The organism is Arthrobacter sp. P4_F11 (genome assembly GCF_056401395.1).
Map to the genome: position 1 here is coordinate 1 of NZ_JBFUJK010000018.1, position 55,288 is coordinate 55,288.

Below are 55,288 nucleotides of genomic sequence, written 5' to 3' on the forward strand. Positions count from 1 at the left end.
TCTCCTGGGAGCCCATCGGCCCGGCCTCCCCGAAATCCGATCCGTCGCCGTCGTGAAAGGACCGCACCCCGTTCGGCGAGGCTGCCATGTCCACATTCAGGTAAAGCGCCGTCCGGCGGACTTCGGCCGCGCTCAGCTCGTCAACGTAATGCTGGGACCCGTACAGGCCGTCCTCCTCGCCGCCCCAGAACGCAAACCGGACCCGGTTCGCCGGGCTGAACCCGCTGTCCTTCATCCACCGCGCGGTCTCCAGGACCGCCGCGACCCCGCTGCCGTTGTCGTTGATCCCGGGCCCCTCCCGCACGGAGTCCAGGTGCCCGCCCACCACCACCGTGTTCCCGGCGTCCCCTGCGGTGTCGGCCAGGATGTTGAAGCTCTCCACCTGCTTGCGGTTCCTGCCCTCGCCGCGGAAGCTGAAGGTCTGCCGGACCGGGGTGTACCCCGCGGCACGCAGCTGCTCCTCGACATAGCGCGCGGACGCCTCATACCCGGAGGTCCCCGAGGCCCGGTTGCCACCATTGTCATCAGCAATCCGCTGCAACGCCTCCAGATGGCCCACCATGCCCCGGCCGCTGAACTCCGCCAGCAACGCCCTCGGATCCACACCACCGGCAGGATTCAGCCGCGAGGCAGTGCAGCCAGAGAGCACAAGACTGATTGCGAGCAAGATGGCTGCGGCCGCAGCCGTTCCGGGCCTTTTCATCATGTGGACATCCTCCATCCCCCGAAGATAACGCCCAGACCGTTCCAGAGGAAGACTTTGCCCGGGTGGCAACGGCTCCCGTCCCTCATTGTGGTGGCCTCCGGCCCGCCCCCGCACAGCCGGGGGAATATTTGGCCGTGGAGGGCGTTGTACCGGTCGATAGATGCAAATGCATGTAAATCGGTTATAGTAGGAACAGCTCCCGGAAGTCTCCGGCCACGGAAAGGCACATCATGCAGATCGGCGTATTCAGCGTCAGCGATATCACCACCGACCCCACCACGGGCCGCACCCCGACGGAGCACGAACGCATCAAGGCGTCCGTGGCGATCGCCAAAAAGGTAGAGGAAATCGGTATGGATGTCTACGCCATCGGCGAGCACCACAACCGGCCCTTCTTCTCCTCCTCCCCCACCACCACCCTGGCCTACATCGCCGCCCAGACGGAGCGCATCATCCTGTCCACGGCCACCACGCTGATCACCACGAATGACCCGGTGAAGATCGCCGAGGATTTCGCCATGCTCCAGCACCTCGCGGACGGACGCGTGGACCTGGTCCTGGGCCGCGGCAACACCGCCCCGGTCTACCCCTGGTTCGGCAAGAACATCCAGGACGGGATCGAACTCGCGATCGAGAACTACTCCCTGCTGCGCCGCCTCTGGGACGAGGACACCGTCAACTGGTCCGGCAAGCACCGCACCCCGTTGCAGAACTTCACCTCCACCCCCCGCCCGCTGGACGGCGTCGCCCCCTTCGTGTGGCACGGCTCGATCCGCACGCCACAGATCGCCGAAGTGGCGGCGTACTACGGTGACGGCTTCTTCGCCAACAACATCTTCTGGCCCAAGGAGCACTACCAGCAGCTGATCGGCCTCTACCGCGAACGCTACGAGCACTACGGCCACGGCAAGGCAGACCAGGCGATTGTGGGCCTCGGCGGCCAGTTCTTCATGCGGAAGAACTCCCAGGACGCCGTCAAGGAGTTCCGTCCCTACTTCGACAACGCCCCGGTCTACGGCCACGGCCCCTCGCTGGAAGACTTCACGTCCCAGACCCCGTTGACCGTCGGCAGCCCGCAGGAAGTGATCGAAAAGACCCTGACGTTCAGGGAGTACTTCGGCGACTACCAGCGCCAGCTCTTCCTGATCGACCACGCCGGCCTGCCGCTGAAGACCGTCCTGGAACAGCTGGACCTGTTCGGCGAGGAGGTACTGCCGGTGCTGCGCAAGGAATATGCCGCGCTCAAGCCGGCACACGTTCCCGAACCGCCGACGCACGCCGGCCGGGTTGCCGCCGCGCTGGCAGCGGGCACCGTCGACGCCGCCGCGGCGGAGACCACCATTCAGGGCTCCTGATGCCCGCCAAGACTACCGAATCGCCGGTACGCCTGGCCGCGGAAACCTGGGAATCCCTGTTCCGGGCCCAGGTGGCGGTGATGCGCAAGCTGCAGGCGGCGCCGGCATTCAAAGCCCTGGCGCTCAATGAGTACGACGTCCTGTTTACGCTCTCCCGCTGCCCCTCCGGGTGGCTGCGCCTGAACGAGCTCAACGACAACGTGCTGCTGAGCCAGTCCAGCCTGAGCCGGCTGGTGGAGCGGCTCGAAAAGCGTGGGCTCGTTGAACGGACTCCGGCCCCGGAGGACGGCCGCGGGATCCTCATCCGGCTCACCGATGCCGGACGGGACCTGCAGAAGCAGATCGGCCGGGAACACGTGCGCGACATCGCCGCCCTCGTGGGCCCGGCCCTCTCCGCCGCCGAACAGCAGGAGCTGCTGCGGCTGACCGAGAAGCTCCGCGCCGCTGTCTCCGTGCGCTAAGACCGTGCGGCCGTGACCTGAGGCCGCCCGGCCGTTCGGCCGTGCGCTGCCTAGTGGATCAAGACGAGCTGCGCCGGGTCTTCCTGCGGCAGGTTATCGACGACGGCGGTGACGCTGAGTTCCTTCAGGGACAGGCTGCCGCCCACGGTGGACAGGAAGGCGGTGTCCGAGGAATCGCGTCCTGCCGTGATCCGCAGCATGCTCTCCCGTGGCGCCAGCCCCGTGGGGTCGATGACGTGCCAGGCGCCGTTGATGTGCGCCTCGGCCACGGCGTGGAAGTCCATCGGGGTCAGTCCCGGGGCGTAGACGGCGGCCAGCCGGGCCGGGACGTTCTTGGAACGCAGCAGGGCAATGGCGAGGTGGGCAAAGTCCCGGCAGACGCCGCGGCGGTGCAGCAGTGTTTCGACCGCGCCGTCGGTCCCCCGCGAGGATCCGCTGACGTAGCGCAGCTCGTTGAAAACCCAGTCCCGGACGGCGTGGAGCAGCTCCTCGCCCTGGAGCCCGCCGAATTCGGCGTAGGCGGTGGGCAACAGCCGGTCCGATTCCGCGTAGCGGCTGGGCCGGACATAGCGGATCAGTTCCATGAGCCCGGGTTCCTCGGGCAGCGCGAAGCCGGTGACGGTGGCCGAATACTCAACCAGGACGTCGGTGGGTTCGGCGAATTCCATGTAGTGGAAGCGGCCGCCGTGATGGTCCGAGAGCTCGGTCAGCGGCACGTCCCCGCCTCCCGCGGTCACCCTGAGCGATTCGTCAATCGAGTCGTAGCCGGCGTTCCGGGCCACGGCCACGGCGAGAGCCACCTTGGTTTCGGCAACGGTCTTGAAGGCCAGGCGGGCGGCTACGGCGCGTTCCATGTATCTCTGTCTCCGGGATGTGGGATTGAGGTGGGTGCAGGAGAAGCCGCCGTCAACGGCCCGGGGATGTGCGGGGCGGGCGGGACTAGTTCTTGATCTTCAGAGACATTAGCATCCGCTGGACGTTCGCGAATTCGGACCCCTCGTTGACGTACTTGGCCGCCTGGTCGAGAGTGTCGAACGCCTTGGCGGGGGCAACCTTCTGGTCCGGCGCCAACGCCTTGAGCACTGTCAGGTCCCCAAACGAATAGTCCCCCTTGCCGGCCGGGCCACGGACCAGGTTCTGCAACGCGCAGCTCTTGCCGCCGGCGCCGCCCACCACGTTGGTGATGCCGTAGGAGCCGAAGTACTTGTAGCCCTGGATCACCCGGAACACCACGTGCGGGTCAATGGTTCCCCCGCCGCCGGCGTGCGGCAGGTCAACCGGCACGCTGCTGACCACGACGTAGTTGCGGGCGGCGTCGTCCGGGCAGGCAGCGGCCGGCTGCGGGGGCAGGCCGGTCTGCAAGGTGGCCAGGTAGGCGCCGCCGGCGTCCTTGACGGTGATCTTCAGCGCCCCGGGCAGAGCACCGGCGTCGGGAGCTGCGGACTGGACAATCCAGTCCTGCGGCACCTCAAAACTGACGGACTTTGCCGGGTCGGTAAAGACCTTCCAGGCCGCTGCGCTCGAGCCCGGGGTGGGGGAAGCGCTGGCCGAGGCGGCGGCACTAGTGGTGGCTGACGGCGTCGCACTCTCACTCGCACCGGCACTCGCACTGTCCGCCGCGCTGCTGCCCGCGGTCCAGACCGGCGTCCCCTTGCCGTCGCTGCTGCAGCCCGAAAGGGCTGCCACCGCGACCGCGAGCGCCGCGCCGGTGCGCAGCACAGCGCCCCGGATTCCTGCGGTGCCTGCTGAAGAAGGGGCCGTCCCAGTCATGGTGCCAGCGTAGCCGGGGCGCCGCATGACTCAGAGCTCCCGCATCAGTGTTTCGTAGAACCGGACCCCCTGCTCCAGCGTCTCCAGCCCGATCTTTTCGTCAACGGCGTGGATCGAGCCGCGGGCCCGGACGTCCATGAAGAAGGGCGCGAAGCGGTACACGGCACCGCAGATCCCGGTGAAACGGCGCGAGTCGGTGCCGCCCATCATGATGTAGGGGGTGATGATCGCCTCGGGGAAGACCTGCCCGATGCAGTCCGCCAGCAGGTCCCACTGGGCCCCCGAGGACGGCGACACCGGAGACGGGTCGTTGCCCTCCACGACGCGCAGTCCGACTTTCGGGTCGCGGATGATTTTCCGCAGCAGTGCCATGGTGCCATCGACCGTCTCCCCCACCGCCACCCTGATGTTGGCGTTGGCCTTCGCCGTGGCGGCGAGGACGTTGGCCCCGGAGCTGCCTTCGAGCGTGGTGATGGCGACGGTGGTTCGGGTCATGGCGTTGGTCTCGCTGCCGAGCCGGCCGAAGAGCCAGGTGATCGGCGGCCGGAGCAGTGCCACGTTCGCGAACACGGCCCGCAGCGGTGGCGGGGTGTGCGGGCCGAAGCGGCGCAGCATCTCGGCGGTCACCTCCGGCAGCGACTGCGGGAACGGGCTGCGCTCGATCCGGGTGATGGCGCGGGCCAGCCGCGCTGTCGCCCCCATCCGCGGCGGCGTGGAGGCGTGTCCGCCCGGGTCCCGGGTCAGCAGCTCCACATCCAGGATTCCCTTTTCGGCCACGCCGACGACGGCGGCCGGCCGGCTCACCCCCGGGAAGGCGCCGCCCGCGACGGCACCGCCCTCGTCCAGGACGAGCCAGGGCGCCACGCCGCGGCCGGCCAGCAGGTCGGCGGCGGCCGCCGCGCTGTTGCCGGCCGTCTCCTCGTTGTTGCCGAACGAGAAGTAGAGGTCGTGCGCGGGCGCATACCCCGCCAGCAGCAGGCTCTCGGCCGCTTCCAGGATGGCCACGAGCTGGCCCTTGTCATCGAGCGTCCCGCGGCCCCAGAGGAACGTGCCGTCGTTGTGGCCGGAGAACGGCGGGTGTGTCCACTCCCCCGGGTCGTCTGCCGGGACGACGTCGTAGTGTGCCATCAGCACCGATGCCCGGTGCGCGGCCGCCGGGTCCTCCGCTGGTGCGGCGCCGGGCCAGCGGTACAGGAGGGCGTGGCCGTTGACCCGCTCCAGTTCCAGGGCAGCATGGACCGCCGGATACAACCGGGGCAGCGCCGCGATGAAGGCCTCGAACTCGGCTGTTTCCACCCCGGCCCCGGCCGCGGAGGACCCCTCGGCCCGGCTGGACACGGTCCGGTACGTCACGAGCTCCGCCAGCGACGCCGCCGCGCGCCCGGCGCCCGGCGGGTGTCCGGGGCCGCCCGGTGTTCCGCCGGGGCTCTTGAGGGTATTGCCGGCGGCAGCGTTCTGCAGGGGGTTGCGCATGCGCGAAAGTCTACGGCCGGAGAGTCCGCCGGAACGGGCTATTCGGCGCGCGGGTCCGGCCCCGGAATCCGGGGCACAATTCGACGCACAAATTTCGGCCTCGGGAAAGCGGATACGCTGGGGGCATGGCCGAACAGAGCATTGACGGAACGCACTTTGGGGATCTGGGCGACGTGGCAGGCATGTCGGCCCTCGATATCGCGGACTGGCGGCTGCGGACCTTTGCCCTTTACGCCACCACGCGGAAGATTGCCGCGGACAGCCCGGCCGAGGCGCATTCCTACTGGCGCCAGGAGCGGGACCGCATGTTCGGCACCCACCCGGCGTCCGCGCTGACGGCCGAGGCCAAGGCCACCTTCGGCGGCCTGAAAACGGCGGACTACGATCCGATCTACCGCTTCCACGTCCCGCTGACCCCCGAGGGCGCCGGGCGGGAGATGAACGTAGAGACCGGGACCGACGGCCTGGTCCGGTTTGTGCGGCTGGGCACCTTCGACCTGCCCGAGATGGGACAGCTCGCGGTCTGGAAGCTCAGGGGCTACGGCGGGGGCATCTTCGTGCCGTTCCGTGACGCCACCGCCGGCCAGCCCGGCGGCAGCTACGGCGCCGGACGCTACCTCCTGGACACCATCAAGGGAGCTTTCCACGGCGTGCGGGGCTCCGGGCCCGACGCCGAATTCATCCTGGACTTCAATTTCGCCTACAACCCCTCGTGCGCCTACAACGAGGCCTGGGCATGTCCGCTGGCTGGCCCGGCAAACCGGCTGGCCGTGGACATCCCCGTGGGCGAGCTGTACTGAGCGGATGGAGTCCCAGCTCGAACAGCTTGACCCTGCCCCCGCCGTCGTCCTCGGGCCGAAGACCCGCCGGTACCGTGGAGTCCTCCGTTACCCCGTGGTCCGGCAGCTCATCCGGTTCACCGGCGTCGGCATTGTCTGCACCCTGACCTCCCTGGCCCTGTACGCCCTCTCCCGGCCCTGGCTTGGGGCACAGCCGGCCAACGCGGCGGCCCTGATCCTGACGTCGTTCATGAATACCGCACTCAACCGGCGCCTGACGTTCAAGATCACCGAACGCCGCCGGATGAAGCGCGACCACCTCAACGGCCTGATCGTAATCCTCGTCGCGCTGCTGATCACCGGCGGCAGCCTCGCCGTCCTGCACTGGGTCAACCCGGACGCCACCGTGGCCGAGGAGCTGTGGACCACCACCCTTTCCGGTTTCGCCGCCACCGCCGTGCGGTTCACGATGCTGCGGCACTGGATCTTCCGCCGCGCCCGCCACCGCTGACGTCGCCCACGGCCCCCACCCCGGGTTGAGCTATCAGTTCACGCCGCCATGGAGGCGGCCCGATAGGGACATGTAGTCACAGCTCAACCGGTGGAGGGGTGCCGAGGGAGCGGACGCCGGCGACGGCGGTGCGGACCGCGGCCGCCGCCTCCTGCAACTGCGCTGCCGTCACGGTCGAGTCGAAGCTGAACCGCACCGCCGTCTGGGCGATCTCGGGCCCGATGCCCAGGGCCAGCAGCACGGTTGAGGGCGCATCCGAGCCGGCGGCACACGCGGAACCGCTGGAGCAGATGATGCCCTGGCGTTCGAGCTCCAGCAGCACGGACTCGCCGCTCGTGCCCGGGAAGCAGAAGGAGGCCACCGAGGGCAGCCGCTCGGTGGGGTGGCCGGTGAGCAGCGCGCCGGGAACACCGGCCAGCACGGCGTCAATGAACCCGTCGCGGAGGGCAGCGACGCGCCCGGCCGGTTCCCGCGGCAGTGCCAGGGCCGTCGCCAGCGCCACGGCGCCGGCGACGTTTTCCGTGCCCGACCGGCGGCCCCGCTCCTGCCCGCCGCCGTGGACCAGCGGTTCAAGCCGGACCCGGCCGCGCACAAACAGCGCACCGCTGCCCTTGGGCGCGCCCAGCTTGTGGCCGGAAATACTCAGCGCGTCCACGCCCAGTGCGCCGGTGTCCAGCGGCAGCCAGCCGGCGGCCTGGACGGCGTCGGTGTGGAACGGGACTCCGTGCGCCCGGGCCAGCGCCGCGAGCCGGGCGATGGGCTGGACCGTGCCGACCTCGTTGTTGGCGTACATGATGCTGACCAGGGCCGTGCCGGGCTGCAGCACGGCGGCGAGGGCCTCTTCGCTCACCTGCCCGAAGCGGTCCACGGGGATCACGTCGACGGCGAAGCCGTGGACCCGTTCGAGGTACCGGGCGGATTCTTCCACCGCAGGATGCTCGACGGCGCTGATCGCCACCCGGTCCAGCCGCGGATCGGCGGCGCGCCGGGCAAGGGCGATGCCCTTGACGGCGAGGTTGTCCGCTTCCGTGCCGCCGGAGGTGAAGACGACTTCCCCGGGGCGGCAGCCGAGGGCCTTGGCGGTTGCGGCGCGGGCCCCCGCGAGCGCCGCGGCAGCCGCCTCACCCAGGGAGTGATGGCTTGACGGGTTGCCGAATTCGCCCGTGAGGTACGGCCACATGGCCTCCAGCACCTCGCGGCGGACCGGGGTGGTGGCTGCGGCGTCGAGGAAGATCATGGTGCGCCTCAGCCGGCCGCCGGACCGTCGCCGGAGTCGACGGCCGGCTCGACGTCAAGCTCGATGTCCAGGCCGAGGTCCAGGGCCGTGACACTGTGTGTCAGGGCGCCGATCGAGATGACGTCCACCCCGGTGGCCGCGATGTCCGCCACGGTGGCGAGGTTGACGTTGCCGCTGGCCTCGACGCGGGCCCGGCCGCCCACCAGCCCGACGCCGGCCGCGAGCTCGGCCAGGGAGAAGTTGTCCAGCATGATGGTGTCCACCCCGGCGGCAAGGACGGGCTCGATCTGCTCCATGGTGTCCACCTCCACCTCGAAGTGTGTCGTGTGGCCGAGCTGGGCCTTGGCGCCGCGCAACACTGCGGTCAGCTTCGCCGGATCGCCGCCGGTAAGAACGGCCAAGTGGTTGTCCTTGGCCAGGACTGCGTCGGAGAGGCTGAAGCGGTGGTTGGCGCCGCCGCCGCACCGCACGGCGTAGCGTTCGAGCACCCGCAGCCCCGGCGTCGTCTTGCGGGTATCGGTGATCCGGGCCCCGGTGCCGGCCACGAGCGCCACGAACTCGGCCGTTTTGGTGGCGATGGCGCACATCCGCTGGACCAGGTTCAGGGCGACGCGTTCGGCCAGCAGCACGGCGCGGGCGTTCCCGGTCACGCGGGCCAGGGCGGTTCCGGCGGCGAAGGCCTCGCCGTCGTTGACCAGCAGTTCGACGACGGCGCCCGGGTCGGTCAGCTTCATCGCCGCAGCGAAGACCTCCCCTCCGCTCAGCACGCCGGGAACGCGCGCATTGAGCACCGCCGTCGCCCGCGCCTGCGCGGGGATGAGCACCTGCGAGGTGATGTCCCCGGACGGGGCGTCCTCCTGCAGCGCCGTGCGAAGGACTGCCAGGACGGCGGCCCCGGGCAGGCTCCCGGCGAGCGCCGCGGCGCGGGAGGGCAGGGTTTCCGGGGCGGCGGTTGCGTGGGCAGTGGTGGTCATGAGGAAATCCTTTGCATGGAATGGGTGAGGGCTGAGGCGTCGTCCGTGTCCGCCCGGTAGTGGGCTCCGACGGACTGCGTGCGGTTCAGCGCAGCCGCCACAAGCAGGCGGGCCGCGAGGAGCAGGTTCCGGTCCTCATGGGCATCCTGATCGAGGCCGGCATCGGGAGCGGTCTCAGAATGGACAACGGCGTCCCAGGCCGCAAGCACGGTCTCCGCCTCCCGCAGTTGCTCCCCGCTGCGCATTACCCCGGCGTCCGCCGTCATCAACCGCCGAAGAGCGTCGCGCGAGAAAACCCCGTACGCGGATACCGACTTCACAAAATCTTCGGACACGCTCGCTAAAGTGTCCTCCCCTGACGTGAAGTCGTGCGACGGCGCTGCGGAAGCGTGCCTCAAGGGGAGGCCGCCCGCGGCCGAGACAGCACGCGGAGCAGTGGTGTCGTGCGACGGGTCGGCGCGCAGGAAGTCCTCGACCGCACGGCGGCCAAACACGAGGCCCTCCAGCAGCGAGTTGCTCGCCAGCCGGTTTGCCCCCTGCGCCCCGGTGCGGGCGACCTCGCCGGCGGCGTACAGGCCGGGAACGGACGTGCGGCCCCGCAGGTCGGTGCACACGCCGCCCATCCAGTAGTGCGCTGCCGGGGAGACGGGGACCGTTTCTGTGGTCCAGTCGTAGCCGGCGGCGAGGGTGGCCGCCGTGATGGTTGGGAACCGCCGGGCCAGGAAGCCCGCGCCCCGCTCTGCCTCGATGCCGCGGGCGTCCAGGTAGACCGGGCTGTCCGGCGCGGCCCCGGTGGCGGCCAGGTGCAGGGCGATGCTGCGGGAGACGACGTCGCGGGGGGCCAGTTCGGCGTCGGGGTGGTAGTCGGGCATGAAGCGGTATCCCGCGGAGTCCAGCAGCACCGCGCCCTCGCCACGGACCGCTTCGGAGATGAGCAGGGCCGGCGGCCCGCCTGGAATCTCCTCGGCGGCAAGGGTGGTGGGGTGGAACTGGAAGAACTCGAGGTCCCGCACCGCGGCGCCGGCACGCCAGGCCAGGGCCAGGCCGTCGGCGGTGGCGACGGCGGGGTTGCTGGTGCGGGCAAAGAGCCGGCCCGCCCCGCCGGTGGTGAGCAGGACGGCGTCGGCGGCCAGCGACTGGGGCCGTCCGGCGGCCAGGTAGGCCACTCCGGTGACCCGGGCCGGCGTCGGGGGCGTGCTGCCGGGCTGTGACAGTTCGTCCGGCAGCGCTTCAGCCAGGTCGTCCGGTCCGGTCAGGAGCCCGGTAACGAACGCGCTGGTCTCCACCCGGAGCCGGCCGTGGCCGGCGCGGTCCAGGACGGCGCGTTCGAGGACGGCGGCGACGAGCCCGCGGGCGATGCAGGCGCCCGTCGCGTCCCCGCCGGCGTGCAGGATGCGCGGCGCCGAGTGTGCCGCTTCCAGGCCCAGGGCCGGTCCGCCGCCGGGAGCTGCGTCGAAATGCACGCCGTAGCGGCCCAGGCCAGCGATGTCCCGGACGGCCTCTGTACACAGGACCCGGACTGCCTCGGGGTCGTTGAGCCCGGCACCGGCGGCGAGCGTGTCCGCGATGTGCGCTGCCACGGAGTCCCCGGGGGCGGCATCCTCCGGGGCCAGCACGGCCGAGATGCCGCCCTGGGCGTAGAACGTGTTGCTTTGCTCCAGCGTCCCCTTGCTCAGGAGGACCACCTCGATGTCACGGCCGCCGGTGGCGGCGTCGTCGGTGGCGAGCAGCGCGGCGTAGAGCCCCGCAATCCCGCTGCCGACGATCACGAGCCGCCTGGTCACGGCCGCGCCGCCAGCATGCGCTCCAGGGCCACCTTGGCCGGGGCGGCCACGTCTTCGTCCACGGTGATGCGGTTCAGCACCTCGCCGCGGACCAGCGCTTCCAGGACCCAGGCGAGGTAGCCGGGGTGGATGCGGTACATCGTGGAGCAGGGGCAGATCACCGGGTCCAGGCAGAAGATGGTGTGCTGCGGGTATTCCGCGGCGAGCCGGTTCACCATGTTGATTTCGGTGCCGATCGCGAACGTGGTGGGTTCCGTGGCCGCGGCGATGGCCTTCTTGATGAAGTCGGTTGACCCGGCGGAATCGGCGGCATCCACCACCTCCATGGGGCATTCCGGGTGCACGATCACCTGCACGCCGGGGAACTCGGCGCGGGCCTTTTCGATCTGGCCCACGTTGAAGCGCTTGTGGACCGAGCAGAAGCCGTGCCAGAGGATTACCCGGGAATCGAGCAGGGCCTGTTCGTCGTTGCCGCCGAGGTCCCTGCGCGGGTTCCACATCGGCATCTGCTCCAGCGGCACCCCCATGGCCTTGGCGGTGTTGCGGCCCAGGTGCTGGTCGGGGAAGAACAGCACGCGCTGGCCGCGTTCGAAGGCCCATTCCAGCACCGTCGCGGCGTTCGAGGAGGTGCAGACGATCCCGCCGCGCTCGCCGCAGAAGCCCTTGAGGGCGGCGGAGGAGTTCATGTAGGTGACCGGAATGACCGGGACCCGGCCCTCGGCGTCGGACTCGGTGCCGAAGACCTCCTCAAGCTGTTCCCAGCACTCGGTGACCGAGTCGATGTCCGCCATGTCGGCCATGGAGCAGCCCGCGGCCAGGTTGGGCAGGATCACGGCCTGGTCGGGGCGGGACAGGATGTCCGCCGTCTCGGCCATGAAGTGCACGCCGCAGAAGACGATGGCCTCCGCGTCGGGCCGGGTAAGGGCGGCGTTGGCGAGCTGGAACGAATCGCCCACGAAGTCGGCGTATTCGATCACTTCGTCGCGCTGGTAGAAGTGCCCCAGCACGACGGCGCGGTCCCCCAGTGCCGCTTTGGCGGCGCGGATCCGGGCGTCGAGTTCGGCGTCGGAAGCGAGCTTGTATTCTTCCGGGAGCTGGCCCTGCCGGGGAGTGGAGGCCGGTGCGACGTCGGCGGAGGAGGCTCCCGGCCCGTAGGCGGGCACTCCGGCGAGGGCCTCGGCGAGGTCGTAGTCCCAGGGCCCGCGGGCCAGCGCGGGGCTGCAGGTGGAGGCGGCCGCGCCCTGTGCCATGGTGGTGGCCTGCTCGCGCGTGATCAGCTGGATTGCCGTGTTGACGCTGCTCATGGTGTGCTCCTGTTGTCTGGGTCGAGGCCTGGGCGGCCGGTGAAGCGGTAGAGGCGGGGCGGGCGGTGCTTGCCGCCCTGCAGATAATGGTCGGTTTCTTCGATTTCCGGTGTGGCCTTGACCTGCCGGCGGAAGTTGGCGGGATCGAGTTCGCGGTCCAGGACGGCCTCGTAGACCTCCCGGACCTGGGCGAGGGTGAAGTACTCGCCCAGCAGGTGGTAGGCGATGGATCCGTAGGCCATCTTGTTGCGCAGACGCCACAGCGCGTAGTCGACGATCGAGTTGTGGTCGAAGGCCAGCTCGTCCAGCCTGTCGGCGCGGAACCAGCGCACGTTCTCCGATTCGTCGGCCAGCGCGGCCTCCGTGGGCTGGACGAGTGCCCAGTACACGATCGAGACGACGCGCTGGGTGGGCGAGCGGTGCAGCCCGCCAAAGGCGTAGAGCTGTTCGAGGTAGTTCGGGGCCAGCCCGGTGGTCTCGCGCAGGTTCCGCGAGGCGGCGTCCTGGAGTGACTCGGAGTGCGTGAGCGGGCCGCCCGGCAGGGCCCACAGGCCCTTGAACGGCTCGCGGATCCGGCGCACCAGCGGAATCCACAGTGTGGGCCGTCCGGACCTCTCGCTGGGGCGCAGCGCAAAGATCACCGTGGAGATGGCCAGCGACGGCGGCGCGGTCTGGCGCTCCGAGACGTTGGCTGCTGTGGTGTAAACGGTGGTTCACCCGCCCTCTGAGGTCCCGGGCGGGTCCAGCGGTGGACTGCCCGGCCGGATCCGGCCCGACCGCCGGATTAGTTATAGTCAAATTGACTAGAACTAATGATACGGCCGAGACGGCAGGGCGCAAAATGTTTCAGGTCACATGGGCGGGCACATTTGCGGAAACGGCCGCGGCGCCGGCGCTGCCGGGGTTCGGTCCGGGCTTGTCCGCGGGAGCCGGCAACGGTAACAATCGGGGCTATGGACGGAGAAGATATGGGCCCGGAGGCTATGGACGGAGAAGTTATGGACCCGGAGGGTAGGGACTCAAAGGGTAGGGACTCAGAGGCGGTCAGGGCTCGTTACGCGGGAGCGGCCCAGGCATTCATGGAGCTCGCCGGGCAGGTACCGCACCAGGCGTGGTCGCGGCCGGCACTGGGTGAATGGGATGTCCGGGCGCTGACCGGCCACACGAGCCGCGCCCTGACCACCGTGGAAACCTACCTCGCCACCCCGGCCGCCGGGGCGCGGGTGCCGGGTCCAGTGGAATACTTCCTGGCCGTCCGGGGCGCCACCTCGCCCGCCGCGATTGCGCAGCGAGGCAGGGAAACCGGGGAGGCGCTGGGCGAGGACCCTGCCGCTGCCGTGCGGGAGCTTGTCCAACGCGTCACGGCCCTCGTCAGGAACACGCCGGACGATGCCCTGGTGGCCACCCCTGCCGGAGTAATGACGCTCATCGACTATCTGCCGACCCGGACCTTCGAGCTGGCCGTGCACACCCTGGATCTGGCGCGCGCCCTGGGCCTGCCGCCGCCCGCCGCCTTGGCCCCGGCGGTGGCGGCCTCCCTGGAGCTCGCCGGAGCCATCGGCTCCCGGCTGCCGTCCGCCGGTGAGTTGCTGCTCTTGCTTACCGGCCGGACCGGCCTGCCCGAAAACCTGAGTGTCCTCTAGCCCGTGCCGGCGGCCGCGGCTTCCAGCAGCGGCAGGGTGCGGCCCTGGAAGTGCGTATTGAGCACGATCACGGAGGACGAGCGCAGGACCGATCTGGTGGCGATCATGGCATCGAGGACGCGCTGGAGGTCCGAATTGGAGCGGGCGGCTATCCGGGCCATGAGGTCCGAGCTCCCGGAGACGGTATGGATCTCGATCAGCTCGGGGATCCGCGCCAGGGCCTCCACGACGGCGTCGTGCCCGAGGTCCTGGTTGATCGTGAGGGAGCAGAAAGCCACGACGGGGTAGCCGAAGTGCGCCGGATCGGGCTGGGGCACCCATGAGCCAATCACGCCGGCGTCCTGCATCCGGTCCAGGCGCGACTGCACCGTGGCGCGGGCAACCTTCAGTACACGGGAGGCCTCCAGGACCGAGGCCCGGGGGGAATCCGTGAAAAATCGGACAATCTTTGCATCAAGCGGATCAACGTCCACTGATTCTTCCTTCCCAAGCGGGACCGGGCCGGACAAACAGCCACCGATGCCCCAATTCAGTTAGCAAACTGCCACCATGCTCTCACGGCGGAGGCGCCCCGGCGGCCGGGGGCAGGTCCCAAATCCGGTAAATTCAATAGGTCCCATAAGGACGAAAAGATCCAAACCACACGAAGGTTCGCCATGACGATGAAGTCCACCGCGACGCTACCCACCGCGGTTCCCGCCCCGAGCCTGGGGCACAGCATGAAACCACGCCAGCTGACAATGATGGGACTGGGCAGCGCGATCGGCGCCGGCCTGTTCCTCGGCTCGGGGGCAGGAATCCAGGCGGCGGGACCGGCCGTGCTGATCTCCTACCTCGTCGCAGGAACCCTGATCATCCTGGTGATGTGGGCGCTCGGGGAGATGGCCGCGGCCAATCCCAACAGCGGCGCCTTCTCCGTGTACACGCAAAAGGCCATGGGCAAGACCGCGGGCGCCACCGTCGGCTGGCTCTGGTGGCTGCAGCTCGTGGTGGTCATCGCGGCCGAGGCCCTCGGTGCGGCCGGGCTCCTGTTCACGGTGTGGCCGGTGATCCCCGTCTGGGCACTCTCCCTGATCTTCATGGCCCTGTTCACCGCCATCAACCTGGCGGGCGTGAAGAATTTCGGCGAGTTCGAATTCTGGTTCGCCATCCTCAAGGTGGCTGCCATCGTGATATTCCTGGCCATCGGCGGGGCCCTGCTGCTGGGCTTGCTGCCGGACGTCCCGTCCCCTGGCCTCAGCAACTTCACGTCCGGCTTCGCCCCGGCCGGCCTGGGCGGCATCGCAACCGCACTCTTCGTCGTCATCTTCGCCTTCGGCGGCACCGAGATTGTCAGCGTGGCCGCGGCCGAGACGGAAAACCCGGAGCGCAGCGTCGCCCAGGCGATCCGCACCGTCGTCTGGCGGATCCTCGTGTTCTACATCGGCTCGGTATTCGTCATCGCGGCCGTCCTTCCCTCGACCTCCGCGGCCCTGAAGTCCCCCTTCGCCGGCGTCCTCGACGTCGCCCGGATCCCCGGCGCCGGCGCCGCGATCACCCTGGTCGCCGTCATCGCGCTGCTCTCCGCCCTGAACGCCAACCTCTACGGCGCGTCCCGCATGGTGTACTCGCTCTCTGAGCGCGGCGAAGCCCCCAAGTTCCTCTCCAAGCTCAACACGGCCCGGGTCCCGGTCGTGGCGGTGAGCGTCTCCGTGGCCTTCGGCTTCCTGGCCGCCGTTCTCGAACTGCTCTTCCCGGACCAGATCCTGCCGGCGCTGTTCCAGCTGGTCGGTTCCACCTGCCTCGTGGTGTGGGGCTCGGCCCTGGTGTCCCAGCTGATCCTGCGCCGCCGGGCTGACCGCGACGGCACTGCGCTGCCGCTGCGGATGAAGGGCTTCCCGGGGCTGACGATCTTCGGGCTCGTGCTCCTGGCTCTGATCTTCGCCGTCGGCTTCAGCAGCCCGGAGAGCAGCAAGCAGCTGGTCAGCACCCTGGTACTGGTGGCCGGCATCGCGGTGGCGTGCTGGACCGGCGCCCGGATCACCCGGAACCGCAACGCCGCCGCCGGCGCGAAAGCCGACCAGGCGGAACAGCCCAGCCGCTAGACAAATTGCCAAGCTCACCGGCGCGCGGGGCGGCATAAGTGTGCAGTCTGGGCACCCCAGCCTAGGCTGATTGCCCACCCCGCCGCCGGTGACTAGGGTCACAGGCATGGACACACTTCTCCCCGTGGCTTCCGGCAGCGCTGCCGGGCCGCTCACAGCCGATGAACTCCGCGAGCTCTATTCGCTCATGGTGGCCGTCCGGCACCTCGACACCTCGGCCATCGCCTGGCAGCGGCAGGGCATCATCCCCGGCTACGCCCCCGAACTCGGCCAGGAAGCGGCCCAGGTGGGCAGTGGCTACGCCGTGGACACCACCCGGGACTTCGTCTTCCCCACCTACCGCGAAATGGGCGTTGCCCGGACCATGGGCCTGGACATGGTGGCCTACATGTCTACCCACAAGGCCACGTGGCACGGCGGCCTGTACAACCCGATGGAATCCCGGCTGGCCCCGATCCAGGCGGTCGTCGCCGGCTCCGTCCTGCACGCCGTCGGCTGGGCCCACGGCCAGACGCTGGACAAAAAGGACGGCGTCGCCCTGACCTACTTCGGCGACGGCGCCTCATCGCAGGGCGACGTGCACGAGGCGATGAACTTCGCCGCCGTGATGAAGGCGCCCGTGGTGTTCTTCGTCCAGAACAACGGCTGGGCCATCTCGGTCCCCACCGAACGGCAGGTGGCCGGCGGCTCCGTCGCGGCCCGCGCCGCGGGTTACGGCATGCCGGCGCTGAAGATCGACGGCGACGACGTCGTCGCGGTCCTCGAAGCGACCCGCCGCGCCTTCGCGCATGCCCGTTCCGGCAACGGCCCGGTGCTCATCGAGGCCATGACCTACCGCCGCGGCCCGCACTCCACGTCCGATGATCCGGGCCGCTACCGCTCCCTCGACGAGGAACGCGACGGCGCAGGCACCGACCCGCTCGAGCGGCTCCGGCAAAGGCTGCTGGCCGATGGAATCGCCGACGAGGCGTTCTTCGCCGAGGCGCTGGCCGCGGCCAAGGCCGAAGAGGAGCAGATCCGTACCGGCATCCAGGCCCTGGGCTCCCGGCCCGGCACCGAAATGTTTGACCTGGTCTTCCAGGAAACCACCCCTGCCCTGCAGGCCCAGGCCGCCAACTGGCGCGAGGAGTCCGAACATGTCTAACTCGATACTCGAAAGCGAAAGCGCCAGCGGCGAGAGCACTGCCGACGACACCGGCGACGACACTGTCACCAACCCGGCCGGAAGCGAGCCCGCCACCACGGTGATGTCGATGCAGCAGGCACTCAACCGCGCCCTCGACGAGGTCCTCGCGGAGAACCCCAAAGCCGTCGTCTTCGGCGAGGACTGCGGCCGGCTCGGCGGCGTCTTCCGCATCACCGACGGGCTGCAGGCCAGGCACGGCGCGCAGCGCGTCTTTGACACCCCGCTGGCGGAATCCGGCATCCTGGGCATGTCCGTGGGCCTGGCGATGGCCGGGTTCCACCCCATTCCCGAGGTCCAGTTCGACGGCTTCGCGTATCCGGCCATCAACCAGATCGTCTGCCAGATCGCCCGGATGAACTACCGCAGCCGGGGCACCATGCCGATGCCCATCACCCTGCGGGTGCCCAGCTTCGGCGGCATCCGCGCCCCCGAACACCACGGCGAAAGCCTGGAGGCGCTCTTCGCCCACGTACCGGGCCTGAAGGTGGTCGCGCCGTCGAACCCGCATGAGGCCTACCACCTGCTCAAGTACGCCGCCACGCGGCCGGACCCGGTGATCTTCATGGAGCCGAAGTCGCGGTACTGGCAGAAGGGTGAGGTGGACACCGCCCGGCACGACGCAGATGGCGGCTCCCCCACCGGCGCCAAGGTGATGCGCGAAGGCCGCCACCTCACCCTGGTCGCCTGGGGCGCCATGGTGGCCCGCTGCCTGCAGGTGGCGGAGCTCGCGGCCGAGGACGGGATCGACATCGAGGTCCTGGACCTGCGCTGGCTCAAGCCGATCGACGCCGAGGCCCTCGCCGCCTCCGTGCGCAAGACGCGCCGCGCCGTCGTCGTCCACGAGGCGCCGCTGACCTCCGGCCTCGGCGCCGAAGTGGCGCAGCTGATCACGCAAAGCTGCTTCGACACCCTCAGGGCGCCGGTGGAGCGCATTACCGGCTTCGACGTCCCGTACCCCTCGGGCGACCTGGAAGATGAATACATCCCGAACATTGACCGGATCCTCTTCGGCATCCAGCGAGTATTGGAGTACAAACGTGGCTGAAATTTCCTTCCCGCTCCCGGATCTCGGCGAGGGCCTGATCGAGGCCACCGTGCTGGAATGGCTGGTTTCCCCGGGCGAGCAGGTGGAACGCAACCAGCCGCTCGTGGAGGTCGAAACCACCAAGTCGGCCGTTGAATTGCCCAGCCCGCAGGCAGGTAAGGTAGTGCGTATCTACGGCGGGCCCGGCGACAAGATCAATGTCGGCGAGCCCCTGATTGTGTTTGAGGTGCCGGACAACACCGCCGGCATCGTGGGCACGGTCCCGAAGGAAGAGGCACCGAAGCGCCGGGTCCGCCTGAGCGCCGTACTTGATGAGGACTGAGAGCATGAGCGGCAGACACACCGGCGAGCAGCATTCGCACACCGTTGAGGGCACCGACCCCCAGCTGTACGTGCAGGTGCATGAGCCCCAGAACGACGCCGGGCTCCGTCCCGTCCTGCTGCTGCACGGCTTCTCCTCCTCCTCCAAGCTCAACTGGGAAGACAGCGGCTGGCTCACTGCGCTCCTGGAAGCCGGCCGGCGCGTCATCACCGTGGACCTGCCCGGCCACGGCCGCAGCGGCGCCCCGGAGGACATGGACTCCTACTCCCCCAGCCGGATCCGCGCGGACCTGCTGCAGATAGTGTTCGACGCCGGCGCGCGGCCGCTGCGCGACGGGGACCCGTCCAGCGGGCTCGACGTGATCGGCTATTCGCTGGGGTCCCGCCTCGCCTGGGAGTTCGGGGCCACACAGCACGAGCTGGTGCACCGGCTGGTCCTGGGCGGCCCGAACGTCGCCGACCCCCTGGCGGACTTCGACCTGATCGCCGCGCAGCGGTACCTGGCCGACGGCACGCCGATCGCGGACGAGTCGACCGCCGGGCTGCTGAAGATGGCCATGCTGCTGCCCAGCAACAACATCTTCGCGCTGCTGTCCCTGGTCGAGGCAATCAAGACCGAGCCGTACGACCCCGCCGAAGCGGTCCCCCACATGCCGATGCTCCTCGTGGCGGGGGAAAACGACGACCGGGCCGCCACCATGCCGGAGCTCGCCGCCCTGGGCGCCAAGGCCGGCGGCCTGGTCGAACAGCTCGTGCTGCCGGGCCGCAACCACACCAATGCCATCACCAGCCGCGCCTTCAAGCAGGGCGCCATCAGCTTCCTGGGCGTCTAAAGCCACCGTACAAAAAGCAACGCGGGGTCACTTACGGCCCATCCGAATGATCTGGATGGGCGCCCAGTGAACCCGCGTTGCTCTTTAACCCAGAGGGGCACGGACCTTGCGGTCCGCGCCCCTCGTGCTTGCCTGGTTGCTAGTGCTTTGCGGCTTCGGCCGGCGCGTGGTGCGCGACGCCGAGCGGGCGGCCCTTCGTTTCACCGGTCAGCAGGACGCCGACGGCGGAGATGACGCAGAGGATCATGATGTAGATGCCGATGGAGCCGGTCCAGTGGGTGCCCTGCAGGAGGACTTCCGCGATGGTGGCCGCGAACGCGCCGCCGAGGATCGCACCGAAGGCGTAGCCGATCGAGATGCCCGAGTAGCGCACCTCCGGCGGGAACATCTCGGCGTACATGGCGGACATGGGGCCGTAGGACAGGCCCAGGCCGACCGTGAGGACGAACAGCGCGACGCCGTAGAGCAGGATGTTCTTGGTGTCGATCAGGGCGAACATCGGGATCATCCAGGCAAAGACAATGCCGTAGCCGATCAGGAAGGTCTTGACGCGGCCGATCTTGTCCGAGAGCCAGCCGCCGACCAGGGTGAAGATCAGCCAGCCGAAGGAGGCCAGCGTCGTGGCGAGCAGGATCTGCGGGGTGGGCATCTTCAGCGTCTTGGTGGCGTAGGAGATGAAGAAGGCAATCAGCAGGTAGCCGGCGGCGTTGTTGCCGATGAAGATCATCGTCGAGTAGAGGACGGCCTTCTTGTGCTTGCGGAGCAGCTCGCCCAGGGGCGCCTTGCTTTCTTCCTTGCGGTCCTGCATCTCCTTGAAGACGGGGCTCTCGGCGACAGCCCGGCGGATCAGGTAGCCGACGATGATCAGCACGATGGAGAGCAGGAACGGCACACGCCAGCCCCAGGACGCGAAGTCTTCCTTGGACATGGAGGTGTTGAGGAAGTACAGCAGGCCGGTCGCGAGGATCATGCCGACCGGGACGCCGATCTGCGGGTAGGCGCCGAACAGGCCGCGCTTGCTCTTCGGAGCGTGCTCCACGGCCATCAGGGCAGCGCCGCCCCATTCACCACCGGCGGAGAAGCCCTGGATGACGCGGAGCAGGATCAGGAGGATCGGGGCCCAGACGCCGATCTGCGCGTAGGTGGGCAGCATGCCGATCAGGGCCGTGGCGGCGCCCATCATGATCAGGGTGAAGACCAGCATGGCCTTGCGGCCGAGGCGGTCGCCCAGGTGGCCGGCGACGATCGCGCCGAGCGGGCGGAAGAGGAAGCTGATGCCGATCAGGGCGAAGGACAGGATCTGCGCCAGGCCCGGGTTGGAGTCGTTCAGCGGGGCGAGGAACAACGGCGAGAGCAGCGTTGCTGTCAGCTGGGCAAAAATGAAGAAGTCGTACCACTCGATGGTGGTGCCGACCAGGGTCCCGGCGAGGACCTTGCGTTCCTCATGTTTGCTGCTGGGACCCGCCTCAGAATCTACGGATGAAGTTACGGTCATTGGAACTCCGTTGCTGGGGGCAGAGGTACTGCCCGGGGTGGGTGCCGAAGTGGATAACTGATGCCTCGTTAATTACTGATCGAACGGTCAGTTAGTATCCTGAATACTACTATGAAAGATGTGATAAGGCACACACATTCCCGGAAAGTGTCTTCCGCGGGTCAGTCGGTGCGGTTGAGCAGCTCGCGGACCCTGGCCCGGACCGGCCCGCGGTCGTAGGTGTTGACCAGGGCGCCAGCCATGCGGACGGGGTCTCCGAAGAAGAAGTACTCGTAGAGCGACTGCCGTCCGGAGAACCCGGAGATCGAGGCATCGAAGGCCAGTTTGAACAGCCGGACCCGCTCCGGGCCGGTCAGGGTCTTGCCCTGCAGGTACAGCTCGATGTCCTCCCGGGCCTCGCTGTTGACGTCCGCCTCCCCCGGCAGGGCCATGAGGCCCGACGCCGAGAACTTCCGGATGATCTGCGGGAAGCGCTGGGCGATCTTCGGGTACCAGTTGCGGGCGGCGTTCAAGGTGGACCACTTCGGCAGCATGACGCCGGCGTCGTTGAGTCCGGCGTCGGCCTCGGACGCGCGGACCAGAGCCTTGCCGATTTCGACGTCGATAATCAGCTCTGCGATGTCCTCCTGGATGTGCTGGAATCCGTCGATGCCGATCGATTCGGCCAGTTCCGATGCCAGGCCCAGGTAGAACTCGCTCTTGGCGATCGTGCGGGTGACCACCTGGTGGGTCATGAGCGCGCCGGCCCCGGTCTCGGTGTAGAAACTGTTGCACAGCTGCGGGTGGCCCAGCATGAAGATGCGCTCGTTGGGCACGAAGACGTGGTCAAAAACCGCGACGGCGTCCATTTCCTCATAGCGGGAGGCCAGCGGCTCGTCGTGGGTGCTGCCGCCGTTGTACAGCGAGGTGCGGCAGAGGTAGCGCAGGCCAGGGGCGTCGTTGGGGATGGCGAACGCGTACGAGTAGGGGGCGTCCTCCGGGGTGCCCCGCAGGACCGTGGACGGAAACACGAGCAGTTCGTCGGCGATCGGGGCGATGGTGGCGAGCATGCGCGCGCCCTGGATGACGATCCCGTCCCCGCGCTCCTCCACGATCCGGGCCGAGAGCTGGCCGCCGAGCTGCTCCGAACCGGAAACGGACCGGTTGACCTGCGGCGGGATGAGGGTGTGGGTGGCGAGCACGTCGTTTTCCCGGGCCCACTCGTAGTAGTTGCGGATGTTCTCGCCGAACTTCGGATCCGCCTGCGCGAACCACTTCCCCGCCGTGCCCAGCGCGGTCAGCGCGGAGTTCATGTAGTCCCCGGAGCGGCCAAGGAAGCCGTTGGAGGACTCGGCCCAGGTGGAGATGGCGCGGCGCCGCCGCTGGAGGTCCTCGACGGTCTTCGGCACCAGGAAGGAGGCACTGACCAGGTCCCCGGTGCTGGGTGAGGCGTAAGTGAGCGCCTCCTGGTACTGCGGATCGTGCTGCATGTCGAAGAGCCTGCCGTAGGAGCGGGCCACATTGCGGAAGGCCGGGTGCTCGGCGATCTTCTCGCTGACCACCTCGCCGTCGATCACCACATGCGGGGTCATGGCATTGAGCTTGTCCAGGTACTGCCGTCCGGTGCGGATACCCATTGGTCGTCCTCCAGTCGTCGTTGAGCTGAATGGCCGGGAAGGAATGTGGCGCTAGAGCAAATCCTCCATGCCCAGCTGGCTTTCCGGGATGGTGGTGAAGGTGCTGTTGGCGAACGCCAGCGCATCGCCGTTGCGGTAGTTGAAGTCCACTACCTCGCCGATGTACAGGGTGTGGTCGCCGCCGTCGTACGCCGCCCAGGGCTTGCATTCGAAATAGGCGAGGACATTGGACAGCCGCGGCGCGGTCTTCCCCTCCACCCACAGCGGCTCGGGGCCGGGCCTGCCGGCGAAGTGCATGGCCAGGTACCGCTGCTCGGCGCCAAGGATGTTCACGGTGAAGGGCCGGCCGGCGAGCTCGTCGTGGGCCCTGGCCGTGCGGGCGATGCTCACCAGCACCAGCGGAGGGTCCATCGAGACCGAGGTGAAGGAGTTCACGGTGATGCCGTGGCGTTTCGTGGCCCCGTCGAAGGTCACGATCGCGACGCCGGTGGCAAACCTGCCGAGGCTGCCCCGGAAGTGGTTGGCCCGCGGTGCCGACAGGGGGCCCTGGGGGCCCCCGGCGTGGCCGCGCGGCGTGGCAATCATCATTGATCCCTTGCGTTCGTTGCGTTTCCCGACCGTGGTGTGGGTGCGTTGGATCAGCCGTGTTCTCTAGTCGGGTTCTGTATTGTGTTCTATAATCGAACAAACAGTTCCCATATAGAACGCTAGCTGACCATGAGCCGGAACACAAGGGTAGCCCGGCGAGCCCGGCGTCCAGTAACCCCGCACCTAGGATGGACCCCATGACCCCGAATGCCGGCACCGCCCAGGCTTCCCCGTCCCAGACGCTGTCCCGCGGTATCAGGGCCCTGGAGATCCTCGCCGAGGCCCAGCAGCCGCTGACCATTGCCGAACTCGCCGACGCCTTGGGCGTCCACCGCTCCGTGGCCTACCGGATCCTGCGCACGCTCGAGGACCACTCGCTGCTGGTGCGTGACGACGGCGGCCGGGTCCAGCCCGGTCCGGGCCTCGCGGTCCTGGCCCGCGGGGTCTCCCGGAACCTGCAGTCGGCGGCGCTGCCGGAACTGACCCTGCTGGCCAACACCCTGACCATGAGCGCCTTCGTGGCGGTCTGGGACCGCGAGGAGTGCGTGACGCTGGTGACCGTGGATCCGCGGCACAGCGGCGCCGCGGTGGTGCAGCACCCGGGGTCGCGGCACCCCATCAGCGCAGGAGCGCCGGGCATTGCGATCCAGTCAGCCTTCCCGGAGCAGGAGTGGCGGGCCCTGGTCCCGGGCATCCCGTACCGGTCCGAGGCGGCCGAGGCCCGGCACCGCGGCTATGCCGCCAGCCATGACGAAGTGATCCCCGGTGTGTCCTCGATTGCGGTGCCGCTGCGTGTGCCGGGCGGGCGTCCGGCCGCCCTCGCCGTCGTCTATATCCGCGCCGCGCAGGATCCGGACGAGGTCGCCGCGGCCCTGACCGAGGCGGCGGGTCGCATCGAGGCACAGCTGGGCTGAGCCCGTCCCCGCCCCGCAGCGGCGCTGTCCCATCGGGGTCTATGCGGCCGCGGCCGTCATCTTCCCGCGCTGCCGCAGTACGACGGCGGCCGCTGTTCCGAGCAGGAACAGCGCCGTGGCGGCGCACACCGGAACCAGGAAGGCCGTCGAATACCCCAAGTTCTGCGCCAGCTGTCCGGCGATGGAGGATCCGAGCGCGGTGCCGGCCACAATGCCACTGGCCAGGGCCGTCATGACCGTGCCGAGCTTTCCGGCCGGGGCCACGAGGCCGCCGATCGCGAAGACAGTGACCATGAGCGGACCAACGGGCAGGCCCAGGACCAGCAGCACAAGGACCATGGGCAGCGCCGTCGAGGGCAGCAACAGCAGTGATGCGAAGCCGGCCATGAGGGCCGCGCAGGCAATCCAGCGGCTGTTCACCGTGAAGCGCCGGGGCCAGTACGCGACCGAGAGGGCGGCCGCGGCGGAGCTCAGTCCCATGACGGCGTAGAGCAGGCCCGCGAGTTCGGAGGTGGCGAAGCTGGCGGAGAAAGAGCTCAGCGCTGTCTGGGTGGAGCCGAAGAACGTGCCCATGCACACCATCGCCAGCACGGGGAGGGCGACGGCGGCGAAGGTTTTGACGCGCTGGGCTGCCGTGCGGGTTTCCCTGTGGTTGTCCCCCGCCGTTGTGGGCGCCGGGCCGGCCGCGTGTCCTGCGGCCGGACCGGCGGGCCGGCGCTTCGTTGTGCGGACCACCGCAAGGTGCGTGGGGTGGACGGCGAAGGCGGGTACGAGGACCACGGTCAGTGCCGCGGCGAGGGCCAGCGGCAGCCACGGCGCGAGCAGGCTGGCGAGGATTCCGACGAGTGCGGGGCCGAGCACGAAGGTGAGCTCGTCCGCGGTGCTCTCATAGGAAAGGGCGGTGTCCAGGTCGGCGGAGTTTCCGGCCGCACGGGTTCCGGAGCCGGACGCCCGGGACGTCAGCGCCATCCAGCGGACGCGGGCCAGCGGACCGACCTGCGGGCAGCTCACCCCGGCCACGAAGGCCGCGGCCAGCACGGGCACCGCCGCGGCAAGGTCGTGGACCCCGGGGATGAGGTAGGCCGTGAGGATCAGGGCAACGATGGCCACGGTGTTGGCGATGGCGGATACGAGCAGGACGCCGCGCTGGCCGAGCCGGTCAGCGAGGACGCCGAGGACGGGGGCACCGAGTGCGGAACCGATGCCGACGGCGCCGGCCGCGGCGCCGCCCACGGCGTACGAGCCTGTGACGGCGGTGACGAGTGTCAGGGCGCCGACTGTCAGCATGGCAAGCGGCAGGCGGGCGAAGAGCCCGAGGGGGATGAAGCTGCGGCCGGCGAGCAACGGCAGCTGCGCGTAGCGGCCGCCCTTTGCGGGCGCCGGGGCAGGCAGAGCGTCGGTCGAAATTGCGGGGGCCGGCTGCGCGTAGGTCGGCGGCAGTGGGGCGTCAAGAGTAGACACCAAAGACGTCGGTGAAGGGTTCATGGTTTCCGGGTTCGCTAAATACTGCGCATCGTCCCTCCTCCCGATGCGCGCGACCCGGTAACAGACCAATGATACCCGATCCCGGGGCGCCGGCCCTGGGACCAGTGCCCGGGACGGGACCCGGAGTGGGCCCCGGGACCGGTCCCAGAGGCGGCCCGGGGACCGGCTCAGGCCCGGGTGTCGGCTCAGGCCCAGGTGTCGTCGCTGATGTGCAGGGTGGAGCCGCTGCGGCCCTTGACCACCTGCAGCTGGGTGCCGATGCGCTGCTTCATTTCGGCGACGTGGCTCACGAGCCCCACCACCCGGCCGCCGTCGCGGAGGTTTTCGAGGGCGTCCATGACTTGTTCCAGCGCCTGTTCGTCGAGGCTGCCGAAGCCCTCGTCCACGAAAAGGGTCTCGATGTCCACGCCGCCGGACTCATGCTGCACGACGTCCGCCAGCCCAAGGGCCAGCGCCAGTGAGGCCATGAAGGACTCGCCGCCGGAGAGGGTGGCGGTGTCCCGGCGCTGGCCGGTCCACTCGTCCACGACCTCCAGGCCAAGGCCGGACTTCGCGCCGCGTGCTGCCTTGGCGTCGGTGTGCTGCAGCGTGTAGCGGCCATCGCTCATACCGATCAGGCGTTCGGAGGCAGCGACGGCCACCTGTTCGAGCCGGGCGGCGAGGACGTAGCTGTTCAGGCTCATGCGGTAGGTGTTGTCTCCGCCGCCCTTGGCCGCGTCGGCGACCGCGGTGAGCATTGCGGCCCGGTCCCGCGGTTCCCTGCCGGCGGCAGCGAGGTCCGCATAGTCACCGGCAATGCGCCCGAGTATCCGGAGCGAGTTTTCCGCCAGCCCGGCCGCAAGCACAGCTTCCCGGGCTTTGCGTTCAGCCGCCGCCGCTTCCGTCCTGAGCTCCTCGAGGGCGGCGTCGCTGACGATGTCCCCGGCGGCCCGCTCGGCTCCCGCCAGGGCCAGGTCCTCTCCGGCGAACAGTTCCTGGATCCTGGCGGCCTCGTCCTGTCCGGCCCGGATGGCCGTTTCGAGGCTTGTCGCCACCGGCGCTGGCAACAGCGCTTCCCGCGCCGCGGCTTCGGTGCTGAAACCGGCTCCGGGAAGGGCCTCTTCAAGGTTCCGGCGCGCCTCCGCGGTGCGGGCGGCGGCCTGTTCGTGGGCCGAGTGTGCGGCGTCGGCGTGCTCCAGGACCGCCGTGGTTGCCGTCAGGGCGGCGATCCGCTGTTCGAGGGTCGCGTGGCCGGCACGCAGCTTGTCCAGGGTGGCTTCGAGGGCCTGTGCCTGTTCGTCGATTTCGGCGATCGTCGATTGCGTCTGCGCGATGCCGGAGGCGGCGTCGGCCTGCGCCCGCTCTGCGTCGGCGATCTCCGCTTCGAATTCTGCCATCCGGGCCCGGCTGGCAGCAAGGTCCGTGGCAGCGCGGACCGCGTCATCAGCCCGTTCCCGGGCCAAGGCTGCCTCCTCACGGGCTTCCCCGGCAGGTGTGTTGCCGCCCTGGGCGGCCAGGACGGCGACGTTCTGTTGGGCCTCGGCGAGCTCACGGACTAGGGCGGCGACGGCTTCTTCTGCCGTGTCGCTGGCCAGTTGCGCGGCTTTCTCGGCCTCGGCGACGGCCAGGGCGGAGGCTGCCGCGGGGGCAGGTGCCGGGTGTTCAGGGCTGCCGCAGACAGGACATGGGACGCCGGCCAGGAGCTGGGTGGCGAGCTCGGCGGCGGCGTTGGTGAGCCGTTGCTCACGGAGGTCCAGCCAGTGCTGCCTCCGGTCCTGGTACGTGCTGAGGGCAGCGGCGTGCTGTCCGGCGGTTGCCGCGCACCCGGCCTCGGCGGCGAGGAAGCGGCCAACGATGGTCACGAGTTCGTCCGCTGCCGTGGCCTCCTTGGTGCGCAACTGGACTTCCGCGGCCAGCTCCTCGAGGGGGCGGATGCCGGCGGACAAGGCCGCCGACTCAGTGCGCAGGGTGTCCAGTGCGGCGGCACCGGCCAGCCGTCCATTTTCCAGCTCCTGCAGTTGCAGGCGCAGCCGGCTGCCGCGCTGGGTCAGCCCGAGGAACCGGGCTTCGTCGGGCAGGCGTTCGGTGAGCACGGCGTGCAGGGACCGCAGCCGGGCGAGGGTTCCGCGGACGGCCGCGCTGTCCAACATGACGGATTTACCCGCCCGGACGGGGGCGGCATCGTCGTCGTCGGCGGTGGGGACGCCGGCGTCGAGGACGTCCTGCCCGGCGAGCTCCGGGTCTGTGGCGGCCGCGGACCGGAGCTGCCGAGCCGCCTCCAGCAGGGCCGTTCCTGCCCGGTCCTCGGCTGCCGCGGCGCTTTCGACCGCCTGCAACTGGCCGCCGAGCATTTCGGCCTGGCGGTGCAGGCCCAGTGTGACGGCCTTGCCCGCCAGGACGGGGGCGGCGGCGTCGGCGTCGATCCGCCGCTGTTCCGCGGCGGCGAGTTTGGCGTGGCGGTTGGCCCGCGCGTTCGCCGCCTCCAACAGGGACGCCTGATCGTCGGCCTGCTTCTCAGCTCCCGCGGCAGCGCTGCGCCGGCCCTCCGCGGCGGCTGCCGCGGCGGCGTCGAGCCAGGCCAACAGGGCATCGGGCTCGTCCCGGCCGGGGGCGCCGTCGGGGTCGAGTTCGAGCGCCGCTGTTTCGGACTCCGCCTGTGCCAGCAGCAGGTCCAGCTTCGCGTTGAGGTTGGCGACCTCGGCCTTGGCGGTCTGCGCCTGCCGGGACAGTTCCTGTTCCACGGCTTCAAAGCGCTGGGTGCCGAACAGGCTCTGCAGCAACTCCAGACGGTCGGACGCCTTGGAGCGCAGGAACGCCGCGAAGTCCCCCTGCGGCAACATGACCACGCGCGTGAACTGGTCCCGGTTCATGCCCAGGACGTCAGTGATCTCGGCGCCGGCCTCATCATTCCGGCCCGATTTCTCCACCCACGCACCGTCGATGCGTTCGCGCAGCAGCGTGTTGGCCTGCTGGACCGTGAAGCCGTTCCGGCCCCGGGCGCTCGGCTTGTCCCACGCGGGCGAGCGGGAGACTTCGAAGTGCCGGCCCTTGGCCGAGAATTCGCAGGTGACGCGCGGCTCGGCGGCGGCCTCCGCGTGGTCGCTGCGCAGCCGCTTTCCGTCCTGGCGGGCCCCGGGAACCGATCCGTAGAGGGCGAAGCAGATGGCGTCCAGGACGCTGGTCTTGCCCGCGCCGGTGGCGCCGTTCAGCAGGAAGAGCCCGTGTGCGCTCAGGCGGTCGAAGTCGATCCGCTCCGTGCCCGCAAACGGGCCGAACGCGGAAATCTCCAGGCGGTGGATCCTCACAGGGACGCTCCTTCCAGGCGCACGGCGTCGAGCGCCTCGGCGAGGACTGCGGCTTCGGCGTCGGAAGCCGGCCTGCCCCGGACGTGCTCGAGGAATCCGCAGCAGACGGAGAGGTCGTCCTCGGCTTCAGCCAGCCGGCTGCTGTAGCTGGCTTTGGGCGCCGCGCCGGGACCATCGGGATCGAAGCCGAGCACCAGGGTGTCGGGGAACCGTGCCCGCAGGCGGTCCATCGCCTGGGCCGGGCGGGCCTCGTCAGTCAGCGTGATCTGGCAATACGCAGTCTCGGCCCACGCGAAGTCCTCCGACTCCAGGAGCTCATCCAGCTTCCCGCGGAGCACGGCGAGGGTCCGGGGCGCGTCCCACAGCACCTCGCGCACGCCGCCGATCCCCTCGGCGTCGACCTCCACGAGCCAGCTGCCCTTCCTGTGCTTCGCCTCCGAGAACGAATACGCGAGCGGCGAGCCGGAGTAGCGCACTGCCGGCGAGAGCTCCTGCCTGCCGTGCAGGTGGCCCAGTGCGGTGTAGCCAAAGCCGTCGAAGAGATCCAGCGGGACCGCGCCGACGCCGCCGATGCTCAGATCCCGTTCGCTGTCGGAGCTGATGCCGCCGCTGGCGAAGGTGTGCGCCAGCACCACCGAATGGACGGTCCGGGTCTGACTCCGCTGCCGCACGTCGGCACGGATCCGTTCGGTGGCGGCGCGGGTGACCTCGAAGTGGCTCGCGGTCTCGACGCCCAGCTGCTCGGCGACCAGCCGGGGCTCCAGCCAGGGGATCCCGTAGATGGCGAGCACCGGCGCTGCCTCATTCCCGGCATCGTCCCCGAGCGGAAAGAGAACGGGAACGTCCAGTTCATTCAGCCGTGTGCGCAAATGCACTCCCCCGCGCTCGAGCAGCCGCGACGCGAACCCCAGCCTGATAGCGGAGTCGTGGTTGCCGCTGGTCAACACAACTTCGGCGCCGGCCCCGGTGAGACGCACCAGGGCGTCATCCAGCAGGCCGACGACGTCGACGCCCGGCAGTGCGCGGTCATAGACGTCCCCGGCGATGAGGACGACGTCGACGCTCTCATCCCGGACAAAGGCCACAAGCTGGTCGATGAAGGCGCGCTGGGCATCCAGCATGCCGATGCCGTGGAAGGACCGGCCCAAGTGCCAGTCGGAGGTGTGCAATAACCGCATATTCCTACGGTATCGGCTGCCACCGACACTCTTGCGCCACCACCCCGGAGGTGTGACGGAGGTTAAAAGTGGTCAGCTGTGGCTACTTCCCGCCCTTGCGGTCGAAGAAGCTGCGCGCCTCGTCGTTGCCGGCGGGGGCGGCCGAGGCAGAAGCGGTGGTGGCGGTGACGCCGGCCAGCCCAGCGTCATCGAAGCCGCCGCCATCCACATCGGCTTCCGTAAGCTTTCGGGCGGGCTTTCCGTCGGACTGGGCGGTGGGCTGGTCGGTGACCGCGGCGGTGGCGGCCGGGTCACTGGTCCGGGCCGACTGGACGAAGCCGCGGAATACCAGCCCGGCGATGGCCGCACCGACCACCGGTGCCACCCAGAAGAGCCACAGCTGCCCGAGCGCGTCCGGGCCGCTGAAGATGGCCGACGCCGTTGCCCGGGCCGGGTTGAACGGCACATTGCCGAGGGCCTGGCCCAACTGCAGGAGCATCGCCGTCGTCAGGCCGACTGCGAAGGGCGCAGCCGCCCTGGACGGATTCCGGCGGGCGGTCGTGGCAAGGAAGATGGCCACGAGCAGTGCCGTGCCGAGGACCTCCACGAGCAGGACGCCTGCCATGGGCACCTGGATGATCGAGTGCTCGCCGAATCCGGCGGCCACGGTGGCGAATGCGCCCTGGGAGTCGTTGATGGTCGGCACGGTGCGCAGCACGCCGTACAGGGCGACGGCCCCGAGCACGGCGCCCACCAGCTGCGCGCCGATGTAGGCGGCGGCGTCGGCCAACCGGATCCGGCCGGCGATGGCGTTGCCCACGGTGACGGCGGGGTTAAAGTGGCCGCCGGAGACGTAGCCGACGGCGAGCATCGCCGCCGTCAGGGCCAGGCCGGCGGCCAGGGCGGCGGGCAGCGGGCTCGACTGCGGAATGGTGAAGAGCGGCACACCCAGGCCCGCAACCACGACGATCAGGGTCCCCAGGGCCTCGGCGGAGAGCCGGGCGACGAGCCCGGGCCGGGCCGGGACGTCGCTGGCGGCCGGTGGCTGGACGTCAACGGAGTCGGGGGCTGGCACAAGCAGGGTCATGGTCAGGATTCCTTTGCTGGCGGCGCGCCCAGGGCTGCAGTTGCGGCGTCGCTGGACCGCCGCCGGGTTCGTGGTCCGGGGCGGCCTCGGCCGCCTGGAGAATGGGTCCGCCAGCAGTCTGCCAGCGCAATCTGGATGTTGGCTGGATTCCGGCTGGGTGCCCGTTCCGGCCCGCCGCTCAGTGCCCCAGGGCCACGGCGGCCACGGCGCTGGCGGCCAGGACCACGACGGCGGCGGCGGCCCAGCGCAGCAACGGCGCCGGCGGCGCAGCGTTGGACCGCCGGAGCTCGCGCCCGCGGACCAGCACGCACACACCCAGGACCAGCGTCGCGGCCATAGCGGCCAGCGCGCAGAGGCCAAGGAAATCAACAGGACCCACGGCGCCGCCCCGGGATCCTGCGAGCGCCCAGCTGCGCCAGACCAGCAGGTCCGCCACGATGAGGGCCAGCAACGTCCGGCGCCAGGCCAGGGAGGTCCGCTCGGGCTGCAGCCCGGGGTCCCTGGCCGCAGCCGGTTTCATCTCGCCACCAGGATCAGGACCGCGAACACCAGGGCCGCAGCCGCGACGCCGATGGTCATCACCAGCATCACTGCGGAGAACGGCAACTCCCTGTTGTTCCGCATGGCAGCCTCCATGAGACCCCACCGGTGATAGGACAGGGCGGCCAGGCCCGCGCCCAGGAACGCGAGGATGACGCACAACACGATCCGCACGGGGCCGGGCGCGATCTCCGGGGCCAGCTGGTCGATCGCCAGGGCTCCGGCAATCAGGGCCAGGGACGTGCGGATCCAGGCCAGGAACGTCCGCTCGTTGGCCAGGGAGAACCTGTAGTCGGGGGTGGTCCCGGTCTTCCGCCACGCTGGTTCGCGCATTCGTTTCCTCCGCTGCCCGGCGGTACGGCGCCGGCGGTTGCCTCGTCTGACCGCTGGACGGGTCCTACCAGCACCCTACCGGCCTTCCGCATCCGCCGCCGCCCGGCCCCCAGGCGGCGGCGCTAAGTCCCCGGCCGCCGGCGGCATTGCGGGGTGCGGTGCAGCGCCGGGTAAATTTGAGGGCATGAGCACCGAGCCCGGGACCAGCCCCGCACCCGCCCCAACACCCGGCCAGCCACACTCCCCTGCCCACGGCTCGCGCATCCACGGCTGCCTGCTGGGCGGCGCGCTCGGAGATTCGCTGGGCTACGCCGTCGAGTTCGACAGCATTTCCGCCATCCGCGCCCGGTTCGGCCCCGCGGGCCTGCAGGATTTTTCCGCGCTCGACGCCGGCAGCCCGTTTTCGGACGACACGCAAATGACGCTGTACACCGCCGACGGCCTCCTCGAGGCGCTGGAATGGGCCAACGACGGCGTGGCGGCGGACATCAACGCGTGCCTGTGGCTCGCGTACCTGCGCTGGCTGGGCACCCAGGGCGTCGCCGTGCCGGCGTCGGCTCCCTTCCAGCCGCCGCGCTGGATCGATGCCCAGGATGTCCTGAAGAGCCGGCGCTCACCCGGCAACGCGTGCCTGACCGGACTGGCCACGGGCGAGATGGGTACCGTGAAGCGGCCTGTCAATCCGGATTCGAAGGGCTGCGGCACCGTGATGCGGTCGGCGCCCTTCGGCCTGATCCCCCACCTCGAAGCGGAAACTGTCTATAAGCTCAGCGCCGATGCCGCGTCCCTGACGCACGGCCACCCCGCGGCACGGCAGAGCGCCGGAGTTTTCAGCCTTCTCATCCATGCCCTGTCCTCCGGCCACGGGCTGCGCGAAGCGGCGGAATCGGCCCTCGGGCAGCTGCTCGGCGGCATCCTGCGCAAGGGCGAAAATCCGGATCCGGAGGTGGTGGCGCGGCTGGAGGCGGCCCTGCGGCTGGCCGGAGACCTGCCCGGCGGCCGAGACGTGCTCAGCCCCGAGGACCTGGTCGGCGAACTCGGCGAGGGGTGGGTGGCCGAGGAAGCCCTCGCCGTCGCGCTGTACGCCGTGCTGGCCACAGCCCCGGGAACCGGGACAGCAACAGGGACGGCGGACACCGCCGCCGAGGCCGGGGCCGACCCCGCCCAGGCCCACTTCCGTGCCGCGATCGCGGTGGCGGTGAACCACAGCGGGGACAGCGATTCGACGGCGTCGATCGCCGGGAACATCCTGGGCGCGTTCTACGGCGAGCGGTGCCTGCCGGCAGACTGGCTGGCGGCCCTTCAGGCGCCGGAGGTCATCCGGGGCATGGCCTCGAAGCTGGCCGCCGTCACCGGCGCGTAGCTTCGGCGGGCAACACTCGGCCGCGCCCGTGCACGTCAGGCGTCGAGTCTCCGGCATTTGCGCAGCGCAGCCGGCTGCAACCGGAAGCCGCGGCCCGGCTTGCCCGCGGGACATGCCCCGTACCGCCCCGCCGCGATGGACATGTCCATCCCCGGCTGCGGCATCCTCAGGACATGCCCATCTCCGGCGGCGGCATCCCCCGGGCACGCCCAGTCGGGCCCCGCTGCGATGGACATGTCCATGCGCCATTGCCGCGTATCGAGGACATGTCCGGTCCCCCGCCGCTGCGAAGGACATGTCCATCCCTGGCCGCGGCATCCTCAGGACATGCCCATTGCCGGCGGCTATTACTGGGCATATTGCCACTATGTCCACCCGTCAGAGCCTCCGGAGGACGTGTCCGTCCCTGGCGGCCGCGCACCGGAGGACATGTTCGTGCCTCCCTAGCAGCGCACCCAAGGACGTGCCCGTCCCTGGCGGCCGCTTCGGCGGAACCCTGGCGCTCCGGACCTAAGCGCCCCGGATCCTAGGCGCCGCGGAGCGAGATGTTGTTGCAGGCTTCGCAGACGTCCTCGGGGATGAGCCCGCGGCGCTGCAGGAAGCCGAAAATGGTGCAGCCGAGGCAGAACCCGGCGAACGCCTCAAGGGACGCGGCGGCGATCAGCACGGCGAGCAGCACCCACGCCGCCGGCGCGAGGCCGGCGGCCAGCAGCACCGCCGACGCCGTCGACACGGCAGCGCCGATGCCCTGGGCGAACCGCTTGGGCGGACCGGGAACAAGACGGGTCCGCCCGAGCCAGGGCGTCAGGACCTTGACCGAGAGCTGGGCCAGGGGCGAGATCCGGGGGCCGAACAGCACGCGCAGCCAGAACCCGGCGGCGATGACGGCGAGCCCCCACCCGAAACCGGTCAGCAGGGTCACGGCGGACAGCGCCACCACCAGGGCTGCGGTGATGCGGGCGGCGTACTCATTCACCGGGTTCGGAAACGCGAACACCCGATGCCAGTCAATTCCGCGCGTCGCCGGTGCTGACTTCGCGTGCGCCGACGTCGCCGAGTCCGCCGGCATTGACGCCGGCGGCGCTGACTTGGCCGGCGCTGCGGGGACCTGTGCATCCGTGGGTTTGCTCATCCGCCAAGGCTACGAGCGGGCGCGCCGTGGGAGGAATGATTGTTGCGCCGTGTGACTGCCGGGTCAGGTAGGACCCGGCAGCCAGGACCGGGTCAGGCAGGACCGGGTCAGGCAGGTGCGGCAGCCAGATGTCCGCCGACCATCTGGAGGAATTCGCCCTCGGACAGGACCTCGATCCGTTGCCCGCGTTCGTGCAGTTCCAGGACGCGGCGCGCCTTGCCGGTCAACCGGCCGGAGCGCAGGTCCGCGGCCACAAAGCCGTCGCCCACCACCAGAACGGTAGTACGGGCTGTCACCCGGCTTTCAGGCCTGGCGCCAAGCTCTGCGGAACGGACCTTGGCTTCGGGGCGGGGAATCGCCAGTTCGCCGGTGAACACGACGGTCTGGCCGAACAGCGGGTGGTCGGGGCTGGCGGCGGCGTTGGGGGCCGGGTTGGGGCCTTCCTCCGGCCACCCGGCCACGAAGCGCCGGCCCGGGGGCGAGCCGGTGGTTCCCCCCGCGAGCGCCTCCATTGCGGCCAGGGTGGCCTTGGACAGCGGGTCGCGCCGGGGGTCGAACGCCGGCTGGTGGGACACCGTCAGGCCGAGGGACAGGTAGAGTTCCGCGATGCTTGCTGCCCCGTTGCGGGCGGCGATGTCGATCAGGATGCCGGCACAGGCCCGGGCGTCCTCGGCGGCATCGTGGTGGTTGATCAGCGGGACCCCGGCCTCCTCGGCGGCGTAGGGCAGCGAATTGGACACCAGGGAGTAGCAGCGCCGGGACAATATCACCGTGCAGACGTAGTCGTAGGCGGGTCCGGCCATCCCGGAAACCTCCAGGCCGGAGCGGATCACACCGAGATCGAACCCTGCATTGTGGGCCGCCAGCACGTCGCCGCCGATGAACGCGCCGATCTCCGGGAACAGCTCCCCGAACCGCGGCAGTCCCGCCACCTGGTCCGGCCGGATGCCGTGGATCCGGACGTTGTGGTGGTCGAAGGTGTCATGGTTTTCCGGTGGCCGCATGAGCCAGGAGGCTTCCTCGACGACGACGCCGCCGCGGACCTTGCTCAGGCCAACAGCGCACGGTGAACCGCGGAAGCCGTTCGCGGTCTCAAAGTCGATCGCCGTAAAGTCCAAAGTCACGGCCCAACTTTACCGCCCGCGGACGGATCCTCCCGCACCGGGAACGGTCCCCGGGGCTGGGCCCCCGGGCCTGCCGCCTGCCGTCAAGTACCCTTAACAGGTGAACGTACTAGCAATGAGCGACCTCGCCGTGTCCGCCCTTGGCGGCGCCGGCCCCGTCCAGCCGCACCTGGCCTCCTTCCTGCCGGACTGGCTCAACCCCCAGGTTTTCCTGGCGAATCCGGCCTTCGCGCCGTGGGTGGTCCTGCTGGTCTGCGGCATCATCTTTGCCGAGACCGGGCTGTTGATCGGATTCTTCCTGCCTGGGGACTCCATGCTGTTCACTGCCGGGCTGCTCGTAGCCACCGGCACCATCCAGGTCAACATCTGGGTCCTGACCGCGCTGATCATCGTCGCCGCGATCATCGGCAACCAGGTGGGCTACCTGATTGGGTCCAAGGCGGGACCTGCCCTATTCAACAGGCCCAACTCCAAGCTGTTCAAGCGTGAAAACGTGGATAGTGCCCATGCGTTCTTCGAAAAGCACGGCGGCAAGGCCCTTATCCTGGCCCGGTTCGTACCGATCATCCGCACCTTCGTCCCGGTGATCGTGGGCGTTGCGCAGATGAGCAAACGCAAATTCTTCACCTACAACGTGATCGGCGCGGTGCTGTGGGGCGGCGGCGTCACGCTCCTGGGTTACCTGCTCGGGGACAAAGTGCCGTGGGTCAAGGACAACCTGGACATCATCTTCATCGCCATCGTGCTGGTCTCCGTGATTCCGATCGCCATCGAGGTCATCCGTGGCGCCATCGCCAGGCGCCAGGCCGAGAAGTACGGCACCGACGTCGTGGACGAATTCATCGAAGAGCACGAGCCGGAAGAAGAGCGCCGGACCCCGTAGCGCAGCGCCGCAGTAAATGTAGCGCAGTGCCTCAATAAGCGCACTGCCGCAGTAGACTCAGCAGTTAACAAGGAAGGCGCCCCACCGTGTGGGGCGCCTTCCTTCGTCCTGAGCCTGGCCGGGGCCGGCTACTTCCCGGCCAGGGCCTCGACGATGGCAGGCAGGAGCGCCCGGAACGCATGGCCCCGGTGGCTGATGGCGTTCTTCTCCTCGGAACTGAGCTCGGCGCAGCTGCGGTCCAGCCCGTTCGGCTGCAGGACGGGGTCATAGCCGAAGCCGCCCTCCCCGCGCGGCTCCCGCAGGAGTGTCCCTTCCAGCTGCCCGTATTCCACGACTTCCCGGCTGCCGTCGGGCGAGGACCCGGGCACCGCCAGCGCTGCCGCGCAGACGAACGCGGCCCCGCGGTACTCGTCCGGCACGTCGGCCAGCTGGGCGAGCAGCAGCTGCAGGTTCGCGGCGTCGTCGCCGTGCCGGCCGGACCAGCGCGCCGAGAATATCCCGGGCGCGCCGCCGAGGACGTCCACGGCCAGTCCGGAGTCGTCGGCGATCGCCACGAGCCCCGTGGCCTCGGCCACCGCCCGGGCCTTGAGCAGCGAGTTTTCGGCGAAGGTTACCCCGGTCTCGGCGACGTCAGGGGCACCGACGGCGCCGGCGTCCACCACCTGCGTGTCGACGTTGAGCCCGGGAACCTGACCGCGGAGCAGCTCACGGAGTTCCCGGAGCTTGCCTTTGTTGTGGGTGGCGAGGACTAGCCGAGGGCCCGGGCCGTCGGCTTCCGGCCGGTCCGCGAGGGGCATCTCCGTCACGGGGCCTCCGCCAGGGTGTCGCGCTGGATCGCGGCGAGCTGCTCCGTGCCCAGCAGCGCCAGGTCCAGCAGCTTGTTCAGCTCGTCGCGGTCGAACGGTGCGCCCTCGGCGGTGCCCTGGACTTCGACGAACTTGCCGGAGCCTGTCACCACGACGTTCATGTCGGTCTCGGCGCGCACGTCTTCGACGTAGGGCAGGTCGAGCATCGGGACGCCGTCGATGATGCCGACGGACACCGCGGCGATGGTGTCGATCAGGGGCTGGGCGTTGCGGGCGATCATCTTCTTCTCGCGGGCGAACCGGATGGCGTCGGCCAGTGCCACGTAGGCGCCGGTGATCGCCGCGGTGCGCGTGCCGCCATCGGCCTGCAGGACATCGCAGTCCAGCACGATCGTGATCTCGCCGAGGGCCTTGGTGTCGATGATGGAGCGCAGCGAGCGGCCGATCAGCCGGGAGATCTCGTGGGTGCGGCCGCCAATTTTGCCCTTGACCGACTCGCGGTCGGACCGGGTGTTCGTGGCCCTGGGCAGCATGGCGTACTCGGCCGTGACCCAGCCGCGGCCCTCGCCCTTGAGCCAGCGGGGCACGCCCTCGGTCAGGGACGCCGTGCACAGGACCCGGGTGTTGCCGAACTCGATCAGGGCCGAACCCTCGGCCTGCTTGGACCAGCCGCGCGTGATGCTGATGGGGCGCAGCTGGTCGGGGGTACGGCCGTCGGCGCGGATGACGGGGACACTGGGAGCTTGGGAAGTCATGCCTTTAGCTTATCGACTCACCCGGTCCCGACCGCGCGGGCCGCCTGCGCGCGCTAGACGGTGTAGTGCACGCCCGCGACGGCGACCGCCACGTCCTTGCCGAAGATCTCCTTGGCCTCTGCCATGACGGTGGTCGGCGACGTCCAGACGGGAATGTGCGTCAGCAGCAGCCGGCGCGCGCCGGCGGCGACGGCGGCCTCCCCCGCCCGCTTGCCCGTCAGGTGCACGTCCTTGATCGCGTCGTCGCGGCCTTCCTCGAACGCCGCCTCGCACAGGAAAAGGTCGGCGTCGCGCGCGGCGTCCTCCAGGCCCGCGCAGGAATCCGTGTCCCCGGAGTAGCTCAGGACGCGGGTCACGGGCGTGCCGTCCTTGGCGGGCTCGGTGACCTCCACTCGGAGGGCGTAGGCCTCCTCGACCGGATGGTTCACCGCGTAGGGCGTCACCGTGAACGGGCCGACGCTGACCGGCTTGCGCTCGGACCAGGTGCTGAAATCGAATTCCTCGTGCATGCCCGGATCCAGGTCCAGCCCGTAGGCCGTGGCCATCCGGTCGGCCGTCGCGGCGGGCCCCCACACCGGAATCCTGCCCCGTCCCCAGCCGCCCGGCTTCCAGCGCACGGCAACATGGAGCCCGCACAGGTCCATGCAATGGTCCGGGTGCAGGTGGGTGAGGAAGATCGCGTCAATGTCCTCCAGGTCCGTGTAGCGCTGGATGGCGCCGAGCGCCCCGCTGCCGAGGTCCAGGACGATCTTCCAGTTCCGCTCGCCGTCGTTGGCGGTCAGCAAATAGCACGACGCCGGCGAGCCCGGCCCCGGGAAGGAGCCGGTACAGCCCACGATGGTCAGCTTCACAGCAGTGGTCCCCCGCCCGCGGATCCGCCCACGAAGTTGGAGATCCGGGGCCGGCCCGCGCCGGCCCGGGCGGCGGCGATCATCTCCGGGGTGATCCGGGCGAGGCTGCCGGTGGGGTACTGCGCCGCGACGTGGTCCACGTGGCGGACACTGAGGACCTCGGGGCCCAGGAAGCGCCGGGCGAGGTGCTCAAACTGGGCGGCGTCGCCGGTGGCGATGAAATTGTGCTCCGGCGCCGCGGTGTCCGTGCGCTCCAGGCCCCGGGAGGCCAAAGCCCGGTAGACGTCCTTGGCGGTTTCCTCGGCGCTGGAAACCAGCGTGACGTCCTCGCCCATAACGAAGGAGATCACGCCGGTGAGCAGCGGGTAGTGGGTGCAGCCGAGCACCACGGTGTCCACCCCGGCGGCAATGAGCGGTGCCAGGTAGTCGCGGGCGACGGCGAGCAGTTCCGGTCCGGTGGTAATCCCGGCCTCCACGTACGGCACGAACGCCGGGCAGGCCACGGACGTGATCTCCAGGTCCGGGGCAGCGGCGAAGGTGTCCTCGTAGGCGCGCGAGCCCACCGTGGCCGAGGTCCCGATAACACCCACCCGGCCCGTCCGGGTCGCCGCGACGGCACGCCGCACAGCCGGCTGGATCACTTCGATCACGGGGATCCCGTACCGGGCCGTGTACCGTTCGCGGGCGTCACGCAGCACGGCGGCGGACGCGGAGTTGCAGGCGATGGTCAGCAGCTTCACGCCGGAATCCACGAGCTCGTCCATGACGCCGAGGGCGTTGGCCCGGACTTCGGCGATGGGAAGGGGGCCGTAGGGGCCGTGCGCAGTGTCACCGACATACAGGATGGATTCGTTGGGCAGCTGGTCAATGATCGAGCGGGCCACCGTGAGGCCGCCGACGCCGGAGTCGAAGACGCCGATGGGGCGGGAGGCCAGCTCCGATGCCGGTGCGGGTCCCGTGGGGGTGCTGCTCGCTGGGGAGTCCGCAGCAGCCGCTGCCGGATCCGTATTCGATGCTGAAGTCATGATTATTCGAGGATAGGACACCGCCTGCGGGGCGGCCATGACATTGTGGTGTGCAACTCGTGTCTCATGGGTCACACGCCCGCGCTCAGCGCCGGGCATCGAGCGAGTGCACCATGGCCTGGACCAGCGACTCCTGCAGCCACGTGGTGAAGTTGTACACCAGGGCCAGGTAGCTTTCGACGTCCTCGGCCTGGGCCCAGTCCTGCATGAGGTGGATGTTGTCGGCGTCGGCATCGTCACGGATGTCGAGGCGTTCGGCCAGCACCAGACGGACATCGTTGAGCGCGGTGGCCCAGTGCCGGGCGTCGTCCGGGGTCAGGACGAGGTTGTCCCGGTCCAGGCTCAGTGCGGCCGCCTTCAGCGCGCCAATCTTGCTTTCGCGCAGCGACCGCTCGGTGTAACGGCGGAACTCCAGGGAGGCGTCGTCGTCGTTCTTCATCACGTTCGGCAACAGCCGCCGCATGGCGCGGTCCGAGGGTTCGCGGGCTTCGGTGTCCAGGCCCACCAGGGCCGCCAGCGGGTCCTCGTTGGCGCGCTGCTCCGGCTCCAGCATGGAGATGACGTCATCGAAAAGGCTGCGCAGCAGCTCCCGCTCGGCCGGCTCCAGATGGCCCTTGATGCCCTTGAGCCCGTACTTGAATGCCTTAGCCACGTTTTCCCTTGCCTTTGCCGGAACCGCCCGCGTTGCCGCCGGTGGCCTTTTCCACCGTCGCCCAGAGGCCGTAGCCATGCATCGCGACGGCGTGCTGCTCCACCTGTTCCTTGCTGCCGTGCGCCACGATCGAGCGGCCCTTCTTGTGGACCTCCATCATCAGCTTGTTCGCCTTGGCCTCCGAGTAGCCGAAATAGCTGCGGAACACATAGCTCACATAGCTCATCAGGTTCACGGGATCGTTCCAGATCACGAGGTTCCAGGGGACGTCCGGGGCGGTCAGGACGTCGCCGGACGTCACTGTTCCGGTCTGGGTACTCTCCCGTGTGTCGGGGCCGAGCGCAACGCTGAGGGTCATCTGTCCATTCTATGGGGATGCACACTAGAGTGAATTTGTGAGTACCTCCGCTGGCTGGGACCGTCCCCGCACGTCCCTGTACACAGACCACTACGAGCTGACCATGCTGCAGGGTGCCCTGCAGTCCGGCGCGGCGCACCGCAAATCGGTCTTCGAGGCCTTCGCCCGGCGGCTCCCGGACGGGCGCCGCTACGGCATCGTGGCAGGCACCGGCCGCCTCCTGGAAGGGATCGCGAACTTCCGCTTCGGCGAGCCGGAACTGGACTACCTGCGCCGGACCAAGGTGGTCAACGACCAGACACTGGATTACCTGGCCGGCTACAGCTTTTCCGGCGACATCTGGGGCTATCCGGAGGGTGAGGCGTACTTCCCGAACTCCCCCGTGCTGATCGTTGAGTCCACGTTCGCCGAGGCCTGCATCCTGGAGACCTACCTGCTCTCCGTGCTCAACCACGACTGCGCCATTGCCTCCGCCGCCTCCCGGATGATCTCCGCGGCCGGAACCCGCCCGTGCATCGAGATGGGATCGCGCCGGACGCACGAGGAATCAGCGGCCGCCGCCGCCCGGGCCGCGGTCATTGCCGGGTTCGACAGCACCTCGAACCTGGAGGCCGGATTGCGCTACGGGCTGAAGACGGTGGGCACGGCCGCCCATTCCTTCACCCTCCTCCATGACACCGAGCGGGAGGCCTTCGAGGCGCAGATTGCCGCCTTTGGGCCGGACACCTCTCTGCTGGTGGACACGTACGACGTCGAAACGGCCGTCCGCACCGCCGTCGATCTCGCCGGGGACAAGCTGGGCGCTGTCCGGCTGGACTCGGGCGACCTCGTGGCCCAGGCCCAGTGGGTGCGCCGGCTGCTCGACGAGCTCGGCAACGACCGGACCAAGATCGTGGTGACCTCAGACCTCGACGAATTCGCCATCGCGGCGCTGGCGTCCGCGCCGGTGGACTCCTACGGCGTGGGCACCTCGCTCGTGACCGGGTCCGGGGCCCCGACGGCGAGCATGGTCTACAAGCTCGTCAGCCGCACCGACGACGCCGGCGATTTCATCTCCGTCGCCAAGGCCGCCAAAAACAAGGCCAGCAAGGGCGGCCGGAAGTACGCGCTGCGCAAGCTCAACGAGCGCGGGACCGCCACGGCCGAAATCGTCGGCGTCGGCCATCACCCGGAGGACGACGGCAACGACCGTCCGCTGCTGCAGCAGTTCGTCAAGAACGGCGAGCTCCTCCCCGGGTGGACGGGTCCGGAGGGGGTCGAGCGCGCGCGCCGGCGCCACGCGGAAACCATGCGGGAGCTTCCCGCGGTGGTCAACCGGCTCCAGCGCGGCGAGGCGGCCATCCCCACCATCTACGAGGAGGACTGAATGTCCCGCGCCCTGATCATCGTTGACGTCCAAAACGATTTCTGTGAGGGAGGTGCCCTGGCCGTCCCCGGCGGGGCAGGCCTGGCCGGGGAAATCAGCGAGTACGTTGACGCCCACCACGGCCAGTTTGACCACGTCGTGGCCACCCAGGACTGGCACATCGATCCGGGTGAGCACTTCTCGGAGGAACCCGATCTCGTGGACAGCTGGCCGCGGCACTGCGTGGCGGGCACCCGCGGGGCCGAACTGCATCCCGATCTTGATCCCGAACACATCCAGGCGTACTTCCGCAAGGGCCAGTTCGCTGCGGCGTACTCCGGCTTCGAAGGGCTGCTGGCCCCCGAGGACGACGTCCCCACCGGTGACCGCCAGCCCGGCGCCATGCCCGTTACCGGCGCCGGAGGCCCCGAAAACTCCGCAGGCTCCGAAGACTCCGACAACACAGTGAGTCCCTTCGCCGGCAGTGATTTCGCCGCTGGCGAGGACGCGATCGGGCTGGACGACTGGCTGCAGAGCCACGACGTCGAGGACATCGTGGTGGTGGGCATCGCCACGGACTACTGCGTCAAAGCGACCGCCCTGGATGCCGTCCAGGCCGGCTACTCCGTCACGGTGCTGCGCGGCCTGACGGTCGGCATTGCCGAAGACCTGGACGATGCCGTGGCCGAGATGGAGCTCGGCGGCGTCGATGTCCTCTGAGCCAGTAGACTCGAAATCCTTGCCCCATCGCCAGTCTTGCCATATTGACAGACCCGTAGAACCCCGGAGTACACCATGAAGAAGACCCTGACCGTCCTGATTGCCGCCGGAGCGCTGCTCGGCGCGGCCGGCTGTTCTGCCACGCCGCAGCTGACCAACGAGGAAACCTGCGCCCGGGTCAAGACCGTGGTCTCCGCCCAGTCGGCCACATCGGACAAGACCGGAATGACCCGGGTCGCCAACCAGCTGCGGCCCATCAAGGCGGCGTCGTCCGAGGACCTTCGGGCCCCGCTGCAGACCATCATCGAATACTTCGACGAGTCGGCCAAGCCCTCCCCGGACACCGCCAAGCTCGAGGACATGAAGGCCGACTACACCGCGGCAGGCCAGACCTATGGCCAGGTCTGCGGCGCCGGCCAGTAGCCGAAGCAAAGTTCACGGCAGCGTAAACAGCAGAGGGACCAGTTCACAGTGAACTGGTCCCTCTGCTGTTGCCCGGCGCCTATTGGCCTGAGCCCATAACCCTGTGCCCTTAACCCCGGCCCATAACCGCCTGCGCGGGGCTACTTCCGGCCGATGAACCAGTCCTGGAGCTTGCGCAGGCGGGTCTGCAGCTGTTCCTCGTTGGCCTGGGCGACGGCCGGGCCGCCGCAGACGGTCCGGAGCTTGGTGTGGATGACGCCGTGCGGGGTCCCGGTGCGGGCCGACCAGGCGGCGACGTTTTTGGCCAGCTCGGTGCGCAGGTCCATGAGCATCCGGTGGTCCGGCACGGCCGGGGCCGCAGCCGCGGCTGCCTCAGTCTGCGGGGAGCGCCTGTTCTTCCGGTTCAGCTGCTCGTGCTGGCGCTGGCGCAACAGCGTGCCGACCTGTTCAGCGTCCAGCAGTCCCGGGATCCCGAGGAAGTCGAGCTCGTCCTCCGAGCCCACCTCGCCGCCGGTGCCGAATTCGCCGCCGTCGAAGAGCACCCGGTCAAAGGACGCCTGGGAGTCGAGGGCCTCGAACTTGCCCTTCATCAGGGAATCGGAGGCCTTCTCCTCGCGGTTCGCCTCGTCCATGAGCGAATCCTCGGGATTGAAGAGGCCGTCGCTGTCTTCCTTCTCCGGGCGGTCCAGGGCGTGGTCGCGCTCGGCCTCCATCGAGTTGGCCAGGGCCATCAGCTGCGGCACCGAGGGCAGGAAGACCGACGCCGTCTCGCCGCGCTTGCGGGCACGCACGAAGCGCCCCACGGCCTGGGCGAAGAACAGCGGGGTGGAGGTCGAGGTGGCGTAGACGCCGACGGACAGCCGCGGAACGTCGACGCCTTCGGAGACCATCCGGACGGCCACCATCCAGCGCTTCTCGCTGGCGGTGAATTCCTCGATCTTGCTGGAGGCCTTGGCGTCGTCGGAGAGGATGACGGTGGGCGATTCGCCGGTGATCTTCTTCAGCTGGCCGGCATACGCGCGGGCGTCCTCGTGGTCGGTGGCAATGACCAGACCGCCGGCATCCGGGACGCTGCGCCGGACCTCGCTGAGACGTTTATCCGCGCCGGCCAGGACGGCGGGGATCCATTCGCCGGCCGGGTTCAGCGCGGTGCGCCAGGCCTGGGACGTGATGTCCTTCGTGACGGCCGACTCCCCGAGCGAGGCGGCCATCTCGTCCCCCGCGCTGGTGCGCCAGCGCATTTGGCCGGAGTAGGCCATGAACATCACCGGGCGGACCACGTGGTCGCGCAGGGCCTTGCCGTAGCCGTAGGTGTAGTCGGCCTTGGAGCGCCGGATCCCGTCCCGGTCCTCGGCGTACTCCACGAACGGGATGGGCGAGGTGTCCGAGCGGAACGGGGTGCCCGTCAGGGAGAGCCGCCGGGCCGCCGGGTCGAACGCCTCACGGAGGCCGTCACCCCAGGACAGGGCCTCGCCGCCGTGGTGGATTTCGTCCAGGATCACCAGCGTGCGGGCGGCTTCGGTCTTGGCCCGGTGCAGCATGGGCTTGCTGGCCACCTGGGCGTAGGTCACGGCGACGCCGATGAACCCGCGGCCGTGCTGGCCGTCGGCATTCTTGAAGTTCGGGTCGATCGCGATGCCCACCCGGGCAGCGGCGTCGGCCCACTGGCGCTTGAGGTGGTCGGTGGGTGCCACGATGGTCACGCGGTTGACCACCCCGGAATCGATGAGCATGGACGCCACGCGCAGGGCGAAGGTGGTCTTACCCGCGCCGGGGGTTGCGACCGCAAGGAAATCCTTGGGATGGGTGCTGAAGTAGCTGTCCAGCGCCTCCTGCTGCCAGGCGCGCAGCTTGGGGGCGGTGCCCCAGGCGGCCCGCTCGGGATAGGCGGGGGGAAGCGTGGGTCCGCCGAAAAGTGTCTCCGTCATTAAGGCGCCCTCCATCCGCGCATGGCTGCAGCCGACGGAGAAACCCAATTAAGCACAAAAACACCAATCTTTTTGGATGGACCGTAAGGCAGTACCCGGACAGCATGGACCGGCAATCAGGAAAGCAGAAAATCAGGGGCGCGACGGCGCGCCGCCATAGGGAAGCGCCGGCCGAAGACGGCTAACGGAACCTGTTGGTTCCGTTGATTGCCCTTACTTGTCGCCGGAGCCCTTGCCGCCGTCGTTTCCGGGGCGCAGGCCCTCGTAGACTTCCTTGCATTCGGGGCAGACGGGGAACTTCTGCGGATCCCGGCCCGGAGTCCAGACCTTGCCGCAGAGCGCGATCACCGGTTCACCGGTCAGCGCGGATTCCATGATCTTTTCCTTGCGCACGTAGTGCGAGAAGCGCTCCCGGTCACCGGGCTCAACTTCCTGGCGCAGTTCCTCGCGCTCGATCGTGGCCGTTGACGTCCCGGCTCCGGAGAGCTCGCGCATCGGATCGTTTTCGAGAGGATCGGTCATGCTAGTCATGACACCCATCTTAGCCGTTGGAAGGGCGCTGCCGGACCTGCGGGGTGCCGGCGGCGGGGCCTAGAGGCCCTGCCAGGCGGGTTTGTGGTCGTAGCTGTGGCGGTAGTAATCCGCCAGCCGCAGCGACGACGCCGCCGCCTCGTCCAGCAGGATGGTGGCGTGCGGGTGCAACTGCAGCACGGAGGCCGCGCAGATGGCGGCGACGGGGCCCTCCGCGAGGTCCCGGACGGCCTGGGCTTTTTGCGCACCGGTGGCGATCAGGATCACGTGGCGGGCATCCAGGATGGTGCCCAGGCCTTGGGTCAGGACGTGGTGCGGCACGTCGGCCAGGCTGCCGAAAAACCGTGCGTTGTCCCGGCGTGTCTGCTCGATCAGGGTCTTGATCCGCGTCCGGGACGCCAGCGACGATCCCGGTTCGTTGAACCCGATGTGGCCGTCCGTTCCGACGCCGAGGAGCTGAAGGTCCACTCCCCCGGCATCGCGGATGGCATCTTCGTAGGCCCGGCAGGCTGCGGGGATGTCCGCCGCCGCGCCGTCGGGCACGTGGACGTTGGCCGGACTGATGTTCACCCGTGCGGTGAATTCGCGGGCGATCACCTCGCGGTAGGACTCCGGGTGGCCGGCCGGCAGCCCCACGTACTCGTCCAGGGCGAAGGCGCGGACCCGGCTGAAATCCAGGCCGGCGCGCTCGTGCCGCGCCGCCAGTTCGACATACACCGGCAGGGGCGTGGAACCGGTCGCCAGGCCCAGGACGGCGTCGGGCTTGCGGCGGAGAAGGGCCTCCACCGCATCGGCGGCAAGCGACGCGATCTGTTTGCTGCCGGGAAGGATGACAACTTCCATGATCCTGCCTTACTGGCCTACCTGGTGTCCGAGTCTGCGCACTCCCAGCATGCACCCGTCAGCGGTTGACGGCCAGTTGTGCCAGCAGCTCCGGCGCCCGCCGGTCCAGCCACGCTCCGCCGGTCCGGACACCGACGGCGAAGAGTGTGAGACCAAGCACGGGTCCGAGGGCCAGCGCGATCCAGCCCGGCACGGAGCTCCCAGTGATGAACTGCGCGGCCACGAGCGCCGCCTCGGGAACCACGAGGACCAGAAGCACGGCCATGCCGCCGAACTGCACGGCGAGGGTCTGGGCCACGTTGCCCGGCGGCTTCTTGAACGGGCTGTCCCCCGGGAGCGGGACGCTCACGGTGTAGCGCGCCGAGATCACCGAGGCCAGGCCCAGGCCGGTGAAGAGGACGCCGAGGCAGAGGCCCAGTACCGCGGGCAGCTTCTCCCAGTCGCCGGTGAAGAAGAACGGCCCGACGCTGAAGAGGACCGCCACCGGCAGCGCGAAGCTCAGGCATGCCAGCGCCCGGCCGAGCCGGTCGTCGGCGCCGCGCACCCCCGTTGCCACGTGCAGGGCGAAGGCGGTGCTGTCATAGGAGACGTCCGTGGAGATCGACCACGCCAGGAGGAAGGCCGTCAGCGGCCCGACGAACTGGAACGGGCCGTAGAACCCGCTCTGGCTGCCCTGGAAGAGGAACAGCACCGGCAGGAGCGGAACGACCACGAGCGCGCCGGCGTAGCGGGGATCGCGCAGCCAGTAGTACAGGGACCTCGCGGCGACGGCGGCGGCCGGTGTCGCCGGGAGCAGCCCGAACAGGCCTGTGCCGCCGGTCCGCCGCTTGGATGTCCCGGCGTAGGGCGGGGTCACCAAAGCGCGCTGCAGCAGGAGCTTCCACGCCAGGGCCAGGGCCGCCAGGGTGGCCGCGGCGATGAGGAATTTCACCGCCGCGGCCGCGTAGCTGCCGGCAGCCAGCTCGCCGCCGAGCGAGAACGCCGCCCCGGCCGGCGTCCAGGACAGGGCCCGGGCCAGGCCGGTCAGGAAATCGCCGGAACCGGCGATTCCCCTGGCGATGCCTGCCACGATGGGCCCCGTGAGCACGAGCGGGATGAGGAAGGCGACGGAGCTGATGTCCTTGAAGCGTCGGGAGCTTGCCAATCCGGCCGTAGCCGTGGTCACGACCTTGGAGAGAACGATGCAGCTCAGCACGCCCAGCACGGCACCGACGAGGGCGCCGGCTGCGGCCGGCAGGCTGTGGGACCAGGTGCCCACCGTGGCGAGCGCAACGAGTGAGGTGGCGAGACCCGGTATGCCGATCAGGCCGCCGAGCGCCAGCCCGGCCAGCAGCTGCGGCGTGGGGACGGCAAAGGTGGTGAACCGGGCAGGGTCCAGCGTCATGTCCGCGGCGGAGACAGCGACGGGAATGACGGCCCAGCCCAGCAGCGCCGTGGCACCGCCCAGGACCACCACGGTCTGGGCGAGTTCAATCTCCACCCCACGCAGGACGAACAGCCCGGCCACGCAAACAGCCACGATTCCCAGGGCATACAGGGCGCCGATCCCGAGGCCCACCAGCTGCCACGGGCTGCGCCGGACGCTGTTGCGCAGCAGGGTCAGCTTGAGCCTCAGAAGGTGCGCAACCATTCCAGCCCTTCCGTGTGGTTCCGGCCGCCTACGAGCTGCACGAAGCGGTCCTCGAGGCTGGCGCCGGCGCGGACTTCCTCCACAGTCCCGGCGGCGAGGACCCTGCCGCCCGCGACGACTGCGACGTGGTCGCACATGCGCTGGACCAGGTCCATGACGTGGCTGGAGACGATGACCGTTCCGCCCGAGGAAACGTAGCGGTCCAGGATGTCGCGGATGTTCGCCGCGGAGATCGGGTCCACCGATTCGAACGGCTCGTCGAGGACCAGCAGCCGCGGGGCGTGGATCAGCGCCGAGGCCAGCGCGATCTTCTTGGTCATGCCGGCGGAGTAGTCCACCACCAGCGTGCCGGCGTCATTGGCCAGGTCCAGGGCAGCGAGCAGTTCCGCCACCCGCGACGCCACCATCTCCCGGTCCATCCCGCGCAGCAGGCCGGCATAGGTGACCAGCTGCTCGCCGCTGAGGCGGTCGAACAGCCGGACGCCGTCGGGCAGGATCCCCATCAGCTTCTTGGCCTCCATCGGATGCTGCCAGACGTCGACGCCGTGGACCAGCGCGGTGCCGAAGTCCGGGCGCAGTAGGCCGGTCGCCATGGACAAGGTGGTGGTCTTACCGGCGCCGTTGGGCCCGACCACCCCGTAGAAGGACCCGGCCGGAACGTCCAGGCTGATGCCATCGACGGCGATTTTGTCGCCGAAGCGCTTGGCGAGGCCAAGCAGGGACAGGGCAGGAACCGGCGGCGACGACGGGCCGGGCGGGGCTGGCTTTCCCTGCTGGCCAGGGGGCTGGAATGTCATGACGCCAGACTAACCGCCGGACGGCGCTAAAAGGATAGTCCGCAAGGCGTACGTTTTCACTCGCGGGAACCGGCACAGCTGTTTCTGGAATGAATGCGGTTCTGGAATGGATGCCGGTTCTAGAACGAATACCGGGGCAGGGCGCGTTCGTACTGCGGCGGCCACGCGAGGTCATGGCCGAGCTCAAACGCGGCCCGCAGCCACCAGTGCGGATCCCGCAGGGCGGCACGGGCGATGAACACGCCGTCCGCCTGGCCGGTGGCCACCGCGTGCTCGGCCTGCCCGGGGGACGTCAGGAGTCCCACCGTGCCGGTCCTGACCCCGGTTTCGCGCCGGATCCGGGCGGAGAACCCGGTCTGGTAGCCGGGGCCCACGGGAATCTGCTGGTGCGCCACGGCCCCGCCGCTGGAAACGTCCACCAGGTCCACTCCGCGCTCGGCGGCGGCCGCGGCCATCCGGACCGAGGCGTCGGCCTCGATCCCGCCCGGCGCCCAGTCCGAGGCCGAGATCCGCAGAAGCAGGGGCATGGAGTCCGGGATGACCGCGCGGACGGCGTCCACCACGGCAAGCGTCAATCGGTTCCGGCCCGCCTCGTCCCCGCCCCAGCGGTCCGTGCGGTCGTTGACCAGCGGGCTTTGGAACTGGTGCAGCAGGTAGCCGTGCGCGCCATGGATTTCGATCGTGTCGAACCCTGCGTCGACGGCCCGCACGGCGGACGCGGCGAAATCGGCGATCACGCCGTCGATCTGCGCTTCCGTCATGGCCGACGGCGGCGCGTAGCCGTCGAATGCGCCGGTGCCAGGACCCACGGTGTCCCAGCCGCCCTCGGACGCCGGCACGCTGCCCAACTTGCCGGAGAACGGCCAGTAGGAGGACGCTTTCCGGCCGGCGTGCGCCAACTGGGTGCCGATCTTGGTCTCCGCGGTGCCGTGGCGGTGCACGAAGGCGGTGATGCGTTCCCAGGCCGCGGCCTGGTCGTCGTTGTAGAGTCCGGCGTCGCGGGGGCTGATCCTGCCCGCGGCGTTCACGGCGTTGGCCTCGGTGAGGACCAGGGCCGCTCCCCCGGTGGCAAAGGAGCCCAGATGCATCAGGTGCCAGTCTGTGGGCACGCCCTCGCCCGTTTCGGGGTCGCAGCTGTACTGGCACATCGGGGACACCCAGCCACGGTGCTGCAGCCGCAGGGACCTCAGATCCAGCGGCGCGAAGAGTGCCGATCCCACTAGAACAGCACCCGGGCCAGCCCCTGGCGGGCCTTGGCGACGCGCTCGTCGCCGGTCCCGACGACGTCGAAGAGTTCAAGCAGCCGGACCCGGGCGCTCTCCCGTTCCGGGCCGAAGTTGCGGCCAATGAACGTCACGATCCGGCCAAGGCCGTCCTCGATGTGGCCGCCGGCGATATCCAGGTCCGCAACCCCGAGCTGGGCCTCGAGGTTGTCCGGCTCATCGGCCGCGAGCCGGCGCAGGGCATCTGCCTCGGGCCCGGAGAGGGCCTGCAGGCGATCCATCAGTTCCACCTGCGCCAGGCCGGCCTTGGCCTCCGCATCGGCGGGCATCTCGTTCAGGGCCTGCCGGTAGGCGGCGGCCGCGGCCGCGTAGTCGCCGGCCTCGATCGCATCGAACGCCGCCTGGTGCAGCGGCGGCAGTGGCGGCGCCTCCGGTTCCGCGCCACCCGGGCCGCCGGCGCCGATCCGTCCGGTCACGCCGTTGGCGGCCGCGACCTTGAGAAGTTCATCGAACAGGCTGCGTACCTGCTGTTCGTCCGCGCCGCCCTGGAAGAGCGGCACGGGCTGGCCCTTGACCACCGCGACGGCGGTCGGCACGGCCTGCACCTGGAACGCCTGGGCAAGTTCCGGGAACACGTCGATGTCCGCGGCCCCGAGGACCAGCCTGCCGTCGTAGCTCTCGACGATGCCTTCAAGGACGTCCACCAGCTGGCCGGAGCCTGGCGAATAGGAGGCCCAGAGGGCGATCACCACAGGCACCTGGGCCGAGAGGTCCACGAGCTCCTGGAAGTTGCCCTCGGTCACATCCACGCGCAACGGCCGGCCTGCGTGGTCGGCCGGGCCGGATGCCGGGGCCGCCGGGGCACCGGCAGAACCGGCGGAGCCCGCCGGGCCGGGGGTTGCGGCGCTGGTTCCGGCAGGTCCCGGAGAACCCGGTGCCGGCCGCTGTTTCAGGGCGGAGAGATCGACGGCGCCGCGCAGGTTCAGCGGGCTGGCGGCAACTGGCGGGACCGGGCGGGAAGCTGGCGTAGTCATAGCTCCACTCTAGCCATTGAAGTCCCGCCCGGCGCCACCATGCCCGCCGGCGAAGGCTACTTGATAGAAGCCCCGACCAGGCCGCGGGTGGCGGCCACAAGCTTCATCGGATCCTTGGAGCCGGCCGGCGGAACGTAGACAGCCACGGACTCTGCGAAGTCCAGCACCATGCCGGTGCTGGTCTCCTTGCCGCCGGCCAGGGCGGCCGCGTCGTCGCCGATGGTGAGCTTGTCCCCGTCGGCCTTCGGAGTGCCGTCGAACGAGAAGTTCAGGCGTCCCAGGACCAAGGCCCCGCCGTCAGCGGTACGGAACACGACAGTGTTGTCCGCGGCCGCCGTGTGCTTGAAGGCGAAGGTGCCGTTGACGCCTGATTTGACGACGTCAGCCTGGTAGGCGAGGGTGTCCGCGATGTATGGGGAGGACTGGCCCTCGACGAGCTTGTCCTTGAAGGTGGAGTCGGCCTTGGTCAGGCGGTCACCGAGCCCGGCGAGGGCTTCGTCGCCGCTGTACGCGAGTCCGGTCTTGTCCGCGGGCGCCAGCGTCTCCGTGCCGGCACGCCCGATCCCCGGGAAGGTGGCACCCGGCTGCAGCGGGGTGCTGCTGACCAGCTTGTAGTTCTCCCGCGGGGAGGCCTGGGTCAGGGTCAGCAGCTGCGGGACGACGTTACCCTCGCCCTGCGTCACGGCCATGACCGAGCGCGGCCAGCTGCGCTTGTTGGTGACCACCGTGGTCAGCAGCTTGGTCGAGCGGACAGGCATGCGGGCCTCGTAGGAACCGACCCGCGAACGGATCTTGTAGTTCTGTGTGCGCACCTCGAGTTCGGACTTGGCCACCCGCGGCGCCAGCTTCGCGGCGTCCTTGGCAGCGTCTCCTGCATCGACGGCACCGGCAACCTGCTCCAGGACGCGGCGGAACTGCGCGTCCAGCAGCACCGGCGCATCGCCGGCTTGGCCCTCACTGCCAGGGGTCGCGGCGTCGGAGGCCGGGGCACCGGAGGCGGGAGCACTGGAGGCCGCGGCGCTGGGCGACGGCGCGGGCGTCTGGCTGGCCTGGGCTGCCACTGACGTTCCGGCGACGGCGACGGCGGCGGCGGCCAGCACTGCCACGACGATGCCGGAACGTCGCGCCGTGCCGGAACCCTTCTTCTGGCCGGCCGCTGCTTTCTCCGGCGCGGTCTTTTCGGGGCCTGTTTTCTCCGGGGTGGCCGGCTGCGGTGCAGTCTCGGGTGCTCCGGCGCCGGATGCGGAGGTGCCGGATGCGGCAGGATCCTGGGTGCTTGCCGTCGAGCCGTTGTCCCCGCGGCGTGCCGCGGCCTTGGCCTGCGCGCGGCGGGCGAACGTGCTGCCGCCGCCGGTGCGGTTGCCTGACTTCGGCTTGAGGACCAGCAGCGCCCCGCCGGCGATGATCATCAGGCCACCGAGCACCATGAGCGGAATGGCCCAGGGCGTGGACGTGTCGTTCGGGAAAGTCATCGTGATGGAGCCCGGGGCGGGCTTGGTGCCGTCCGCCGCGAGGAGCAGCGACCAGTCGCCGTCGGCCGGCGCGTCCCACGAGTAGTCCATTTCGCCGGTGGCGTTCTCGGTGCTGACCCACAGATCCGATCCGGCGGGGGACGGCGCGGTAGCTTCGCCGTCGGTATGCGTCAGCTGCAGCGCTTTGCCGTCCTCGGAGACGCCGGAGACGGTGTTGTGTGCCGTTTTACCCACCCAGGCGTCGACGTCGTCCGGCCGTCCCGCGGCCAGCAGGAAGGCCCCTTCACCCTTGACCTGGATCTTCACGGTCCCGGGGTGCAGAGTCTTCAGCTTCTCGTCGAAGACGGTCAGCGGCGCGGCGGTGCCGGTCGGAGCGGTGGCCGTAATCGTCTCCGGGGGAGCCCAGAACGTCTTCTGGCCAATTCCGGCCAGGAGTGTCAGGAGGCCGAGCAGCACCAGGGCGACTGCAGTCTTGAAACGCAAAATACTACCTATCATCAGCGGACAGTTAGCTTCAATAGTAACCATTTTGTTACCCGCGAGTCAGATCGGGGACCCGAACGGCCCCTTGGAGAGGTGCCTGCGGGGGCGTTTTTCCGCTGAGGTGACAAGCCTGCTGATAGTGTTTGCGGTGATCATCACACCAGTGCCGCCAGTGTGGCGCAGCAAGGAACTAAGGGCATTTAACGCAGTGACTGAACATACGGATTCGTCCTCCGCCGGACCAGAAGAAGTGCAGGAATCCGACAGCCAGGAACCCGGCCCCGAACAACCCGTTTCCAGTCCCCGGCCCACAACCTCCCGCCCCCGGATTGCCGCGGCCAATGTCCTTCTGTCCGCGGCCCGGCGCCTGCGCCAGCCCCTGCCCGGAGCCCAGCCGAGAATCCGCTTCGAAATGCCCCCGGAGCATGAGGCCGGGGCCGGGGACGAGGAGACGTCCGCGACCGATGCCCGCTTCGGCAGTCCCGGTCCGCGCATGTCGGCCCAGCACCCCCTGTATATGGGCTTCATGGGCACGGTCGGCGTCGGCTTCGCCCTCCTGGTCTATTGGATCGGGTCAAATACGACGCAGTTGCTCTTGTGGATCATCACGGCGCTCTTCATCACCCTGGGGCTGGACCCGGTGGTGCGCTGGCTCGAACGCCGGAATGTCCCCCGGGCCGCCGGCATCCTCCTGTCCGTATCCACCCTGGCACTAGGAGTGGCCGCATTTTTTGCCACCCTGATCCCCACGATCGTGCAGCAGGTGACGCAGATCGTGCAGCAGGCGCCCAAGTGGGTCCAGGAGTTCATTGACTCGGAATTCTTCCGGAGCGTCGACAGCCAGTTCGGCATCCGGGACCGGATCAGCCAGGAGCTGGAGAAGTTCGTGAACAACCCGGACGCCATGGGCGGCATCTTCGGCGGTGTTGTGGGCTTCGGCTCCACCGTCGCAAACGGACTGTTCGGCGCACTGATCGTGCTGGTCCTGAGCCTGTACTTCCTCGGTGCCCTGCCCGCCATGAAGAAGTGGGGCTACCGGCTCGCGCCGCGCTCGCGCCGGGCCCGGGTTGAAGCCCTGTCCGAGGAAATCACCGGTTCGGTGGGCAACTACGTGATCGGCCAGGCCGCCGTCGCACTGCTGAACGCCACTTTCGCGTTCATTGTGATGTCGATCATCGGCGTACCGTTCGCCACGCTGCTGGCATTCGTGGTGGCCCTGCTGGCGTTCATCCCGCTGGTGGGCGGCATGATTGCCGGGTTCCTGGTAACGCTCGTTGCCCTGACCGCCGGCTGGCAGACCGCGCTTGTCTTCGCCATCTGCTATTTCGCCTACCTCCAGTTCGAGGCGTACTTCATCTCACCGCGCATCATGCAGAAAGCCGTGGCGGTGCCGGGCGCCGTCGCCGTCATCTCGGTCATCGCCGGCGGCAGTCTGCTGGGCGTTCTCGGAGCCCTGATCGCCATTCCCACCGCGGCGGCCATCATGCTGCTGGTCAAGGAAATCCTCATCGCGCGCCAGGACAGCCGCTGACAGTTCCGCCTGGCGGATTTTCGCACTGAAACAGGACAGCCGCACCGTGGTCCACGGTGCGGCTGTCCTGTTTCAGTGCGGTTTATTCTTTTGCGCCTTTGGCGGCTCAGGCGTGTGCCGTGGCGACCGGCCCGTCCCATTCCTGCGGAAGCACAGTTCCGGCGCTGCCAGATCCGGCACTGCCGGGGATGACCTCGTCCACGATTTCGTTGAGAACCCGCCCGGCGTACTTCTCCCCCACCCACAGGTGCTTGGCGCCGTCGACCCCCAGCACCTGCGCCTGCGGCACCAGCGCGAACCTCGCGGCCGCAGCCGCCGGCTGCAGGTAGTCGTCGTGCTCGGGGACCAGGACCTTCAGCGGCTTGCCGGCTTCGGCCCATTCCTTCAGGTGCACGTCCGTGGCCCGGTGCAGCG

The 55,288-nt window shown here is 69.4% G+C and carries 53 protein-coding genes (1 of these 53 cut by a window edge); 17 read left to right on the forward strand and 36 right to left on the reverse strand.

Features of this window, described 5'->3' with window-relative positions; all coding sequences use genetic code 11:
- Positions 1-706: M20/M25/M40 family metallo-hydrolase (locus tag AC1DRO_RS17850; RefSeq protein ID WP_476951866.1), on the reverse strand; the 706-nt coding region annotated here is incomplete at its 3' end.
- 230 nt (positions 707-936) lie between these two features.
- On the opposite strand from AC1DRO_RS17850, the gene AC1DRO_RS17855 reads away from it, so the two are divergent.
- Positions 937-2,061, forward strand: a complete 1,125-nt coding sequence (locus AC1DRO_RS17855) for an LLM class flavin-dependent oxidoreductase (RefSeq protein ID WP_476951867.1) — start codon at positions 937-939, stop codon at positions 2,059-2,061.
- Positions 2,061-2,522 carry a MarR family winged helix-turn-helix transcriptional regulator gene (locus tag AC1DRO_RS17860; protein ID WP_243181330.1) on the forward strand — a complete coding sequence of 154 codons (462 nt, stop codon included), beginning with the start codon at positions 2,061-2,063 and terminating at the stop codon, positions 2,520-2,522. The genes AC1DRO_RS17855 and AC1DRO_RS17860 overlap by 1 nt, the downstream gene beginning before the upstream one ends.
- Positions 2,523-2,572: 50 nt before the next feature.
- Here the strand turns inward: AC1DRO_RS17860 and AC1DRO_RS17865 are convergent, their stop codons facing one another.
- The 3 genes from AC1DRO_RS17865 to AC1DRO_RS17875 form a co-directional block, all read right to left on the reverse strand.
- On the reverse strand, positions 2,573-3,376 hold the full coding sequence (locus tag AC1DRO_RS17865) for a transglutaminase-like domain-containing protein (RefSeq protein ID WP_476951868.1): 804 nt from the start codon (positions 3,374-3,376) through the stop codon (positions 2,573-2,575).
- An 85-nt stretch (positions 3,377-3,461) separates the two neighbouring features.
- Positions 3,462-4,292, reverse strand: coding sequence for a hypothetical protein (locus tag AC1DRO_RS17870; RefSeq protein WP_476951869.1), 831 nt, complete (start codon positions 4,290-4,292; stop codon positions 3,462-3,464).
- Between the two features lie 30 nt (positions 4,293-4,322).
- On the reverse strand, positions 4,323-5,765 hold the full coding sequence (locus tag AC1DRO_RS17875; RefSeq protein ID WP_476951870.1) for a M20/M25/M40 family metallo-hydrolase: 1,443 nt from the start codon (positions 5,763-5,765) through the stop codon (positions 4,323-4,325).
- A 125-nt stretch (positions 5,766-5,890) separates the two neighbouring features.
- On the opposite strand from AC1DRO_RS17875, the gene AC1DRO_RS17880 reads away from it, so the two are divergent.
- A complete protein-coding gene (locus AC1DRO_RS17880) occupies positions 5,891-6,565 on the forward strand; it encodes a DUF1684 domain-containing protein (RefSeq protein ID WP_079554377.1) in 675 nt (224 codons plus the stop codon).
- A gap of 4 nt (positions 6,566-6,569) precedes the next feature.
- Positions 6,570-7,055 carry a GtrA family protein gene (locus AC1DRO_RS17885; RefSeq protein WP_028277527.1) on the forward strand — a complete coding sequence of 162 codons (486 nt, stop codon included), beginning with the start codon at positions 6,570-6,572 and terminating at the stop codon, positions 7,053-7,055.
- Between the two features lie 76 nt (positions 7,056-7,131).
- Here the strand turns inward: AC1DRO_RS17885 and AC1DRO_RS17890 are convergent, their stop codons facing one another.
- From AC1DRO_RS17890 to AC1DRO_RS17910, 5 genes are read right to left on the reverse strand one after another with little or no spacing between them, the layout of a single operon-like run.
- Positions 7,132-8,292, reverse strand: coding sequence for a cysteine desulfurase family protein (locus AC1DRO_RS17890; RefSeq protein ID WP_476951871.1), 1,161 nt, complete (start codon positions 8,290-8,292; stop codon positions 7,132-7,134).
- 8 nt (positions 8,293-8,300) lie between these two features.
- Positions 8,301-9,266, reverse strand: a complete 966-nt coding sequence (gene nadC / locus AC1DRO_RS17895; RefSeq protein WP_476951872.1) for a carboxylating nicotinate-nucleotide diphosphorylase — start codon at positions 9,264-9,266, stop codon at positions 8,301-8,303.
- A complete protein-coding gene (locus AC1DRO_RS17900; protein ID WP_476951873.1) occupies positions 9,263-11,050 on the reverse strand; it encodes an L-aspartate oxidase in 1,788 nt (595 codons plus the stop codon). The genes nadC and AC1DRO_RS17900 overlap by 4 nt, the downstream gene beginning before the upstream one ends.
- Positions 11,047-12,354, reverse strand: a complete 1,308-nt coding sequence (gene nadA, locus AC1DRO_RS17905) for a quinolinate synthase NadA (RefSeq protein WP_476951874.1) — start codon at positions 12,352-12,354, stop codon at positions 11,047-11,049. Before nadA ends, AC1DRO_RS17900 begins: the two co-directional genes overlap by 4 nt.
- Positions 12,351-12,935: an NUDIX hydrolase gene (locus AC1DRO_RS17910; RefSeq protein WP_476951875.1), complete on the reverse strand. Its 585-nt coding sequence runs from the start codon at positions 12,933-12,935 to the stop codon at positions 12,351-12,353. The genes nadA and AC1DRO_RS17910 overlap by 4 nt, the downstream gene beginning before the upstream one ends.
- A 417-nt stretch (positions 12,936-13,352) precedes the next feature.
- Between AC1DRO_RS17910 and AC1DRO_RS17915 the strand changes: the two genes are divergently transcribed.
- Positions 13,353-13,997, forward strand: a complete 645-nt coding sequence (locus AC1DRO_RS17915; protein WP_476951917.1) for a maleylpyruvate isomerase N-terminal domain-containing protein — start codon at positions 13,353-13,355, stop codon at positions 13,995-13,997.
- Here the strand turns inward: AC1DRO_RS17915 and AC1DRO_RS17920 are convergent.
- A complete protein-coding gene (locus AC1DRO_RS17920; RefSeq protein WP_028277521.1) occupies positions 13,994-14,470 on the reverse strand; it encodes an Lrp/AsnC family transcriptional regulator in 477 nt (158 codons plus the stop codon). The genes AC1DRO_RS17915 and AC1DRO_RS17920 overlap by 4 nt on opposite strands.
- A 183-nt stretch (positions 14,471-14,653) precedes the next feature.
- On the opposite strand from AC1DRO_RS17920, the gene AC1DRO_RS17925 reads away from it, so the two are divergent.
- The 5 genes from AC1DRO_RS17925 to AC1DRO_RS17945 all read left to right on the forward strand — a co-directional run bounded on the left by AC1DRO_RS17925 (position 14,654) and on the right by AC1DRO_RS17945 (position 19,466).
- Complete coding sequence (locus tag AC1DRO_RS17925) at positions 14,654-16,081, forward strand: amino acid permease (RefSeq protein ID WP_476943380.1); 1,428 nt, start codon at positions 14,654-14,656, stop codon at positions 16,079-16,081.
- Between the two features lie 106 nt (positions 16,082-16,187).
- The gene (locus AC1DRO_RS17930) at positions 16,188-17,225 is read left to right on the forward strand and encodes a thiamine pyrophosphate-dependent enzyme (protein ID WP_476951876.1); all 1,038 of its coding nucleotides are present in this window, start codon (positions 16,188-16,190) and stop codon (positions 17,223-17,225) included.
- Positions 17,218-18,312, forward strand: coding sequence for an alpha-ketoacid dehydrogenase subunit beta (locus AC1DRO_RS17935; RefSeq protein ID WP_476951877.1), 1,095 nt, complete (start codon positions 17,218-17,220; stop codon positions 18,310-18,312). The genes AC1DRO_RS17930 and AC1DRO_RS17935 overlap by 8 nt, the downstream gene beginning before the upstream one ends.
- Positions 18,305-18,634 (forward strand): biotin/lipoyl-containing protein, encoded by a 330-nt coding sequence (locus AC1DRO_RS17940; protein WP_018775751.1) that lies wholly within the window; start codon positions 18,305-18,307, stop codon positions 18,632-18,634. The genes AC1DRO_RS17935 and AC1DRO_RS17940 overlap by 8 nt, the downstream gene beginning before the upstream one ends.
- 4 nt (positions 18,635-18,638) lie before the next feature.
- Entirely contained in the window at positions 18,639-19,466 is an 828-nt protein-coding gene (locus AC1DRO_RS17945; RefSeq protein WP_243181287.1) for an alpha/beta fold hydrolase, read from the forward strand.
- Positions 19,467-19,605: 139 nt separating this feature from the next.
- On the opposite strand, the gene AC1DRO_RS17950 is transcribed toward AC1DRO_RS17945, so the two are convergent.
- From AC1DRO_RS17950 to AC1DRO_RS17960, 3 genes are all read right to left on the reverse strand, one after another.
- Positions 19,606-20,961 (reverse strand): MFS transporter, encoded by a 1,356-nt coding sequence (locus AC1DRO_RS17950; RefSeq protein ID WP_476945347.1) that lies wholly within the window; start codon positions 20,959-20,961, stop codon positions 19,606-19,608.
- Between the two features lie 161 nt (positions 20,962-21,122).
- Positions 21,123-22,577 carry a 4-hydroxyphenylacetate 3-monooxygenase, oxygenase component gene (gene hpaB, locus AC1DRO_RS17955; protein ID WP_476951878.1) on the reverse strand — a complete coding sequence of 485 codons (1,455 nt, stop codon included), beginning with the start codon at positions 22,575-22,577 and terminating at the stop codon, positions 21,123-21,125.
- 51 nt (positions 22,578-22,628) lie between these two features.
- Positions 22,629-23,165 carry a flavin reductase family protein gene (locus tag AC1DRO_RS17960; protein WP_476951879.1) on the reverse strand — a complete coding sequence of 179 codons (537 nt, stop codon included), beginning with the start codon at positions 23,163-23,165 and terminating at the stop codon, positions 22,629-22,631.
- A gap of 197 nt (positions 23,166-23,362) precedes the next feature.
- Between AC1DRO_RS17960 and AC1DRO_RS17965 the strand changes: the two genes are divergently transcribed.
- Positions 23,363-24,079 carry an IclR family transcriptional regulator gene (locus AC1DRO_RS17965; protein ID WP_476951880.1) on the forward strand — a complete coding sequence of 239 codons (717 nt, stop codon included), beginning with the start codon at positions 23,363-23,365 and terminating at the stop codon, positions 24,077-24,079.
- Positions 24,080-24,118: 39 nt separating this feature from the next.
- Here AC1DRO_RS17965 and AC1DRO_RS17970 read toward each other — a convergent pair whose 3' ends face one another.
- The 6 genes from AC1DRO_RS17970 to AC1DRO_RS17995 form a co-directional block, all read right to left on the reverse strand.
- Positions 24,119-25,543 carry an MFS transporter gene (locus AC1DRO_RS17970; RefSeq protein ID WP_476951918.1) on the reverse strand — a complete coding sequence of 475 codons (1,425 nt, stop codon included), beginning with the start codon at positions 25,541-25,543 and terminating at the stop codon, positions 24,119-24,121.
- Positions 25,544-25,749: 206 nt separating this feature from the next.
- The gene (locus AC1DRO_RS17975) at positions 25,750-28,848 is read right to left on the reverse strand and encodes an AAA family ATPase (protein ID WP_476951881.1); all 3,099 of its coding nucleotides are present in this window, start codon (positions 28,846-28,848) and stop codon (positions 25,750-25,752) included.
- On the reverse strand, positions 28,845-30,026 hold the full coding sequence (locus AC1DRO_RS17980) for an exonuclease SbcCD subunit D (protein ID WP_476951882.1): 1,182 nt from the start codon (positions 30,024-30,026) through the stop codon (positions 28,845-28,847). The genes AC1DRO_RS17975 and AC1DRO_RS17980 overlap by 4 nt, the downstream gene beginning before the upstream one ends.
- 82 nt (positions 30,027-30,108) lie before the next feature.
- Positions 30,109-31,092, reverse strand: coding sequence for an MIP/aquaporin family protein (locus AC1DRO_RS17985; RefSeq protein ID WP_476951883.1), 984 nt, complete (start codon positions 31,090-31,092; stop codon positions 30,109-30,111).
- Positions 31,093-31,270: 178 nt separating this feature from the next.
- Positions 31,271-31,612, reverse strand: coding sequence for a DUF202 domain-containing protein (locus tag AC1DRO_RS17990; RefSeq protein WP_476951884.1), 342 nt, complete (start codon positions 31,610-31,612; stop codon positions 31,271-31,273).
- A complete protein-coding gene (locus AC1DRO_RS17995) occupies positions 31,609-31,965 on the reverse strand; it encodes a YidH family protein (RefSeq protein ID WP_028277508.1) in 357 nt (118 codons plus the stop codon). The genes AC1DRO_RS17990 and AC1DRO_RS17995 overlap by 4 nt, the downstream gene beginning before the upstream one ends.
- A 184-nt stretch (positions 31,966-32,149) precedes the next feature.
- Between AC1DRO_RS17995 and AC1DRO_RS18000 the strand changes: the two genes are divergently transcribed.
- Positions 32,150-33,328, forward strand: coding sequence for an ADP-ribosylglycohydrolase family protein (locus tag AC1DRO_RS18000; RefSeq protein ID WP_476951885.1), 1,179 nt, complete (start codon positions 32,150-32,152; stop codon positions 33,326-33,328).
- Positions 33,329-33,854: 526 nt separating this feature from the next.
- Here AC1DRO_RS18000 and AC1DRO_RS18005 read toward each other — a convergent pair.
- Complete coding sequence (locus tag AC1DRO_RS18005; RefSeq protein WP_028276039.1) at positions 33,855-34,325, reverse strand: DUF4395 domain-containing protein; 471 nt, start codon at positions 34,323-34,325, stop codon at positions 33,855-33,857.
- A gap of 242 nt (positions 34,326-34,567) precedes the next feature.
- The gene (locus tag AC1DRO_RS18010) at positions 34,568-35,584 is read right to left on the reverse strand and encodes a 3'-5' exonuclease (protein ID WP_476951886.1); all 1,017 of its coding nucleotides are present in this window, start codon (positions 35,582-35,584) and stop codon (positions 34,568-34,570) included.
- 115 nt (positions 35,585-35,699) lie between these two features.
- Here AC1DRO_RS18010 and AC1DRO_RS18015 point away from each other — a divergent pair, with 115 nt between their 5' ends.
- Positions 35,700-36,467 (forward strand): VTT domain-containing protein, encoded by a 768-nt coding sequence (locus AC1DRO_RS18015; protein ID WP_028276041.1) that lies wholly within the window; start codon positions 35,700-35,702, stop codon positions 36,465-36,467.
- A gap of 128 nt (positions 36,468-36,595) precedes the next feature.
- Here the strand turns inward: AC1DRO_RS18015 and rdgB are convergent, their stop codons facing one another.
- The 6 genes from rdgB to clpS form a co-directional block, all read right to left on the reverse strand.
- Positions 36,596-37,264, reverse strand: a complete 669-nt coding sequence (rdgB, locus tag AC1DRO_RS18020; protein ID WP_476951919.1) for an RdgB/HAM1 family non-canonical purine NTP pyrophosphatase — start codon at positions 37,262-37,264, stop codon at positions 36,596-36,598.
- A gap of 5 nt (positions 37,265-37,269) precedes the next feature.
- Positions 37,270-38,028 (reverse strand): ribonuclease PH, encoded by a 759-nt coding sequence (gene rph, locus AC1DRO_RS18025; protein ID WP_028276043.1) that lies wholly within the window; start codon positions 38,026-38,028, stop codon positions 37,270-37,272.
- A gap of 53 nt (positions 38,029-38,081) precedes the next feature.
- Positions 38,082-38,879 carry an MBL fold metallo-hydrolase gene (locus tag AC1DRO_RS18030; protein WP_028276044.1) on the reverse strand — a complete coding sequence of 266 codons (798 nt, stop codon included), beginning with the start codon at positions 38,877-38,879 and terminating at the stop codon, positions 38,082-38,084.
- On the reverse strand, positions 38,876-39,904 hold the full coding sequence (murI, locus tag AC1DRO_RS18035) for a glutamate racemase (RefSeq protein WP_476951887.1): 1,029 nt from the start codon (positions 39,902-39,904) through the stop codon (positions 38,876-38,878). The genes AC1DRO_RS18030 and murI overlap by 4 nt, the downstream gene beginning before the upstream one ends.
- Positions 39,905-39,989: 85 nt before the next feature.
- Positions 39,990-40,556, reverse strand: a complete 567-nt coding sequence (locus AC1DRO_RS18040; protein ID WP_476951888.1) for a DUF2017 domain-containing protein — start codon at positions 40,554-40,556, stop codon at positions 39,990-39,992.
- Entirely contained in the window at positions 40,549-40,914 is a 366-nt protein-coding gene (gene clpS, locus AC1DRO_RS18045; protein ID WP_018775730.1) for an ATP-dependent Clp protease adapter ClpS, read from the reverse strand. The genes AC1DRO_RS18040 and clpS overlap by 8 nt, the downstream gene beginning before the upstream one ends.
- A 37-nt stretch (positions 40,915-40,951) precedes the next feature.
- Here clpS and AC1DRO_RS18050 point away from each other — a divergent pair, with 37 nt between their 5' ends.
- The 3 genes from AC1DRO_RS18050 (at position 40,952) to AC1DRO_RS18060 (ending at position 43,402) form a co-directional block, all read left to right on the forward strand.
- Positions 40,952-42,280 carry a nicotinate phosphoribosyltransferase gene (locus AC1DRO_RS18050; protein WP_476951889.1) on the forward strand — a complete coding sequence of 443 codons (1,329 nt, stop codon included), beginning with the start codon at positions 40,952-40,954 and terminating at the stop codon, positions 42,278-42,280.
- Positions 42,281-42,979, forward strand: coding sequence for an isochorismatase family protein (locus AC1DRO_RS18055; RefSeq protein ID WP_476951890.1), 699 nt, complete (start codon positions 42,281-42,283; stop codon positions 42,977-42,979). It begins immediately after the preceding gene.
- A gap of 75 nt (positions 42,980-43,054) precedes the next feature.
- A complete protein-coding gene (locus tag AC1DRO_RS18060) occupies positions 43,055-43,402 on the forward strand; it encodes a hypothetical protein (protein WP_476951891.1) in 348 nt (115 codons plus the stop codon).
- Positions 43,403-43,542: 140 nt separating this feature from the next.
- On the opposite strand, the gene AC1DRO_RS18065 is transcribed toward AC1DRO_RS18060, so the two are convergent.
- The 8 genes from AC1DRO_RS18065 to AC1DRO_RS18100 all read right to left on the reverse strand — a co-directional run bounded on the left by AC1DRO_RS18065 (position 43,543) and on the right by AC1DRO_RS18100 (position 53,358).
- The gene (locus AC1DRO_RS18065; RefSeq protein ID WP_079554437.1) at positions 43,543-45,330 is read right to left on the reverse strand and encodes a DEAD/DEAH box helicase; all 1,788 of its coding nucleotides are present in this window, start codon (positions 45,328-45,330) and stop codon (positions 43,543-43,545) included.
- 213 nt (positions 45,331-45,543) lie between these two features.
- A complete protein-coding gene (locus AC1DRO_RS18070; protein ID WP_370122952.1) occupies positions 45,544-45,861 on the reverse strand; it encodes a DUF3039 domain-containing protein in 318 nt (105 codons plus the stop codon).
- A gap of 60 nt (positions 45,862-45,921) precedes the next feature.
- The gene (nagB, locus tag AC1DRO_RS18075) at positions 45,922-46,704 is read right to left on the reverse strand and encodes a glucosamine-6-phosphate deaminase (RefSeq protein ID WP_028276050.1); all 783 of its coding nucleotides are present in this window, start codon (positions 46,702-46,704) and stop codon (positions 45,922-45,924) included.
- A gap of 58 nt (positions 46,705-46,762) precedes the next feature.
- The gene (locus AC1DRO_RS18080; protein ID WP_476951892.1) at positions 46,763-48,334 is read right to left on the reverse strand and encodes a transporter; all 1,572 of its coding nucleotides are present in this window, start codon (positions 48,332-48,334) and stop codon (positions 46,763-46,765) included.
- A complete protein-coding gene (locus tag AC1DRO_RS18085; protein ID WP_476951893.1) occupies positions 48,316-49,131 on the reverse strand; it encodes an ABC transporter ATP-binding protein in 816 nt (271 codons plus the stop codon). Before AC1DRO_RS18085 ends, AC1DRO_RS18080 begins: the two co-directional genes overlap by 19 nt.
- A 119-nt stretch (positions 49,132-49,250) precedes the next feature.
- On the reverse strand, positions 49,251-50,351 hold the full coding sequence (locus AC1DRO_RS18090) for an NADH:flavin oxidoreductase/NADH oxidase (protein WP_476951894.1): 1,101 nt from the start codon (positions 50,349-50,351) through the stop codon (positions 49,251-49,253).
- On the reverse strand, positions 50,351-51,388 hold the full coding sequence (locus tag AC1DRO_RS18095) for a co-chaperone YbbN (RefSeq protein ID WP_476951895.1): 1,038 nt from the start codon (positions 51,386-51,388) through the stop codon (positions 50,351-50,353). Before AC1DRO_RS18095 ends, AC1DRO_RS18090 begins: the two co-directional genes overlap by 1 nt.
- Before the next feature lie 56 nt (positions 51,389-51,444).
- Entirely contained in the window at positions 51,445-53,358 is a 1,914-nt protein-coding gene (locus AC1DRO_RS18100) for a hypothetical protein (RefSeq protein ID WP_476951896.1), read from the reverse strand.
- A 193-nt stretch (positions 53,359-53,551) separates the two neighbouring features.
- Between AC1DRO_RS18100 and AC1DRO_RS18105 the strand changes: the two genes are divergently transcribed.
- Positions 53,552-54,874: an AI-2E family transporter gene (locus AC1DRO_RS18105; protein WP_476951897.1), complete on the forward strand. Its 1,323-nt coding sequence runs from the start codon at positions 53,552-53,554 to the stop codon at positions 54,872-54,874.
- 106 nt (positions 54,875-54,980) lie between these two features.
- Here AC1DRO_RS18105 and AC1DRO_RS18110 read toward each other — a convergent pair whose 3' ends face one another.
- On the reverse strand, positions 54,981-55,288 hold the end of the coding sequence (locus tag AC1DRO_RS18110) for an alpha/beta hydrolase (RefSeq protein ID WP_028276057.1). It continues 505 nt past the right edge of the window; 308 of the gene's 813 nt are visible here — the last part of the coding sequence; its start codon lies beyond the right edge, outside the window; it ends in the stop codon at positions 54,981-54,983.

Excerpts from the sequence above, each read along its gene's own strand:
- AC1DRO_RS18100 (WP_476951896.1), bottom strand. The coding sequence starts at position 53,358 with ATGATAGGTAGTATTTTGCGTTTCAAGACTGCAGTCGCCCTGGTGCTG.
- AC1DRO_RS17875 (WP_476951870.1), bottom strand. The coding sequence starts at position 5,765 with ATGCGCAACCCCCTGCAGAACGCTGCCGCCGGCAATACCCTCAAGAGC.
- AC1DRO_RS17935 (WP_476951877.1), top strand. The coding sequence starts at position 17,218 with ATGTCTAACTCGATACTCGAAAGCGAAAGCGCCAGCGGCGAGAGCACT.
- AC1DRO_RS17950 (WP_476945347.1), bottom strand. The coding sequence starts at position 20,961 with ATGACCGTAACTTCATCCGTAGATTCTGAGGCGGGTCCCAGCAGCAAA.
- murI (WP_476951887.1), bottom strand. The coding sequence starts at position 39,904 with ATGACTTCAGCATCGAATACGGATCCGGCAGCGGCTGCTGCGGACTCC.
- AC1DRO_RS17985 (WP_476951883.1), bottom strand. The coding sequence starts at position 31,092 with ATGACCCTGCTTGTGCCAGCCCCCGACTCCGTTGACGTCCAGCCACCG.
- AC1DRO_RS17960 (WP_476951879.1), bottom strand. The coding sequence starts at position 23,165 with ATGATGATTGCCACGCCGCGCGGCCACGCCGGGGGCCCCCAGGGCCCC.
- nagB (WP_028276050.1), bottom strand. The coding sequence starts at position 46,704 with ATGGAAGTTGTCATCCTTCCCGGCAGCAAACAGATCGCGTCGCTTGCC.
- AC1DRO_RS17855 (WP_476951867.1), top strand. The coding sequence starts at position 937 with ATGCAGATCGGCGTATTCAGCGTCAGCGATATCACCACCGACCCCACC.
- hpaB (WP_476951878.1), bottom strand. The coding sequence starts at position 22,577 with ATGGGTATCCGCACCGGACGGCAGTACCTGGACAAGCTCAATGCCATG.
- AC1DRO_RS18080 (WP_476951892.1), bottom strand. The coding sequence starts at position 48,334 with ATGGTTGCGCACCTTCTGAGGCTCAAGCTGACCCTGCTGCGCAACAGC.
- AC1DRO_RS17930 (WP_476951876.1), top strand. The coding sequence starts at position 16,188 with ATGGACACACTTCTCCCCGTGGCTTCCGGCAGCGCTGCCGGGCCGCTC.
- AC1DRO_RS18070 (WP_370122952.1), bottom strand. The coding sequence starts at position 45,861 with ATGACTAGCATGACCGATCCTCTCGAAAACGATCCGATGCGCGAGCTC.
- AC1DRO_RS18060 (WP_476951891.1), top strand. The coding sequence starts at position 43,055 with ATGAAGAAGACCCTGACCGTCCTGATTGCCGCCGGAGCGCTGCTCGGC.
- AC1DRO_RS17995 (WP_028277508.1), bottom strand. The coding sequence starts at position 31,965 with ATGCGCGAACCAGCGTGGCGGAAGACCGGGACCACCCCCGACTACAGG.
- AC1DRO_RS17990 (WP_476951884.1), bottom strand. The coding sequence starts at position 31,612 with ATGAAACCGGCTGCGGCCAGGGACCCCGGGCTGCAGCCCGAGCGGACC.
- AC1DRO_RS18015 (WP_028276041.1), top strand. The coding sequence starts at position 35,700 with ATGAGCGACCTCGCCGTGTCCGCCCTTGGCGGCGCCGGCCCCGTCCAG.
- AC1DRO_RS17870 (WP_476951869.1), bottom strand. The coding sequence starts at position 4,292 with ATGACTGGGACGGCCCCTTCTTCAGCAGGCACCGCAGGAATCCGGGGC.
- AC1DRO_RS18065 (WP_079554437.1), bottom strand. The coding sequence starts at position 45,330 with ATGACGGAGACACTTTTCGGCGGACCCACGCTTCCCCCCGCCTATCCC.
- AC1DRO_RS17890 (WP_476951871.1), bottom strand. The coding sequence starts at position 8,292 with ATGATCTTCCTCGACGCCGCAGCCACCACCCCGGTCCGCCGCGAGGTG.
- AC1DRO_RS17915 (WP_476951917.1), top strand. The coding sequence starts at position 13,353 with ATGGACCCGGAGGGTAGGGACTCAAAGGGTAGGGACTCAGAGGCGGTC.
- AC1DRO_RS18000 (WP_476951885.1), top strand. The coding sequence starts at position 32,150 with ATGAGCACCGAGCCCGGGACCAGCCCCGCACCCGCCCCAACACCCGGC.
- AC1DRO_RS17880 (WP_079554377.1), top strand. The coding sequence starts at position 5,891 with ATGGCCGAACAGAGCATTGACGGAACGCACTTTGGGGATCTGGGCGAC.
- AC1DRO_RS18085 (WP_476951893.1), bottom strand. The coding sequence starts at position 49,131 with ATGACATTCCAGCCCCCTGGCCAGCAGGGAAAGCCAGCCCCGCCCGGC.
- clpS (WP_018775730.1), bottom strand. The coding sequence starts at position 40,914 with ATGACCCTCAGCGTTGCGCTCGGCCCCGACACACGGGAGAGTACCCAG.
- AC1DRO_RS17980 (WP_476951882.1), bottom strand. The coding sequence starts at position 30,026 with ATGCGGTTATTGCACACCTCCGACTGGCACTTGGGCCGGTCCTTCCAC.
- nadA (WP_476951874.1), bottom strand. The coding sequence starts at position 12,354 with ATGAGCAGCGTCAACACGGCAATCCAGCTGATCACGCGCGAGCAGGCC.
- rph (WP_028276043.1), bottom strand. The coding sequence starts at position 38,028 with ATGACTTCCCAAGCTCCCAGTGTCCCCGTCATCCGCGCCGACGGCCGT.
- AC1DRO_RS17865 (WP_476951868.1), bottom strand. The coding sequence starts at position 3,376 with ATGGAACGCGCCGTAGCCGCCCGCCTGGCCTTCAAGACCGTTGCCGAA.
- AC1DRO_RS17885 (WP_028277527.1), top strand. The coding sequence starts at position 6,570 with ATGGAGTCCCAGCTCGAACAGCTTGACCCTGCCCCCGCCGTCGTCCTC.
- AC1DRO_RS17965 (WP_476951880.1), top strand. The coding sequence starts at position 23,363 with ATGACCCCGAATGCCGGCACCGCCCAGGCTTCCCCGTCCCAGACGCTG.
- AC1DRO_RS18095 (WP_476951895.1), bottom strand. The coding sequence starts at position 51,388 with ATGACTACGCCAGCTTCCCGCCCGGTCCCGCCAGTTGCCGCCAGCCCG.
- AC1DRO_RS18055 (WP_476951890.1), top strand. The coding sequence starts at position 42,281 with ATGTCCCGCGCCCTGATCATCGTTGACGTCCAAAACGATTTCTGTGAG.
- AC1DRO_RS17925 (WP_476943380.1), top strand. The coding sequence starts at position 14,654 with ATGACGATGAAGTCCACCGCGACGCTACCCACCGCGGTTCCCGCCCCG.
- rdgB (WP_476951919.1), bottom strand. The coding sequence starts at position 37,264 with ATGCCCCTCGCGGACCGGCCGGAAGCCGACGGCCCGGGCCCTCGGCTA.
- nadC (WP_476951872.1), bottom strand. The coding sequence starts at position 9,266 with ATGACCACCACTGCCCACGCAACCGCCGCCCCGGAAACCCTGCCCTCC.
- AC1DRO_RS17860 (WP_243181330.1), top strand. The coding sequence starts at position 2,061 with ATGCCCGCCAAGACTACCGAATCGCCGGTACGCCTGGCCGCGGAAACC.
- AC1DRO_RS17945 (WP_243181287.1), top strand. The coding sequence starts at position 18,639 with ATGAGCGGCAGACACACCGGCGAGCAGCATTCGCACACCGTTGAGGGC.